The sequence below is a fragment of the Rothia sp. 11273D007AR genome (genome assembly GCF_053547255.1).
On the sequence record NZ_JBPPWJ010000003.1, the window covers coordinates 57,672 to 115,342 of the forward strand.

Below are 57,671 nucleotides of genomic sequence, written 5' to 3' on the forward strand. Positions count from 1 at the left end.
GGCGTGTGGACCGCATAGAGGTAGACCAGGTGGGGCGCTTTATCATCATTGATCTGAAGACCGGTAAGAGTAAACCCAGCAAGGCAGATCTTGAACAGCACCCGCAGCTCGCTGCCTACCAGGTTGCTCTTGAAGCCGGTGCAGGCGCCCTGATGCAGCAGGCCCTACAGCACGATGCCCTAGCCCAGAAGGAGGGTGAGCAGCCAGCGAAGCCGCAACCGAACCAGGTGCCGGTGCTTGACGGGCTCCACGAGCTTTCTGGCGGTGCCCTGCTTCTACAAATTGGTGGGACCACGAAGAGCTACTCTGAGCAGGAACAGGCCCCACTGACCGCTGAAAGTACCTGGGCTGTTGAACTCATCAACCGGGCTGCCGAACTGATTGCAGGGGAGCACCTGCAGGCTCGGCATACCGCAGGTGGCCCCTTTGGCATCGGCTGTGCCCTCCCCGATATTTGCCCCATCTGCTCACGGGGCCGCGCTATCACCGTCCGCCCCGCCCAGTAAGGCAGAATCATGACTGAACAGAAGCCAGCAGAAACCTTTCTCAGCCCCGAAGATATTGCAAAAGCCCTGGGCCGCCCCCTGCCCACAGCGGAGCAGTCTGCCATTATCAGCTCCCCGCTAGTACCCCGCCTGGTCGTAGCGGGAGCAGGGTCAGGTAAGACCGCCACCATGGTGGACCGGGTGGTGTGGCTGGTTGCAAACGGGCTTGTGCGCGCCGACCAGGTACTGGGGGTAACCTTCACCCGCAAGGCCGCCGGCGAACTGCGGGAGCGTATGCGCTCCCGCCTTGAAGAGCTCCGCCGCCAGGGGCTCGTGCGAGAAAACCCTGATCAGGGCGCGGACGGGGTCACGAGCGACCCTACCATCTCCACCTACCACTCCTACGCTAATACGCTGGTGCAGCAGTACGGGCTCCGCATCGGCGTAGAAGACGATACCCAAATGCTGGGTGGCGCTCAAACCTGGCAGCTGGTTGCCCAAATCGTGGAGCACTATGAGGGTAAGCTACCTGAAAAAGACGTCGCTAAATCAACCATGGTGGAATCCATCATCAAACTCTCGTCCGAGTGCGCTGAACACCTGGTAAGCCCCGATGCCGTGATCGACTGGTGCACAGAAACTCTGAAACAGGTAGAGCACCTGGGCAAGCCCACGGTCAAGGGAGCTACCACTGAACAGCGGGCCCTGGTACAGGGGCTACAGCTGCGTATTTTTTACGCTGAGCTGGTCAAACGCTATTCATCCATCAAAGAACAGATGCAGGTGATGGACTACGGCGACCTCATCGCCAAGGCTGCCCACATCGCGAAGACCGTACCTCAGGCTGCGCAGACAGAACGGGAACGCTTTAGGGTGGTGCTCCTGGACGAATTCCAAGATACCTCCCATGCCCAGATGCAGCTCTTCTCCGATCTGTTCGGGGCAAAAGCAGATGCCCCTGCCCACCCCGTGATGGCGGTGGGCGACCCCAAGCAGTCTATCTACGGCTTCCGCGGAGCTTCTGACGGCCAGCTCTTTAGCTTCTACGACTACTTCCCAACAGAAGACCGTACCGCCAGCTACCTCACCGTGGCCTGGCGAAATGACACTTCTATCTTGGCAGCTGCCAATCGGGTAGCTGAGCCCCTGAGCGTAAGCCCCGACTGGGTTCAGCGCACCCACACCATCGAGGTGCCGCCCCTGGTCGCGCGCCCCAACCCCACTGCGGGGCGGGTGCTGGTAGGGGAGTACCTCACAGACCTGCAAGAAGCCCGTGCCCTTGGCCAGATGATTGCCGAGCAACGCTCTAGCTTTGTTGGCCGCCCGCTCTCAGACATGCCGACCATGGCCGTCCTCTGCAAAAAGCGAGCCATGATGGAACCCCTGCAAGAAGCCTTCGACGAGCTGGGCGTCCCCTACCAGGTAGTAGGTCTGGGCGGCTTGCTCGATACCCCCGAAATCGTAGATCTGGTGGCGGTGCTCCGAGTGCTGAGCGACCCCGGCCGTTCAGATGCGCTCATGCGCATACTGGCGGGCGCCCGCTGGCGGCTCGGCTTATCTGACCTGCTAGCCTTTGGCGAATGGGCAGAAGCCATCAAACGCCAGCGAGAACTTGAAATCAGGTTTGGCATTACGGCCCAGGCCGCTGCCCTGCGCGCCGAACAGGAAATCCTCGACGAGGTTGAGGGCCTGAGCGAAGCCGCTGAACGCGGCGCCACCAGCGCGAGAGACCTGAAGGACGCTGGCGGGCAGGTACCGGCGTCCGCTGAAGACTACCGGCGCCTACTCCAGGCTGCCGCCCCCGACGTCACCGATGGAGCCTCCCTGATTGAGGCACTCGAAAACCTGCCGCAGGAGGGCTGGGTCTCAGCCCGCAGCGGCCGGTCCATCAGCGCCGAAGGCTTGAAACGACTTCAGGCCGTATCGAGGGAACTGACCTACCTGCGCCAGTTCACCGCCGATGACCTCACCACCCTCATCAGCGAAATCGAGCGCACCCTCCTGCTCGATATCGAGCTAGCTGCCCGCCCGGGGGCACACGCAACATCGGCTCGCAGGCACCTTGACGCTTTCTACGACGTGGCCGCTACCTACGAGTCCACAGCCCCCCGTGTGAACGCCCTGCTCCTGGCCGCTGCTAACGGCCAGCCCCTGGAAGAGGGAGAAGCCGGCGTCCGCTTTGCCCTCAGCGCCACCGGTGCCTCGGCATCGGGGATTAGCGGCTTCTTAGCCTGGCTCGATGCGGCAGCCCAGCAGGAAGCCGGGCTCGAAATGGCAGCAGAGGCCCCCCGCCACGACGCGGTGCAGATTCTTACCGTGCACGCTTCAAAGGGGCTGGAGTGGGACCAGGTATATATTCCGGGCATGGCTGCCGGGGACTTCCCCGATGCTAAGGACGAGCGCTGGACCAAGCAGTCGGACACCCTGCCCTGGCCCCTGCGCGGGGACGCCGCCTACCTACCCGGCTGGCGGTCGGACTTCGATCACTTGCAGGATCTCGGTGATTTCATGGCCCAGCTCTCGGAGCAGGCGGTAGAACACCGTACCCTGGAAGAGCGCCGTCTGGCCTACGTGGGGTATACCCGTGCCCGATCCCTGCTCGTTCTGACTACCTCGGCCTGGAAAGGAACCACGGCTAAGCCCCGCCTCATGTCTGATTTCGTCGCCGAGTTACTCGTTGCCCGGGTTGAGTTAGCTGAAATTCTGAGCGAGCTTGACCCTGACCAGGTAGGCGTCGTCAACCCCCAGTCAGCCACGATTACCACCGCCCTCTGGCCCTTCGACCCCTTCGATGGGCCCCACCAGATGACCTGGACCTCCCTTCAGGAACTCGAAGCAGCAGGCCCTGCACCTGGCCCAAACGAGAGCAAACAGGGCAACCTAACAGGGCTCAGCCCCCGCCAGGTAGTCGAGCGTGCGGCCCAGAACGTGCTGCGCGGAGGGCTTGAGGCAGATGCGCTGGCTGAAGCTCTCGCTGCCCTCCCCGACCCCACACCGGAGCAGAGCCAAGAGGCACGAGACGCTATCGAAGACTGGCAGGAAGAAACCGACCTGCTCCTGAGCCTGCTAGCCGCACCCGCGGAAAACAGCTCCTTCGAGCTACCCGGTCACCTGTCAGCCTCCCTGCTCGTCAACCTGGTCAAAGACCCCCAGACTGTCATCGACAACATGCGACGCCCCATGCCCCAAAAGCCGGGTATCGCGGCCCGCCAGGGAACCATCTTCCACAGCTGGGTTGAAGACCACTTCGGCACCAGCGGCATGCTCGACATGGACGAAGATTTCGATGACGACAGCACCGAAGAAGAGCTCAATATTCCGGCCCTGCGAGAGAACTTCCTCGCCAGCGAATGGGCAAGCCGTGAACCCTGGGCCCTGGAATACCCGCTGGAAACACCGCTTGCCGGAGTAACGGTACGCGGCCGCATCGACGCTATCTTTACCCGGACGGACGGCGACGGCTCGACCGTCTGGCAGCTGGTGGACTGGAAGACGGGGCAGCCGCCGCGCACTAAGAAGGAGCTCAAAGAACGGTCGGTGCAGCTCTCCCTCTACCGCCTGGGCTTTGCCCGCCTACAGGGGGTACCCGAAGAAAACGTAGAGGCCCATTTCTTCTACGCTTCAACCGGAGAAAGCATCGAAGTTACCCACTTCTCCACCCGGGTAGAGCTAGAGAAGGTGCTGGAACGGGCCGCTCAGTTAGCCGGCTAGGGCTCCAACAGCTCGCAGCTCAGCTTCGAGGTGATCGAGCATAGAAACAGCCTCTGAAATCATGACCCGGTCTTCTAGCTCCACCCCGCGAATCAGCCACTGGGCCAGACCGAACTCCGCGTAGAGGTTAGCTCGAGCTTCGAGGTTACGGTCGGGCTCCTGGGGCATCTCTTCACGGTAGGCCGCAAAGACCCTCTCCCTGAAGAGGGGGTCTTCGCAGGCGTACAGCCAGGCGAAGTCAGCAGCGGGATCACCGACGCAGACCTCTGACCAGCCGGTGATCTCAACGATTTTCTTCTGATCAAGCACCAGGTTGTCTTCGTTGAGGTCCCCATGAATGACGCGGGGGCGGAAGTCCCACATCACTGAATCGTTGAGCTGCTCTTCCCAGCGGGTGAGCAGCCCAGAGGGTACCTTGCCGGTAGCGACAGCTAGGTCAAGCTCGGCCAGGCGGCGCTCGCGGACCTGCTGGCCGGTGTAAACCGGTAGGTCGGCGTCCTCAACGATGGTGGTGGGGAAAACGTGAATGGTAGCGATGTGGCGGGCAATCTCGTCCGCAATATTGGGCTGGCCCTCGCGGGTTCGGTGGGAGAGATCAGCTAAACCGTCGATGTCGTAGTGGGACCCGGGATTGTGGGTATAGATGAAGGCCTGCCGCCCGTCGAGGGGAACGGTACCCACAATGGTGGGTACGAGGAAGGGCAGGCGGGCACGTAGCCCCGGCGTAAAGGACTGGAGGATGACGTGTTCCGCTTCGAGGCGCACGCTCGCTTCTGGGTGCTTGGGGGCACGGACGCGCCAGCGCTTGTCGGCTGAGTCAATGATGATGGCTGAGTCGAAGTCGAGGGCGTCGTCGGCTGAGGGGAGGGCGGCTACGGGGTAGAGCCCGGGGACCCCAGCTGATACGATGGCGGCAAGTTGAAGCGGTGTTGAAGTCACACTTTTAAGGGTACAAGAGAAGTTGGAACGAACCCGATATGAATGCTGAAAATATGACTAATCTGTCGGCATCTAGTTCGCAGGACGATACGGACGCAGCACCCGGCACGAGCGGGCAGGGCTGGTTTTCGCCCCTGGGGCGGTTACCGCTGACTACTGACCGGGTGCGAACCAGCGGCGCCGTGCGGGAGCGTCCAGGGTTCTTCGCGCACCTGGGGCAGGTCCTGACGGGCGGGCAAGACACCACAGATAGAACACCCAGCGACCTTTACCCCTGGCTTCTTAGCCCCGCCCTGCTGGCAGTTGACCGGGGCAAGGTGCTGGTTCACCAGACCGGCCAGGGGCTAGAACCGTTGGACCTAGCGCAGGTTTTTGATCTGCATACTGAAGCTGTACTCGACTACACGTCCCGCGACCGTCACCAGCACCCAACCCTCATCTTCGCAGGAAGCCGGGTAACGGCGTCCGCACCTACACAGAAGGGGGAGACAACCGAACAACCCGTGCTCGTAATCCTGGCTGACTTTGACCGCTTCTCAGACCTGGGAGAATCGCCTCTGAACCTCCAGGGCTTTGAAAACCAGGAGCAAACCCTCGCTGAGGTGGTAGCTGCCCGCTCGGGCGGCGAGTGGGTGAGCATACGCGACTACGCTGCCTACGCCTATGAGGGGCAGGGGGCAGCCTTCGCCTGGGGCGAGGTGCTGGCGGCTGCGGCGTCCTTGAGCGCCTGGCATGGATCCTCTGGTTTTGATGCGCGGACGGGCGCCCCCACCTTCGCTACCCGCGGCGGCTGGGTGCGGGTCACCGAAGAGGGTAGAGAGCTCTTCCCCCGCACTGACCCCGCCGTTATCACAGCCGTTACCGCTGAGACTGGGGGAGAGAGCAAGATTCTGCTGGGGCAGGCGCGGGCCTGGGGGAAAGGGCGCTTTTCTACCTTTGCCGGGTTCGTTGAGGGCGGCGAAGCCCTCGAAACCGCTGTCCTGCGCGAGGTCTACGAGGAGTGTGGCGGGCTGGTTACTTCGCTGAAGTATCTGGGGTCGCAACCCTGGCCCTTCCCCAGGTCGCTGATGTGCGGTTATCTTGCTGAAATCTCAAACCCCGACCAGGTTGAAGCCGATGGAGCTGAGATTGAGGAAATCCGCTGGTTCAGCCGATCAGAGCTCCTTGACGCCCACCGGTCAGGCGCTGTGCAGCTACCCGGGCCAAGCTCTATTTCCCGCCGCCTGATCGAGTTCTGGCTGGGGCAGCCCCTGGGACCTGCTGGGCGGTAGACTAGATAGCTGGCGTGGCCGCACGCGGCCAGCAAGAACATACGAGGGTAGGGGAGAAGCACCATGATTCACGATAAGCTCAGGGCCCAGCCCATTACCCTGTCTGCCCCCAACCCCGAGACTATCCTTGAGGGGCTTGACCCCGAACAGCGCCGGGTGGCTACCGAATTGGCTGGGCCCATGTGCGTGATGGCGGGTGCCGGTACCGGCAAGACCCGGGCCATCACCCACCGCATCGCCTACGGTATCGCCATCGGCCGCTACAACCCGCGGGCTGTCCTGGCTCTCACCTTTACCAACCGGGCAGCCGAAGAGATGAAAGTGCGCCTGCGCCAACTGGGTGCAGCCGGGGTCGTAGCCCGTACCTTCCACTCAGCAGCCCTCGCCCAGCTACGCTATTTCTGGCCCCAGGCCATCGGTGGAGCCCTGCCCGAGATTATCAAGAACAAGTCCCAGTTCATCATCGAATCAGCTCGCCGCCTAGGGCTGGCTACCGACCGGGCCATCGTGCGCGACCTCGCCAGTGAAATCGAGTGGGCTAAGGTCTCTATGCTCACGGCCGATTCCCTCATGCCCCACCTGGCCCACCGGGAGCTGCCGGCAGATATCAGCCCCATCGACATGGTGCGCCTGCTGCGCACCTACGAGGAGCTTAAGGACGAGCGCAACGTCATCGACTTTGAAGATATCCTGCTGCTGACCGTCGCCATCATCGAGGAAAACCCCGATATCGCCGCCCAGATTCACCAGCAGTACCGCCACTTCGTGGTGGACGAATACCAGGACGTCTCCCCCCTGCAGCAACGCCTACTGGATGCCTGGTTGGGGCGCCGCGATGACCTGTGCGTGGTGGGCGATGCTTCCCAGACCATCTACTCTTTCGCCGGTGCAACCAGCCGCCACCTGCTCGAATTCCGCACCCGTTTCGAGGGTGCCACCGTGGTCAAGCTGGTGCGTGACTACCGTTCCACCCCGCAGGTGGTCGACCTGGCCAACCGCCTGCTAGCTGCCCGCCGTCAGATGCCCGACTCCACCCGCTACTCCTGGGCCCCGCCCCTGCAGCTGGTCTCCCAGCGAGAGCCCGGGGCTAAACCCGAGTGGTTTGAGTACGCCGATGACGAGCAAGAAGCAATCGGTATCGCTGAAGACATCAAGGACCTCATCGACAAAGAGGGCGTCCCGGCAGCCGATATCGCCGTGCTCTACCGCACCAACTCCCAGTCAGCTGCTCTGGAACAGGCCCTCACCGACGCCGGAATCAACTATCAGCTTCGCGGCGCAGAACAGTTCTTTGACCGCCCCGAAGTCCGAGCCGCTATCAGCATGCTCCAGGGCGCAGCCAAGGGCGCTGAAGCCACCGACAGCGTCACCCAGCTCGTGAGAGATAACCTCAAAAACCTGGGCTGGTCAGCCAAAGCCCCCCAGCGCTCCGGCCAGGAACGAGCCCGATGGGAGTCCCTTGAAACCCTGGTGTCCCTTGCCGACCGCCTCGCCGACGAGCGCAGGCAAGCGCGGGAGCGGGCGTCCGCTAACGGCGCCACCGACCTGCCCCCCGAATTCACCCTCTACGAGCTGGTCGCCGTGCTCATCCAGCGCTCCCAGCACCGCGATGCTCCCTCCCTCAACGGCGTCACCCTCGCATCCCTGCACGCAGCCAAGGGCCTGGAATGGGAGGCCGTCTTCCTCTGCGGCCTTAACGAGGGCCTTATGCCCATCTCCTTCGCCCAAACTAGCGACGAGGTAGATGAAGAGCGCCGTCTCTTCTACGTCGGAATTACCCGCGCCCGCTCCTACCTGACCCTTAGCTGGTCGCGCTCGCGCACCCCCGGCGGACGGGCGGGACGCAAACGCTCCCGCTTTATCAACGACATCGCTCCCAAGGGGGTTTAGTGGCTATTTCGCGTGAGATTCTGCCGGCAACGGCGTCCCGCCCCGAGATTGAGGTGGTGCGCTCTACCCGCCGTACCCGCACGGTGCAGCTAGCTCCACCGAACCAGGGCGGACGCCTGCGCCTGATGGTCCCCGCCACCTCCACCGACAGGGAGATCGAGGACTACCTGCGCCGCATGCTACCTAAGGTAGAGGCCCGACGCGCGCGTAAGGACGCCGGTGCCCAGCGGGGTGCCCTCGATGAGTTTTTGCGGGAGCGAGCTGACTACCTGCGAGCCACCTATCTGCCGGAAGCCCCAGAACCGCTCTCTATCCGGTGGGTCACCAACCAGAAGCAGCGCTGGGCCTCAGCTACTCCTGCTGAGCGCACGATTCGCATCTCGCATACACTTCAGGGCGCACCGGAGTACGCCCTGGATTCAGTGATTTTTCACGAGCTCTGCCATTTTCTGGAGTCCAACCATTCACCGGCTTTTAGGGCCCTTGAAGCCCGCTACCCCCACCTTGAGAAAGCGCGGGGCTTTTTGGAAGGTGTTACTTTTGGGCAGCGGGCGCAACAAGCAGGAAGGGCCTAGAGAAGACTTTTCCCTAGACCCGTGCCTCTTTATTCTTTGTCTTTGCCTTCGGTACCTTCCGTGGGCTCCTCGTAACCGCCGGCTAGAAGTTTTTCAAGGGCCGCGTCGAACTCGTCCTCGCTGGCGTTGAGCAGGGCCCGGCGGGAGGTGAAGCCTGCGGGGTCATCCAGATCCTCACCGGTGGGTAGAGTCTCGGGGCCCTCCCAGAGCTGGTCACGGGCCTCGAAGCCGTGGTTTTCTTCGTAGCGGCGCCAGAAGGCAAGGGCCTCGCGCATCTTGCGGGGGCGCAGCTCAAGACCAACCAGCTGGGCGAAAGCGTGCTCTGCGGGGCCGCCGGTGGCGCGGCGGCGGGCCATGGTTTCAGCCAGCTGCGGGGCCATGGGCAGGTTTTTGGTGGCCTGCTCGGTGACGAGGCTGACCCAGCCTTCGATGAGGGCCAGCAGGGCTTCGAGGCGGTCAAGGGCCAGCTGCTGGTCTTCGGTGAGCTGGGGCTTGAACATGTCGCCGGCGAAGGCGTCCATCATGGCTTCGGGGTTTGAGGGGTCGAAATCGATGTCGTTAGCAGCTGCCTGCATACGCTCAATATCAACGCGGATACCTCGGGAGAAGCGTTTGATAAGGTCGATGATGTCTTCACGCAGCCAGGGGTTGGTCTTGTGTAGGCGAATCAGGGCAGCTTCTCGCACGGCAAGGTAGAGCATGACCTCTTGGGCCGGGATTTCTAGGCCTTCACCGAAGGCTGCAACACCGGCAGGTAGCAGGGCTGAGCGCCCCTGGGCCAGGGGGATACCAATGTCGGTGGACGAGACAACCTCTTCGGCGAGCTTGCCGATAGCCTGCCCCATCTGCATACCGAACATCATGCCGCCGAGACCAGCGAAGAGATTACCGCCGCCGAGCATGCCGGCCATTTCTTCGGGCATCTGCTGCTGGATAGAGGAGGTCATTGCGGAGGAGACTTCTTCGGCAACGGGGCCAGCGATGTCTTTCCAGGTGGCAAAGGAGTTCTCAACCCACTCGGCTTTGGCCCAGGCTTCAACACCGAAGGCAGGACGCTCGAAGATGGTCACGGGGTCCAGCCAGAGATCTGCCAGGGCAGCAGCATCACGGACCGCGCCTGTCTGGGATGAAGTCACCGAGGGGTCTTCGCCCATGGCCAGTACCTGGCGGGCGTGCTGCTTGGCCATGTCCCAGTTGACGGGGTCGTCGCTAGACTGGGCGCTCATCATGGAATTGACCTGGGCGAAGATGCCCGAGAGCATGGCCGGGTCGAGGGGGATACCCATGTTTTTGAGGGCATCGGCGTCGAAGCCCGTGGCCCCGTTCATGGCTGACGGATCAAACCCCTGCTCCTGTAGCTTCTTGAGGAACTCTTCAAGGGGGTCACGGCCAGCTGAGTCGTAGGGGTTGTTGGTCACGTTCTGCCTCGTTTCAATAGGGGGCTGCGGCGCCCGCCGCTACTGTTTCTCACTAGCCTACCGACCTCGTCGCGTACCCCGGGATGCTTTTAGCCCTGAGCCAAGTGGGAATTTACTGGGGAGTGGGCTGGGCTGGGCGATTTTGCTAGTAGGCTAGTCCTATGGTTTTTTCGAAGAGGGACAAAGCAGGTGCCCGCCCCCGTGAACGTCGGGCTGATTTGCGCACGGTGAGCGCGGTGGGGGCCCTAGGCCTGTCGATGTTTTCGCTGGTAATCCCGGTTGATTTCGTGACCGAATCACCCGGCCCTACCTTCAACACCATCGGTGAGTTCGATAGTAAGCCGCTCATTGAGATTGAGGGCGCCCAGACCTACCCGGTAACCGGCAACCTCGATATGACCACGGTATCGGTTGCAGGCGGACCCAACACTTCTCTCTTTGCGGTTGGAGCGCTGGCAACCTGGCTGGAAGACTCTACCGCGGTACTGCCCAGCGATTTGATCTATGCTCCTTCAGTGACCAGTGAACAGGTCAGTGCGCAGAATAGTGCCGATATGACCAACTCCCAGGAGGTAGCTCAGGCGGCTGCCCTCACCCAGTTGGGCATCGACTATACCGAGATTTTAACGGTGTCAGGTGCCGTTGAAGGTGGCCCCAGCCAAGGCGTCCTCCAGGAGGATGATGTGATTACCGCTCTCAACGGTGAGCCGCTGGCAAGCTACACCGACCTGACTGAGCGGGTGAACGCGTCCGCCGGGCAGCCCGTCACCCTCACCGTGACCCGCGACGGCAGCGAACAGGACGTTTCCGTCACCCCCTCCTACAATGAGCAGGGGCAGCGCTATGTACTTAGTCTGTACATCGCCCGCTCTTTTGAGTTCCCCATGACCGTCAACTACGGCCTAGAAGAGGTGGGTGGTCCGTCGGCCGGCATGATGTTTGCCCTGGGCATTATCGATGAGCTGACCGAGGGTGAGATGACCGGCGGTATTCACTTTGCCGGAACCGGCACCATCGACGCGGACGGCACCGTAGGCAGCATCGGCGGCATTGAACAAAAGATGCGGGGAGCTACGGACGCCGGTGCTACGGTTTTCTTGGCCCCGGCGGATAACTGCGATGAAGTGGTCGGTAACGTGCCTCGGCGCTTGAACGTCATCAAGGTATCAACTTTGGATGAAGCGGTAGATGCGGTGACCCGCATCGGCCAGGGTGAAGACCCCGCAACCTTCCCCACCTGTTCATAAGGGGCGGGGCTGGTCACCCCAGAGCTGAAATGCTAAGCCTACTCTCGAAACTCACAGCTTTCTTTGGCAAAATAGTGTCTTATATGTAGCGTCGCCCACTGTGCGGCGTCACCCACCACACAGGCCGCACCTTTGCGGCAGACATGAAACACAACTAAAGGATACCCGTGAGTACCGGAAGCACCCCTCCCCGTTCATCATCACGCGCTCCTCAACGTAGCAACCGGCCGCTGACCGTGACCGTGGCAATCATTGCCGCCCTGGTCGTAGCCTTTGTTTTTGCAACCCAGGTGTACACCGACGTCCTCTGGTATGACCAGCTGGGCTACCTCAAGGTTTTCATCACCCAAAACCTGACCCGCGGTGCCGTCTTCCTGGTTGCAAGTATCGTTGTAGGTATCGCCGTCTGGGCCAGCCTCTTCTACGCCTATAGGCACGGCCAACTACAGACTCCCAGTCCCCGCCGTCGTCCTGCCGGCCCCCGAGTGGATGCCAACGGCAACCCTGTGCCCGACCCCTACGGCGATATGCAGGACCTTTTCAACCAGAACATGGAGCGCTACCGCCAGGGTATTGAGCGCATGCGCAAGGTCCTTCTGATTGCTGTGCCGGTTCTTCTGGGCGCCTTCGTCGGCAGTGGGGCGATGACCCAGTGGGAGACCGTCCTACTCTTCTTCCAGGGCGAAAGCTTTGGTACCACAGACCCCGAGTTCGGTCGCGACCTGGGCTACTTCATGTTTACCCTGCCCTTCCTCAACGTGGTGACCGGCCTGCTGAGCACCGCCATTATCTTCTCAGCGATGGCAGCTTTGGTCATGCACTACTTCTACGGCGGCATCGTAGTGGGGGAGCGCGGTATCACCACCACCGTGCACTTCCGCCGCCACATCGCAGTGCTCGGTGCTCTCTTCATTCTGCTGCGCGGCATCACCCTGTGGCTGGCCCGCTACAACGCAACCCAGGATCAGTCCGGCTCCTGGGCCGGTGCCATGTACAGCGACGTCAACGCCATCATCCCGGTCAACGCGATTCTGGCAATCGCATCCCTGCTAGTCGCAGCCCTCTTCGTCCTGGCCGCCGTACGCGGGAACTTCCGTCTGCCCATCATCGGCACCGCCGTACTAGTGATTGCTTCACTGGTCGCCGGTGGCATCTACCCCTGGGTTGTACAGCGCTTCCAGGTCGTACCGAACGAACAGGCCGCAGAAGCCCCCTACATCCAGCGCAACATCGACGCTACCCGCGCCGCCTACGGCCTGGACCAGATCGACGTTCAGAACTACGACGCCACCACCTCCACCGCAGCAGGTGCCCTGCGCGGTGAGAGTGAGACCATCTCTAACATCCGTCTGCTCGACCCCAACGTGGTCTCCGGTGCTTTTGCCCAGTTGCAGCAGTTCCGCCCCTACTACCAGTTTGGGCAGAACCTCTCAGTGGACCGCTACACCATTGACGGAACTGAGACCGATACCGTTATCGCTGCCCGTGAACTGAACCCCGACCAGAACGCCGGGTCATCCTGGGTTAACCAGCACGTGGTCTACACCCACGGCTACGGCGTCATCGCCGCCTACGGCAACCAGGTTGAAGCCGACGGTAAGCCCAAGTTCATCCAATCGGGCATTCAGGCAACCGGTGCCATTAGTGGTGACTACGAGCCCCGTATCTACTTCGGCCAGAGCTCACCCGACTACTCCATCGTGGGTGGCACCGCCGAGGACGAACCGCTAGAACTTGACCGCCCCCAGACGGCTGACGACGAGAGCGGCGCGGACGCCAAGTACACCTTCAGCGGTAACGGCGGCCCCGTCATCGGTAACGCCTTCAACCGTCTGGCCTACGCCATTAAGTTCCAGTCCTCAGACATCCTGCTGTCGGATGCTGTCCGCCCCGAATCCCAGATTCTCTACGACCGCGACCCCTCAGAGCGCGTGAAGAAGGTTGCCCCCTATCTGACCGTAGACGGCAACCCCTACCCGGCTATCATCGACGGCCAGGTGCTCTGGATTGTGGACGCCTACACCACCAGTAACCAGTACCCCTACTCGCAGGCAGCCCAGCTTGATAATGCGACCTCTGATTCAGGGACCGCATCCGGCGTAACCCAGGCCCTGCCTAGCCAGCAGGTTAACTACATCCGTAACTCGGTCAAGGCCACGGTAAACGCCTACGACGGCTCGGTTACCCTCTACGCCTGGGACGACCAGGACCCGGTATTGAAGACCTGGCAGAAGGTCTACCCCGATACCGTGCGCCCCTACAGTGAGATGAGCGCTTCGCTCATTGAGCACGTGCGCTACCCTCAGGACCTCTTCAAGGTACAGCGAGAGATTCTGAATGCTTACCACGTGACCAACGCAAGCAGCCTCTACAACGGGGACGACCGCTGGTCGATCCCCAACGATCCCACCAATGACAGCGGCCGCCCCCTACCTCCCTACTACATGTCCCTGCAGATGCCGGGTGAAGACTCAGCTCAGTTCTCACTGACCACCAGCTTCATCCCCCAGCAGTCAGACAGCAACACCCGTAACGTCATGTACGGCTTCCTCTCAGCCAATGGCGATGCCGGTACCGGTAAGGACGGCGAAAAGGCTGAAGGCTACGGCAAGCTGACCCTGCTTGAGCTTCCCCGCTCGTCGGTTGTTCCCGGCCCCGGCCAGGCTCAGAATGTGTTCAACTCAGATACCGCTGTTTCAACCGAGCTGAACCTGCTGCGCCAGGGTGCTTCTGATGTAATCAACGGTAACCTGCTCACCCTGCCCGTGGGCGGCGGTATTCTCTACGTGCAGCCGGTCTACGTGCAGTCCTCCGGCGATGCCGCCTACCCCTCACTGCGCCGCGTCCTTGTGGGCTTTGGTGAGCAGGTCGGCTTCGCCCCCACCCTGGAGGAAGCCCTGGACGAGCTCTTTAGCGGTTCCTCTGGTGCTGAAACCGCTGCCGATGCCGGTGTCGACGAAACCGAGGCCGCTCAGGCAGCTGACGGTACTGCGACCAGCACTGACAGCGCGAGCCTGACCGGTGCCCTGCAAGATGCCCGCAAGGCGATGCAGGACGCGGACACCGCTATGAAGGCCGGCGACTGGGCCGCCTACGGTGAAGCCCAGACCCGCCTGAACGAGGCTTTGCAGCGCGCCATTGATGCTGAAGGTATTGAGGGCACTGCCACCACCGAGGCAAGCCCCAGCCCCTCGCCCTCCAACTAGGAGTCAGGCTGTAGCAGCCCTGGGCAGATAAGGACGCCGCCTCCCGCACTCAGCGGGCAGGTGGCGTCCTTTTGTGTAGAGTACATCACAAATGCCAATTTTGGCTTGCGCTGTGTTGATGAAGTGCGTATAGTTATATGAGTCGCCGCGGGGTGGAGCAGTTCGGTAGCTCGCCGGGCTCATAACCCGGAGGCCGCAGGTTCAAATCCTGCCCCCGCAACCAAGACAAAGACCCAGTTCTTTTAGAACTGGGTCTTTTTGTTTATCCAATTATCGACACTCGCTGAGACTCAGTTAGTAGTTGATATAGGGGAGTGGGTTTTGCGGAAGGGGGTTGGGCTAGTTTTTATCGTCGCTAATATTTTCCTGTAGGTAGCCGAACCAGCCCAAAAAATTGAGCGCTAGTACGCAGGGTATTACATAGAGAAAGAGCCCGGTCCAGGAGAAAGTTATGTCTTCAGTGCTATTTCTGACTAAGAGATTTATGTTGAACTGGAGTCGCAGGAAGTAGATGAAAAGCCCCAGCGCTAGTCCTAAGAGATTCAAAGGAGCAAGGTGTTTCCATAGAGGCTTTTTATCGCGAGGTGTATCATTCATCTAAGTCTTCAGCTCCTAGCTATCTAGCTGTACACTTTGAGGGTGCTGGATTCTCAGCACCCTCACTCGCATTTTACCTCTAGGGAAACTCATGGCTAAATACACGCCGCGCCACGCCGCGCCCAAAAACGTTAGCAAACGCCGGGCAACTGCCCTCTCACTCACCGCCCTGCTGGCCCTCAGCATGGCCCCGGCCAACGCGGCCGAAACCGCGCCCCTGACCGAAAACAGCCAGGCCGTGCAAGAAGCAGAAGCACTCATTCAAGAAGCTCTCACCAGCGAGGGCAGCAGCCCCGCAGCTATCTACAACGACGCCCCCGAAGCGCTAGCTAGCGAAAATTTCTATGACGCCCCGGCCCAGCTGCCCACCGCGAACGGTGCCCTCATCAAGAAGGAAAACTTCACCTTCAAGGTCGACGCCAACAACGTCATTGCCCACCCCGTAGCCCAGGCCCAGCGGATTATGTATAAGTCCACCGACCACCGGGGCAACCCTGTGGCTGTCACCGGTACCGCACTCACTACCACTAAACGGTGGGCTGGCCCCGGCGAGCGTCCTATCATCGCCATGGCCCCCGGAACCCAGGGGATCGGGGACTCCTGCTCACCTTCCAACCAGTTCGCAGCTGGTAGTGAGTACGAAAGCCTTGTTATCACCTCCCTGCTGAACGCTGGCTACAACGTCGTGATTACCGACTACATCGGCCTGGGCACCGCTGGAACCCACAGCTATCTCAACCGCGTAGACCAGGGCAACGCAGTTCTGGACGCCGCCCGTGCAGCCACCGCCGCCGAGCTTGGCCTGGGCAGCGCAACCTCACCTATCGGCCTCTGGGGCTACTCCCAGGGCGGTGGTGCGGTGGCATCTGCCGGTGAACTCCAAGCAAGCTACGCTCCCGAACTTAACCTCAAGGGCATCTACGCAGGCGCTGTACCTGCCAATCTACAGGCGGTTACCAGCTTCATTGACGGCGGTCTTTACACAGGTTTCTCACTGATGGGCGTTGTGGGTCTGGCCGATAGCTACGGCATCGACCTGAGCCACAAACTCTCAGCCGAAGGGCAGGCTGCCCTTGAGACAGTGCGTGACCAGTGCACCCTAGACGCCGTCGGAACCTTTGGTTTCAAGAACACCCGCACCCTCACCGCCAGCGGCCAGACCCTGGCCCGCGAAATGACCACCGACCCCCAGGTCTCACAGATCATGGCGCAGAATAACCTGGGCCAGCAGGGGCGGCACCCCGAAGTGCCGATCCTTATCGCATCCTCCTGGGGCGATGACGTGATCCCCTACCAGACCAACCGTCAGCTGGCAGCCGACTACTGCCAGCAGGGTTCCCGGGTCACCTTCTATACCCTGGCAGGTGTCACCCACGTTGCCGGTATTTTTGAAGGCATCCCCCGCGGTCTGATTTTCCTAGATCGTCAGTTCAAGGGGCTCTCCAGCATCAACTCCTGCTGGCAGTTCTAGCTTTTTATAAAACGTGCATATATCAATAGGCCCGGGCAGGGCACTACTCCTGCTCGGGCCTATTGCACGTCTTTTTCAGGTGCCTCTCTCACAACTGAGAGGCTGACTCACGGTATAGGCTGCTCCTTACTCTGTGTTGACTAGATGAGATGGAAAAGAATTAGATACCTGCTGACAGATAGCTGACGACGCCCCAGGGGGAGGTTACGGTAACTCGATACTGAGTCTTAATGACTGCTCCGCTGGTGGTGGCGGTATCGCCGAAAGTAGCTGCCGGCATGCGGGTCATGAAAGACACCACGCTGGCACCGGCCTGACCGTTGGCAATGTTGCTCATGACCTCAATATCCCAGCTCCAGCCGTCGCGGCCGTCTTTGGTGGTGTAATGGTTGCCGTAGCCCCAGGTGTGCATGGTGTTCTTCGTGACCATAGGAGCTTCTGCAAAACGCAGGTAGTTGTAGAGCTTTGCATAGGTGGTGTCTGCGCCCTTGAAGTCGTCGTTGAGGCGAATCATGGGGACGTTTGCACCAACTCCGCGGGTGCCGTTGGAGCTGTAACTTGCACCGCCGTTAGTAAAAATGAAGCGGTCGCTACCGGTAGGAGTGGGGCGATAGACCACATCACCTGCAACGTTTTCGATAGTTACAGAAATGATGGTTCCCTGGCCTACACCATCGATGCCGTTCACTGAGTTGATGTCAGCATCAGGCTTACCGCCTGCCGGGTAGGTCGGAGGCCAGGTGTTGGCGGTTGCGCTTGAGTTAGCGAGGGGGTTGCCTGCCTGAGCTCTGGGTAATGAATTGTCGAAAGTAAATGCTTGCAGCCCGGTAGCGCAGCTACTGGTGGGGTAGACGGCCCACTCAAGTTCTTTAGCTACAGAACCGGTGAAGTTGCCCTGGGAAGGCCAGACATTGGACCAGGGGGCAGAAACAATTTTTTCCGTAGGTGCAGTCATCTTCAACTACGGGGGCGGACGCCGCAAAAGCAGGTACAGATGTGCTGGCAAGAATGACGGGGGTTGCCCAGGCTGCTCCGCGTGCCAGGGTGCGACGCTGGATCTGAGGTGTAGTCACGGTAGTTTTCCTCTAGTGGTGGTGCAAGGTTATGGATGATTCTGCAACAGCTGTTGAAACAACCGTATCACCAAAACTTTTATTTGGCACGTCTGTATTTATCTTTTAATTGGGGATATTTGATTGGGGCTAGGGAAAGCTCCTAGTAAACACGTGAATGTCTACAAATATTGGGTGTTTAAGATTTTTTGCGGCGCTCCTGCTGGGTAAAAAAGATAGATATATAAAAACATCTGTGCTTTTACCTCTTGTGGTGGCACAAAGAAAAGACCGGCCGCACCATAAGGTGCGGCCGGTCTTTAGTTTATTGAGGTGAGAGCCTTAGGCTGCCTGGGCCCAGTGACCTGCAAGGTCTGCTGCCAGCAGGGTTCGCAGGGTGCTGGTGTAGTCGGCAGGGATTCGGCTAAAGCGATAGCCGTCAATAGTAAGGGTGTTGCCCAGGAAGGGGAGGTGGGTCAGCTTGGCCTGATCAAGTGTATGCAGGTCAAGTGAAACGCTGTTGCCTGCCTGGAAGGAGTTCTTGAGAATCAGGACGCGCTCGTTAGTGATGACCAACAGAGAGTCGCCAAAGCTGCCAAACTTGCCGGTGGCTACATCAACAACGGTCTCACCGCGCACCATGGAATCTGCCATGTGCAGAGCCTTGTGGAACTTCTTGAGCCCACCGTGGGAAGAATGGCGCTTGACGGCAGAGCTCAGCGAAGCGCTGGTGTAGGTGTCGGTTGCCCAGTTTGCAAAAATCATGGTGCTCTTCCTCAAATGGTTGGTGGGGTGGTGTACGAGCTGTACCCAACTATACACATATTTTGTCCCCCAAAGGGCATGTTGTAGAGAAAAAATTTGTCCCCCGCTTGTCGCATCTCCTCAATTGCCCCCTGTTTGAGCTGGTAGGCCCTATATCTGGGAAAAAGCTGGGTATTAAAGTTTGGCAAAAATTTACCTGTGAAACGTATAGGTAGCGACTGGGGACAAACTGTGCCAGGATTTTGGGGGACAAAGCCGGGTAGGTGCCGTCCCCTGGGGAGCATGCCACAATAGATAGCAGTAATACTTCGACCTATAGGGCTGCACTCACATGAAACCCCTGATTATCGGTATCGCCGGTGGAACCGGCTCAGGCAAAACTACCCTGACTAACTCCCTGCTTGAAAAGTTTGACGGTCAGGTGGGCGTGATTTATCACGACAACTACTACAAGCGCAACGACCACCTCACCTATGAGCAGCGCTGCCTGCTGAACTACGATGCACCCGAGGCCTTCGATAATGATCTTCTGGTGACCCACCTTAAAGCCCTCATCGAGGGGCAGACTATCGAGACCCCTGTCTACGATTTCGCGGATCACAACCGGTCAGATGAGACTCTCATCGTTGAACCCCAGCCCATCATTATCCTCGAAGGCATCCTGATTTTTGCTGAGCCCGAAATTCGCGACCTGTGCGATATCAAGCTCTTTGTTGATACTGATGCCGATGTGCGCATCCTGCGCCGCCTGCGCCGCGATGTCATTGAGCGCGGCCGCACCATCGAGTCGGTTGAGGCCCAGTACCTCACTACCGTCAAACCCATGCATGAGCTACACGTAGAGCCCTCTAAGCGCCACGTAGACATGATTATTCCCGAGGGAGTCAACGTGGTTGCTCTCGATATGCTGTTCCACCGTATTACCGGCCAGATTGGCACTCAGGCGAGCCAGTCCTAGCTACCGCTACAGGTAGTCGTTGCTGTCAGCTGACTTCCTTACCTGTACTACCTTTATTCGCCTGCCTACCGTCAATAGGGGCCCACTTCTAAAGAAGTGGGCCCCTATTTCTGTATGGGCCTCTGTTGCGTCAGCGCCACAGTACCCTTTTACTGTTTGCCGGCCTTGAGGGCTGCTAGGCGGGCATCGAGTTCTGACTGACGGCCAAGTTCTTCAAGATCGTTGAACTGGGCATCGAGGGAGGATGCCGCGAGTTCCTGCTGGCCGCGCACGCGGGCTTCCTCACGGCGGACCTTATCTTCAAAGCGAGAGATTTCGCTGGTGGGGTCCATGACGTCAAAGGCCTTGAGGGCGTCATTGACCTGGGACTGGGCAGCAGCTGACTTTTGGCGGGCAACGAGTTCATCGCGCTTACGCTTGATTTCGTTCAGCTTCTCCTTCATCTGGGTCAGGCCGGTCTTGAGCTGTTCAACCACAGCGGTCTGAGACTCAATCTGAGGCTTGATCGCTGAAGCTTCGTTCTCTGCCTGCATCTGGCGGCCCAGGGCGATCTTGGCCAGGTTATCGAACTTGTCGGCGTTGGCGGTGTCGCCTGCTGCGCGGAATTCGTCAGCCTTATTGGAAGCTGCCAGGGCCTTGGAGCCCCATTCGTTTGCCTCGCGCAGATCTTCGGCGTGGTCTTCTTCCAGCATGCGCAGGTTACCGATGGTCTGGGCAACAGCCTGTTCTGCTTCGGTAATGTTGTTGGTGTAGTCACGCACCATCTGATCAAGCATCTTCTGGGGGTCTTCTGCGGCATCGATCAGGGCGTTGATATTGGCCTTGGTGAGCTGGGCGATACGGCTGAAAATGGTCTGCTTAGCCATGAGGGTACCTTTCGGTGGGTGAGGAAAGCATGAGCGGGCTTGCTGTGCCTTCTTTTATTGTGTCAAGGTTCGGGTCAGGTAGTGGCGTGCCACACCTGGTGGTTACTACGTTGTCAGCGAAAACTAAGCCTGTGCACAGGCAGGGGGCTGTGTGCGAGCAAGAGGAGAGAGGCGGACGGACGCCGGTGGGCTAGAAGTTGCCCCCGGCACCTCCGCCGTCGCCCCAGCTGCCTCCACCGCCGAAGCCGCCGCCAAAGGTGCCGCCGCCCATACCGCCGCCAAAGCCGCCTGAGCCAAATCCACCTGACCCGAAGCCGCCGCCGGAGCTGTGGTTGCTGCCCCCGAGGAGGGTGCCGAGCAGGATGCCGCCCAGCATGGCTGAGTTGTAGTTGCCGCCGCCGGAGTAACCGTTGCGCTGGTTGAAGCGGTCCACATCGGAGCGGGCGATGCGCTGGGCTTCCCCTGCGAGGCGGATAGCGTCATTGGCGTGGGACAGGGCCGCGATGGGGTCGCTGTGCTGGAGCTGCTGGGCTTCGGTAAGGTGGCGTTCTGCCTCGCGGAGGCGGGTGCGGGCTTCGGCCTTGACGCCGCCTCGTCGTGCCCAGACGTATTCGCTGGCTGACGATACCTGGGCCTGGGCGGACACCAGGGTATGGCCCAGGGTTTCACGGGCACTGCGCTCTTGTTCGTGGGTTTGGCGCACCGCATCGAGGGCAGTGTCTAGGTCTGACCGTACTTCGTGGAGCCGCTGGTTGAGCAGGTAGGGGTCAATCAGTCCGGCGGAGCGTTCGGCTCGAATCTGGCCGAGCACGGCCTGAACCCCGGCGGCAGCACCGGAGAGCTGGCTGCTACTGCCTGCCCCTGTGCGGGCTAGCTCCTGGGCCTGGGCAACGTCGCGGTCAGCCAAAATCAAGGCGTTATCGAGGGAGGCTGCCATCTTGCCCAGGTCGGTTTCGGCGTGGTGAATCGATTCCAGTAGGCCCTTGGCCTGGCCCAGGGCTTCTTCACCGGCGCGCAGGGCGAGAATGGCCTGGCTTCGCTGGCTGGTCAGTAGCTCTTCGGCCTCAGTAGCTTCTTGGCGGGCAAAGTCGAGGCGGGCCTGGGCTTCGCTGATGTTGTCTGCCACCGCCCCGAAGGCGCTGGGGGAGTAGAGGGTACCGAGGCGATCGAGGGACGCCTGGGCGGCAGGAAAGAGCGGGGCTGCTGAGGCTATGCCCTGGTTGAGGGTAGCGAGAGCCTGGGGCGCGGTTTCTTCGAGTTTGCGCAGGTTGGTGAAGTTGGTAACCTGCTCGTTGAGGGCCTTCTGGGCGTCCTCGGTGCGGGCAAGAATTTCGTTCAACCAGGCCCGCTGATCAGCTTCGGTGTCGGGGATTTCATCGTCCAGCTGTTTTTGCAGCTGGAAGGAGCGCTGCATGTGGTTCTTGGCCTCTTCTATGGCAGCTAGGAAGGGTTTGACCTCGTCATCACCGTACTGAAGGCGGGCAAACTCGACCTCCTGCTGGGAGTGGGCGATGGCGTCATCGGTGGCGACCAGCTGGGCACCTGCCCGGGTACGCAGCTCCTCGATAGAGGGCGAGGGCTGGGAGGGAGAGGGGCGCCCGGAGCGGCTACCGCCGGTGTTTTTGCGGGCGGACGCTCGTGAGCGGCTCAAAGCCCAGGCTCCACCGCCTGCCAGAGCGGCTACGCCCAGAAGAGTAGCGCCGCCAGCCAGGACACCGGAGGCACCAGAGACGACAGAGCCTGACCCCAGCTCAGATTCGATACCGGTAACGGCGGCCCGAGCCGCTGCCGCATAGTCGGAGTTGGCAAGTTCAGGATAGATGTAGGTCTGATAGATTTTTTCCTGCTGGTTGTTAGAAAGCACCGAGGTGGAACCGGCCATAAAGTAGGCCTGGCGGGCTTCAGTGGCAATGACCAGCACCACGTCGTTGGTGCCCATGTTGTTAAGCGTGGCAAAGTCACTGGTCCACTCTGAAGAGGAGCTAGGGCTTTCAAACTGATCAATAGTTATAACAAAGAGATTGACCTGTTTGTCACTGGCAAGCTGGCTGATGGCGTCCTCTAGCGAGCTTGTATTCCCCAGGGCCGAGGTTGTATCGCTCACCCGAACCCCGGCGTCCAAATCATAAGGGGCTGCCGCAAGAGCGGCGGGTGCAACCCCGAGTGCCAGAGCAGCGGCAAGAAGGGTAGAAGCAACAGGTTTGCGTGACATGGGGTCTCTCTTCTAGCGGTCAGCTGTATTTGAGCTCTATTGTAGCCCCGCTCACCCTTGTTCAAGTCAGCTCCGGTGATGACGTTCACCCTCAGCTCACGGTGAGACTGCTACTTTCTGCGCCCACAGCAAACACACAGGGACGGTTCATCTTCAACACAGACCGTTAGCGCATAGTGGGAGCTAAGAAAACACTGTATGCACCTGAATCCGGTGCATACCCTCAGACCTTATAAAGAAAGCTGCTTGAGATGTCACAGAACTCATGGGAACCCACTCCCGATTCGTCGTCCGCTGATCGCACCGTTCCTATGAATCAGCAGCAGGTAGCGGCCTCCGCCGGGGGAGCCTCCAGCCAGGACGACCCCACTACCGTTTTTGCTGCCCAGCAGGCTCCTGCCGCCGGGGCCTACGCCTACGCAGGCGCTACCTCCGGTGCTACCTATGCCGGTGATTACGCCTCTGCCGGCCAGCCCGAACAGAACAAGGGCAAGTACGCAACCCGTACCGTCCTGGCAGCAGTCGCTATTGCTGCCCTGGTCGGTGGCGGTATCGGCGGTGGGGTAGTAGCCGCAACTTCCACCGGTTCAGCCTCAAGCATCACAACCACCAGCTCGGGCACCACCATCGTCAACAACACTGACTCCGTCAACGCTGTTACAGCTGCTGCTGCCAAGGCGACCCCCTCCACCGTCACCATCGCAGCAACCTCATCGAACGCATCCGGCTCGGGCTCCGGCGTTATTCTCGATGCTGAGGGGCACATCCTCACCAACACCCACGTGGTTACCCTCGACGGGGCCACCGCTAACGCCGCCATTGAAGTTCAGCTGGCTGATGGTAGCGTCCGTTCCGCTACCGTGGTCGGCACCGACCCCACCAGCGACCTGGCCGTCATTAAGCTCGATAGCACCAGCGGCCTAACCCTCACCCCCGCCACCCTGGGCGACTCTGATGCCCTCAACGTCGGCGACACCACCGTAGCTATCGGTTCCCCCTTGGGGCTGTCTAACACTGTAACCACCGGTATCGTCTCCAACCTGGTACGAACCATTGAGGTAGCTTCATCGGCAGCCGATGAATCTACCACCGACTCCGGTAGCGGCACCACTGACCCCTTCGGCAGCTCTCCCTTCCAGTTTGAGATTCCTGGCCAACAGAGCCAGAGCGCCGGTGCAAGTACCACCATCTCGATTAACGTGATTCAGACAGACGCTGCCGTCAACCCGGGCAACTCGGGTGGTGCTCTCATCAACTCTAATGGTGAAGTTATTGGCATTAACGTGGCAATTGCATCCACCGAATCATCAAGCTCTTCGGCTAGTGGCAATATCGGGGTCGGCTTTGCGATTCCCATCAACTATGCCAAGCGAGTAGCCCAGGAAATCATTGCTAACGGTTCAGCCAGCCACGGCCTGCTAGGGGCGACCGTCTCCACCTCACCCGCCAACAACGACTCATCCGAAGCCTTCGGCGACGGCGCCCTGATTCAGGAGGTCACCAGCGGCGGAGCCGCCGAAGCCGCCGGCCTGAAGTCAGGCGATGTTGTCACCGCTGTTGACGGGCGCAGCATCAGTGAGGCAACCGAGCTGACCGCCGCCGTCCGCCAGGCAGCAGCCGGTGACGAAGTGACCCTCACCGTTGAGCGCAACGGCTCTACCCAGCAGGTCACCGTGACCCTGGGAGATGCCGCCAACAGCTAGAGGGTTCCACCAGCAAAGCCGTGCTGGCGCCAGGCTTCAAACACCGCAATTGAGGCGCTGTTAGCCAAGTTGAGGGAACGACGGCCCGCAACCATGGGAATCTTCACCCGCTGGGTGACATGAGGGTCGTTCTGTACCTGCTCGGGTAGGCCTACCGACTCGGGGCCAAACATGAGCACATCGCCCTCTTGATACTCAATATCGGCAAAGTTAGTGCTGGCGGTTGTGGTGAAGGCAAAGACGCGGGCAGGAGCTAGGGCCTCCCATGCGTCCTCGAGGGTCTCGTGCACGGTCATGACCGCCAGGTCATGGTAATCGAGGCCAGCCCGGCGCAGGTTTGCGTCCTCAAAGTTAAAGCCCAGGGGCTTGACCAGGTGCAGCTCTGCGCCGGTGATAGCAGCAAGACGAATCGCGTTACCGGTATTGCCAGGAATTTCAGGGGTATAAAAAAGAATCTTGAACACCCCAACAGTTTACGCGCCCGCCGCGAAATAAAAGCGCGATGGGAGCTGTTGAGAGGGTGAAGCAGTCCATAGCCTGCCCCAAGAGCGGGGGAGTATGATGGAAGGCTGAATTGTTTTGACCAATCGCCACGGAAAGGCCAGCGCCCATGCCCCGGGTCTACCTGGACCACGCCGCCACCACCCCCATGCTCCCTCAGGCTATCGACGCCGTGGCGGAGCAGATGAAAATTGGCGGCAACCCCTCGTCCCTGCATTCAGCGGGCCGCTCTGCTCGCGCTACCGTCGAGTACGCCCGCGAACGTATCGCGCGGGTTGCCGGCTGCGACGCCGCCGAGATCATCTTTACCTCCGGTGGTACCGAGGCAGATAACCTAGCGATCAAGGGGCTCTACTGGAAACGCCGCGAAGCCAACCCGGCTGCGACCCGCATTGTTGTTTCGGGCATCGAGCACCACGCCGTGGGCGATGCCGTTGAGTGGCTGCAGGCCCATGAGGGGGCAGAGGTGAGCTGGGTAGCTCCGGACGCCAGCGGTGTAGTCAGCGCCGAAGCGGTTCGACAGGCGGTGGGCGAGAGCCCTGAGACGGTTGCCCTGGTGACCGTCATGTGGGCCAACAACGAGGTGGGCACCGTGCAGCCCGTCGCAGAAATCGCTGCGGTAGCTGCAGAATTTGGGATTCCCTTTCATACGGATGCCGTCCAGGCCTTTGGCACCCTGCCGGTGAGCTTCAAGGAATCCGGCGCCACCACCATGGCTATCTCAGCCCACAAAATTGGCGGGCCCATGGGAATCGGCGCCCTCATCGCCACCCGCAGCGCCCAGCTCATGCCCGTACTCCACGGCGGCGGGCAGGAACGCTCCGTGCGCTCAGGAACCATTGACGCCGCCTCTATCGCGGGCTTTGGTGCAGCAGCTGCCGAAGCAGGGCAGAACCTGCTCGCCGAAGCAGGCCGCCAGGCCGAGCTGCGGGACCGCCTGATCGAGGGCGTCCTCGCCGCTGTTCCCGAAGCCCAGCTGCGCGGGGCCGCCCCCGAAAGCGCCCAGGACCGAGCAACCGGCACCTTCAACCGCCTACCGGGCAACGCCCACTTCACCTTCCCCGGCTGCGAGGGCGACTCCCTGCTCTTCCTACTCGATATGGCAGGGGTGGAGTCGTCCACTGGCTCAGCCTGCAACGCCGGGGTGCCCCGCCCCTCCCACGTCCTGCTGGCTATGGGTCTGAGCGAGGACGAGGCCCGCGGAGCCCAGCGCTTCACCCTGGGGCATACCAGCACCGAGGATGACGTCACCGCCCTCCTCACCGCCCTCCCCGGCGCCTGGGCCCAAGCTAAAAAGGCAGGTATGGCAGGACATGCCCCGGACGCCGCTCGTTGGAACTAAAAGACCTGAGATAAGGCGAGGTAGGACGCGGCTGACCGACCGCTGGGACATGGGGGGGGGCAGGACGGTGGACCGGGCAGGCACCTGGCCGCGACCCTCTCGGGCTCGCGCGGGGCGCTCGCCCGATTCACGCCAGCCCCGAGCCAGCGGCCAGGGTTGCCTGCCCGCCCCACCGCCCAAAAACTTCAACTAATACTGAATGTAGGACTAAAACCATGAAAATTCTTGCTGCTATGAGCGGTGGCGTGGACTCGGCCGTTGCCGCCGCCCGCGCCGTTGAGGCTGGCCACGAGGTGGTCGGCGTGCACCTGGCGCTCTCCCGCATGCCCGGCACCCTGCGCACCGGCTCCCGCGGCTGCTGCACCATCGAGGACTCCATGGACGCCCGCCGGGTCTGCGACCAGCTGGGAATTCCCTTCTACGTCTGGGACTTCTCCGAGCGGTTCAAGGAGGACGTGGTCGATGACTTTATCTCCGAGTACGAGCGCGGCCGCACCCCCAACCCCTGCATGCGCTGCAACGAGAAGATCAAGTTCGCGGCCCTGCTGGAGAAGGCCGTGGCCCTGGGCTTTGATGCGGTAGTGACCGGCCACTATGCCAAGGTCATTACGGACGAGAACGGCAACCGGGAGCTGCACCGCGCAGCCACCTGGGCCAAGGACCAGTCCTATGTTCTGGGTGTGCTGACCCACGAGCAGCTCAAGCACGCCTGGTTCCCCCTGGCCGATACCCCCTCCAAGGATGAGGTACGCGCCGAGGCCGCCGAACGTGGCTTCTCGGTGGCGAAGAAGCCCGACTCTTACGACATCTGCTTTATTCCCGAGGGTGATACCCGCGAGTGGCTCGAAGAGCACATCGACATGACCGAGGGCGACATCAAGGACACGGACGGACGCGTGCTCGGCAAGCACCGCGGCTCCCAGGCCTTTACTGTGGGCCAGCGCAAGGGGCTGGCCATTGGGCACCCTGCCCCCGACGGTAAGCCCCGCTTCGTGCTAGAAATCCGCCCCAAGACTAACGAGGTCATCGTGGGCGGTAAGGACCTGCTCGAAATTGACGAGATCCGCGGTATCCGCGAAACCTGGGCCGGTCTACCCGTAGAAGAAGCTGCAGCCTTCCTGGTCGAAGAGCCCGCAGAAGGTGCCCGCTCGGCGTCCTTCGACGTCACCGCCCAGGTGCGAGCCCACGCAGACCCCGTTCCCTCGACCGCCCACTTGGAATGGGTAGTTGACGACGAATCCGCTGAGCCCGGGGCCCTGCGCCTGGAAACCGTGGTGCGCCTGCACGAGAAACTGCGCGGTGTTGCTCCGGGGCAGACCATGGTGATTTACCAGGGCACTCGCGTGCTGGGCCAGTCCACCATTGCCCGGGCCTACAGCCTTGACCGGGCCGACATCACCGCTAACTAGGTAAGGTCATGCAGGCTCGCGCTCGCTGCTGAACCATTTGAAGCTTCTACACCCGGATAAGTCCACAGGGTGAAATCTGTGGGCTTGCCCCTGCAAACAGCACCTGAGGTTTTTAGACTAAACACATGAACACAACTCCGAAGGCCCACGACGTGCAGGCCCACACTGACTTCGATACCCGCGCCACCTCGATGACAGGGGTTGACTCGGCAGTATTGGAGGAGCTGTTTACCATGCGTCAGACCATCGACAACATGGATGCAGCCCTGGTGCATATTCTTGCTGAGCGGTTCCGCGCAACCCAGCGCGTCGGCCACCTCAAGGCTGAGCATTCTCTGCCGGCGGGGGACCCGGGGCGGGAAGAAGCCCAGATTAAGCGCCTGCGCTCGCTGGCTGAAGCTGCCCACCTTGACCCGGAGTTTGCCGAGAAGTTCCTGAACTTCATTATTTCTGAGGTCATAAGGCATCACGAGAAAATTGCGGCTGAGGCCGAACAGAAGTCCTAGCCGCTCAATTTTCAGCCCGCAACCTACGGCCACCGGTAGGTGGTAGAAAGAGTTCCCTATGCCTGTATCGAGGCCTGCTCGCCCTGCCCTGTACTTGCCGACCGATGCCGAAATGCTGGCTGCTCGTAAGGACCTAGAGAGCCCGCTGACCTTTGATGAGCACCTGACGGTTCGGGCTACCGGCCTGGGCGCCTGGGCAGGGGACGATGTGTTCGATGCGGTGACCCGTGTCCGCGGTGAGCTGGGGGAGCCCCATATTAGTTACCTGCCGGAGCTGGCTGACCGGGGCTACCGGGCAACCCTGCTGGCACGGTCGATTGCGGCCCTGGATGGGTTGAGCGCGGACGGCACCGCCGCAGGTTGGCGGCTCACGGGCGGCTACGCTGCTGAGGGGGAGGCTGCCAGGTCGCTCTTGGAATCTGATATCAATATCCTGGCGGATGCCGTGGGGAAGGAAAGCGGGGCTGCCCCCGGAACCATCAAGCTGCGTCTGCTGGGGCCGTTGAGCCTAGCTGCCAGTACCTACTTGAGCAGTGGCGAGCGCGTCCTCTCAGATTATGGTGCTCGGCGTGATGTTGCCGAGGCTCAGCGGGCTGGTTTTCACGGTGTGGTGAAGCTGCTGCGGCAGGCTGTGCCCGGTGCGCAGGTGCTGGTGCAGGTAGAAGAGCCCCTGCTGGTTGAGGTGGCGGCAGGCCAGCTGCCGACCTCTAGTGGCTACCGTACCCTGCGGGCTGTGCCGCGTCATGAGCTAGTGGCCCTGTTGGGGGCCCTACACGAGGAGCTAGAGGGTTTGGGCGCTCAGGTAGTCACCCGTACTGATTATGTGAAGTTACACCCCGAGGTGAGGGCTACGCTTGCTAGCCCCCTGCTATCGATGGCGGGCCAGCCCACCTCAGCGTGGGAGGCACTGGCACCCCATCTAGAAGCTGAGAAGGGGCTTTACCTAGAGGTTGTTGATCCGTTGGTCCGGGTGCCTGCTGGCGATCTGGCTCGGGGGCTGTGGCGCACCTGGTCGGACCTTGGGTTGGGGAAGAAGCTTCTCAACCAGCTGGTGCTGACCGAAACCGGTAGCCTAGCTGCCACTGATCCGCAGCGGGCTACCACGGTGCTGGGGCACCTGACTGAGACAGCCCGTGCCCTGTCTGAAATCGCCCAAGACGCCTAAACCGGCTTGCCACCTAACCCCGGTACACTAGGGGAAGGCCCATTGTGAACCTCACCAGGAGACCCACCGTGAAAGAAACCATTCTTGTAGTTGACGACGACGATGCCCTGTCAGAGATGGTGGGTATCGTGCTGGCGCAAGAGGGCTACGAGACGGTCTTCTGCGACGCCGGTGACCGTGCCTTTGAGGCTTTTGCTACCCACCACCCCGACCTGATTCTGCTGGACTTCATGCTGCCGGGTATGGACGGCATTGAGGTCTGCACTCAGATTCGCAGGGAATCTGACGTGCCTATCATCATGTTGACCGCCAAGGGCGATACCGAGGACGTGGTCAAGGGGCTAGAGGCTGGCGCTGACGACTACATGACCAAGCCCTTCAAGCCTGCTGAGCTGCTGGCCCGCGTCCGTGCCCGCCTGCGCCCGCGTGAAGACCGCCATAACGAGCCTTTGCGCATCGGCAATCTCACCATTGACCTGGCGGGGCACGCGGTCAGCCGCGAGGGTGAAACAATTCAGCTCACCCCTCTTGAGTTTGAACTTCTGGCAAACCTGGCCCGCCAGCCGGGCCAGGTCATGACCCGCGAGGCCCTGCTAGGTAATGTGTGGGGCTACGAAAAGACCGTCGATTCCCGCCTGGTCAACGTGCATATTCAGCGTCTGCGCGCCAAGATTGAGCGCGACCCCGAGAACCCCGAGATCGTGCTGACCGTGCGCGGTGTGGGCTACAAGGCCGCGGCAGGCCAGCGCTAAACAGTGGCTGGTACTTCATCTCGCGCGTCCGCTCGGACTACCGCCCCCGCAGGCCCCTCCCGGGCCTACGGGCCCCTGGCCAGCGCCCGCAGGCTCTGGCAGCAGTCCCTACAGTTTCGCGCTGTGGTGGCAGCGGCCGGCCTGCTGCTGGTTGCCTTCGTCTTTGTGGGCTCTTTTATCTCCCACCAGATTGCGAACTCCCTCTTCCGCGGCAACCTGGAACAGGCCCTCGAAGAGTCATCGGCCGGTTTTAGTAACGTGCAGACCCTTATCAATGGCTCTGACGCGACCGGCCGCACCGAGGTTCAACGCGATGTCTCTCGTTTCTTGACCGTGCTTGAGAGCAGTAGCGCCGATAGTAACCGCAACTGGGTGCTTATCAAGGACGTGAACGCCACCACCGATGGCTTTATTGTGGAGCAGGCCCAGAGCAGCGAGGTCACGGTCGGCGACGTGCCCGAAGCTCTAGCCCAGAGTGTGAGTGAAGGCACGGGCATATACTGGCAGTCCTCGAGTATTACCTCAGCGGACGGACGCCGCACCCCGGTTCTGGTGGTCGGCACTAGTATCTCTATACCCCAGAACCCCGACTACTCCCTGTACCTGATTTATGACCTGTCGACCTCGCAGGCGACCGTGCAGTACATCAACCTGGTGGTTTGGGTGGGCTTCGGCGTGCTTCTGGTCGTGGTGCTGACTATCGTGTGGATGATTGCCCGCTTCGTGATCCGCCCGATCAGTTCTACCGCTATCACCGCTGAGAAACTTGCAGCCGGTGACCTGGATCAGCGTGTGCTGGTACGCGGCCAGAATGAGACGGCGCGTCTGGGTATGTCTTTTAACCGTATGGCTGACTCCTTGCAGGACCAGATTTCTCGTCTTGAGAAGCTGTCGACCATGCAGCAGCGCTTTGTTTCTGACGTGTCGCACGAGCTGCGTACCCCGCTCACCACGGTGCGTATGGCAGCCGATATGCTGCACGATAACCGCGACAACATGGAGCCCCTCTACAAGCGCTCTACCGAGCTGCTCTATAACCAGGTGGACCGCTTCGATTCCCTGCTAGCCGACCTGCTCGAAATATCCCGCTTCGATGCCGGGTCTCAGACCCTCGATACGGTGTCGGTTGATTTTATGGCTGTGCTCGATGAGGTACTCAAGGCGGTTGAACCCCACCTGATGCGCACCAACACCAGTTTGACCGTGCACACCGACCACACCGAAATTATGGTCGATATGGACCACCGCCGTATCGAAAGAGTGCTACGCAACCTGCTGTTCAACGCCGTAGAGCATTCCGAGGGACAACCGATCGATGTGTACGTCGACGCCACCGAAACCACCCTGGGCGTGGCAGTACGCGACCACGGTATCGGCTTGAGCCCCGAAGAAACCGAGCAGGTCTTCAACCGCTTCTGGCGGGCTGACACCTCCCGCAAACGCACCCTGGGCGGCACCGGCCTGGGGCTCTCCATCGCCGCCGAGGACGTCCGCCTGCACCAGGGCACCCTCGAAGCCTGGGGAATCAAGGGGCAGGGAGCCAGCTTCCGCATGACCATCCCCATCGACCAGGACGTGCCCATGGGCCCCTCCCCGGTCCTGCTGAGCGGTGAACCCCTACCCCCGCCGTCCGCTCCGGATACCGGTGCCACCCCGACCGTGAACCCCGACGCCTCAACCCCCTCGGAGCCCACCGTTGAACCCTAACCTTTCCCGCCGGTCAGCTCTCGGCCTCGCCCTCAGCTCTCTTGCGACCCTCACCGCCTGCGCCGCCATACCCACCGACGGCGAAGTCAACCACTACGCCGACCCACAAGCTACGGGGAACACCTCTACCACCGGCAGCACACCGGAAGGACCCGCCCCCGGAGCCCGCCCTACCGACATCATCGAGGGCTTCTTACACGCGGGAGCTGGAGTGACCGACGACTACAGCGTAGCCAGACTGTACCTGACTGAAGACCTCGCCCAGTCGTGGAAGCCGGACGGACGCACCCTGGTGTACGACTCATCCTTCACCACGGCGTCCGTCAGCGACTCAACCTACCGTGTGACCGTGCCAGCTAGCACCCTGGTCGACAACCGGGGACTGGCTACCTCGTACACTACCGTGGCTGATACCGAGATGGAGTTCGCTCTACGGCAGGTGGATGGGGAATGGCGTATCTCATCCGCTCCCGACGGAACGGTGCTCAGCAGGGCCGAATTCGCGGACGTCTTCAACCCCTTCACCCTCTACTTCTACGACCCCACCTACACCTACGCGGTGCCCGATGTGCGCTGGTTCGCCGAACGCACCACGGTAGCTACCTCCCTGGTGAGGGTACTCCTTGAGGGGCCTGCCCCCTACCTCACCGGAGCCGTTGCCACCGCAGTACCTGCCGATACCAGCCTGACCCGGAACTCCGTACCCATCGATAACGGGGTGGCTGATATCCAGCTCTCCGGGGGATCCGCCCTCACCACAGCTAGCGCCCTGGAAACTGAGCGCCTGCGCACCCAGCTCACCCAAACCCTCACTACTCTTGCCTCGGTTACCACGGTTCAGCTCACCATCAACGATCAGATCGTGGCAGCCCCCACCCTCGAAAACTACCGGGAACCCGCAGTCAACCCTGAGGTTGCCAGCAACATCGTGGGTATTGAAGATAACCGCCTCATCGCACGGGCAGCCCTTGATGATACAGCCAGCCAGCAGACCATCGTTGAGACCTCTGCCCAGGCTCTCATTACCCTGCCCGCTATGAACTACACCCGTAACTACTACGCCTACACCAATACGGGGCAGAACGAGGTGTGGCTGGCTAATTCCAACGGCGCTCGCTCGGTCTATCGGGGCACCCACGTGTTGGCCCCCTGTTTTGACCACCAGAACTGGTTGTGGGTGGGGGAGCAGGACGGCTCCGTGCGGGTTATCGCCGCAGGCCAGGAAGATAGTAGCGCCCAGGGCGTCACCAGCTGGACGGACGGGGAACTCCTGCACAGTATTTCTATCGCCCGTGACGGTAGCCGAGCTGTGCTGGTGACGTCATCTGTTGACGGAAGTAACTACGGGGCCTGGGTATCTGCTATCCGCAGATCGGCAGACGGCACCCCCACTGAGCTCCTTGACCCCGTACGACTGGGGGCAGACATGAGCCCGCGAGGTGCAGAATGGGTCAGCGACGTTGAGGTCTTTCTCTGGAATAGCGATACCACCCAGACCGAGCTAGTTTCGTTGACCGGTGAAAATGCCCAGTACGATTCCCTGCAGGGCATTACCCGCATTGTTACGGGTAACGGTATCGACCAGGCAGTAGCTATGACCCGCGACGGTGGGCTCTATATCGTTGCGGGCCTGAGCTGGACCCGTATTGAAAGTAGTCTCAGCCAGATCAACTACTCTGGTTAGAAGATTGGTCCGGATAAGTTATCCCTATAGGTAGAGGCCCCACCGATGAGAGGGCCATGCTGGGGTGATGACGTCCACCCACCCGAACCGAGTATCACTACCCGATATTCTCACCAGCTGGAAACAGACCACCGAGCTCATCTTTCCCAGGGTCTGTGCCAGCTGTCAGACCTTCGGGCCAAGCATGCTGGGCGCTGGCGCCCTCTGCCCTCTCTGCGATCAGCTGGTGCGTCTGGCTACCCTCAACCTGCAGACCACAACCCTGCCGGGTACCCGGCTACCGGTGGTGTCTGCTGGCCGCTACGAGCACGAGCTGGGGCGTTGCGTCCTTGCCTATAAGGACGCCGGCCGCACCGACCTGAGCCCCTACCTCGCTTCGGCTCTGGCCCGGGCCCTCACCTGCCTGTTAGAGCTGAGCGAGGGTGAGCTGGAACCCGCGGAACCCATCTATCTGGTTCCCCTGCCATCGAGCAGAGCTTCTGCCCGACGGCGAGGCTACGCCCCCGCACCACTCCTGGCCCGTGCAGTGCTGCCCCTGTTGCGCTCCCCGGTGCCGGTCAAGGTGGCGGACGCGCTCGCCCAGGTTCCTGCCTGGGCGAGAGTATCGCCGGGGCAGCACAGAAGCAAAGCCCAAAAAACCCTGGGCGTCGAAGAACGCTACCGGCAGATGCAGGGGAAGCTGAGGGTTGGCAAACCAGCCCTGCATCAGCTGGGACGCTACTACAGCCTAGAAGGCGCTACCTGCCTACTGGTTGATGATGTCTTCACCACGGGGGCTTCTCTGCGTGAGGGGTACCGAGTGCTGTCACGCCAGGGAGCCAGAGTGCTAGGCGGGGCAACTATCGCGTATGTTCCCAAGCGGCAGCGGTATAACACAGAGTGAGGTGGCGCACCAAAAATCTTACTCTTTCCTGCGAAATGAACCGTAAAAGCCTTAAAAAAATGACTTAGGCCACAAAACGGCGTAGAGTTGCGTTAAGGAATCCACAAGACAGATTCCCCAATACCCGGCAGTCACAGGGTCGGGTATTCACCCCCTGAGAATGGAGGGAATTGTGGAACTCAACATCACCGGCCGCAACGTCAAAGTAAGTGAACGTCTGCAGGAACACGTTGAAAGTAAGATCACCAAGTTCGAAGCTCTAGGTGACAACGTAACTGACATCGAAGTCAAGTTCACCAAGGAAGGCCAAAACGGCCCCGCGGCTATCCGAGTGGAAATCACCGTTATCGGCCGTGGCCCTGTGCTCCGAGCAGAAGCAACCGGTCAAGATAAGTTCGCAGTTTTCGACGAAACCTATGGCAAGCTCCTAGAACGCCTCCGTCGCGCTCGTGACCGCCGCAAGACCCGTCGTGCAGGGGGCAAGCACCCCGTTTCGGTCTCAGAAGCAACCGGCTCACTGCCCGTTATCAGCGACCAGGTCTCCCTCACCGAAATTCAGACCGAAGACTTGCCCGTTGAAGAGGCGGCTTTCGCTGGAGAATACGACCTGCACGAAGAGGCAGATTCACCCATCGAAATCCGCCAGAAGACATTCCCCGCTGATTACCTGACCCCTGAAGAGGCCGTTGACCGTATGGAGCTGGTTGGCCACGACTTCTTCCTCTACGTCGATAAGGCAACCGGATCCCCCGCAGCGGTCTACCGCCGCAAGGGCTGGTCCTACGGTGTGATTACCCTGGGTGAGGAATCCGCCTCATAAAATAACCGCAAACTATTAGACCCCCTGCTCTTTCTACCGGCATTCGGTGGAGAAGAACTGGGGGTCTTCTTTGTGCTCACCCGGTGGTGGGGAGCGTCCTCTATTGAGTTTTTCCACCAAACGCTCTGCAGTTTCAAGCCCAGAGGTGAACGTTCCCAGCGCACCGGGGGACTAAACTAGAATAGAGTGAGCACGGTGGGCTCACCCTGCCCGCCCCCTATCAAACCAATCAAGGAGCAAACTTCAGTGGCATCTCTCTTGGAAAAGCTACTCCGCAGCGGAGACCAAAAAGTCCTCAAGCAGCTGCGTGCTTACACCGAAGCAGTGAACTCACTCGAAGACAGCTTTGTCGCTATGAGCGACGCCGAGCTACGCGCTGAGACCGACGCCTTCCGCAAGCGCGTTGAGGACGGCGAGTCACTGGACCTTCTGCTCCCCGAAGCTTTTGCTGTGGTCCGCGAAGCCTCAAAACGAACCCTGGGCAAGCGCCACTACGATGTGCAGCTCATGGGCGGCGCCGCCCTGCACCTGGGCAATATCGCCGAAATGAAAACCGGTGAGGGTAAGACCCTGGTCGCCACCGCCCCTGCCTACCTCAACGCCCTCTCCGGTAAGGGCGTGCACGTGGTCACCGTCAATGACTACCTGGCTGAGTACCAGGCTAACCTGATGGGCCGAGTCTTCCGTTTCCTGGGCATGGAGTCGGGCGTTATCCTGGCTAACCAGACCCCCGATGTGCGCCGTAAACAGTACGAAGCCGACATCACCTACGGTACCAACAATGAGTTCGGTTTCGACTACCTGCGTGACAACATGGCCTGGACCAAAGAGGAACAGGTACAGTGCGGGCACAACTTTGCCATCGTCGATGAGGTTGACTCTATTCTGATTGACGAGGCCCGTACCCCGCTGATTATTTCTGGCCCCGCCATGGGCGAAGCCAACCGCTGGTACGGCGAATTTGCCCGTATCGCCCGCACCCTGGTAGCCGGTGAAGACTACGAGGTCGATGAAAAGAAGCGCACCGTGGGTGTGCTCGAATCGGGTATCGATAAGGTTGAAGACCATCTGGGTATCGATAACCTCTACGAGTCACAGAACACCCCCCTGATTGGCTTCCTCAACAACGCTATTAAGGCCAAGGAACTCTTCAAGGGCAACAAGGACTACGTCGTAATGAACGGCGAAGTCATGATTGTCGATGAGCACACCGGCCGTATTCTGGCAGGTCGCCGCTACAATGACGGCATCCACCAGGCTATTGAGGCCAAGGAAGAGGTCGAGGTCAAGCCTGAAAACCAGACCATGGCGACCGTGACCCTGCAGAACTACTTCCGCATGTACAACAAGCTCTCGGGCATGACCGGTACCGCTGAGACCGAGGCCGCTGAGTTCATGAACACCTACGAGCTGGGTGTTGTGCCGATTCCGACCAACAAGGAAAAGCAGCGCATCGACCAGCCCGATAAGGTCTACAAGAACGAGATTGCCAAGTTCAACGCGGTGGTCAAAGATATCGAAGAGCGCCACGCTACCGGCCAGCCCGTTCTGGTAGGTACCACCAGCGTTGAGAAGTCTGAGTACCTCTCTAAGCTCCTATCGAAGGCGGGCGTCCGCCACGAAGTTCTGAACGCTAAGAATAACGCCCGTGAAGCTGCCATCGTCGCCCAGGCTGGCCGCAAGGGTGCCGTCACCGTAGCAACCAACATGGCAGGCCGCGGTACCGATATCATGCTCGGTGGCAACCCCGAGTTTGAGGCCGTTGAGACCATGAAGACCCTGGGTCTTGACCCCAATGAGAAGCCCGAAGAATACGAGGCTAAGTGGCCAGAGGTGCTCGCTGCGGCAGAGCAGGCCTCTGCTGCCGAGCACGAAGAAGTCAAAGAACTCGGCGGTCTCTACGTGCTGGGCACCGAGCGTCACGAATCCCGCCGCATCGATAACCAGCTGCGCGGACGTTCGGGCCGCCAGGGCGACCCCGGCGAGTCCCGCTTCTACCTGTCACTGTCTGACGACCTGATGCGTCTCTTCAACGGCCAGGCAGCTGCCCGCCTGATGGCAGGTGCCCCCGACGATACCGCCCTGGAAGCAAAGATTGTTTCCCGCGTCATCGCCAACGCCCAGGGCCAGGTTGAGGCCCGCAACGCTGAGCAGCGCAAAAACGTGCTCAAGTATGACGATGTGCTCAACCGCCAGCGCGAGGCCATGTACAAGGACCGCGCTCAGATTCTGGCAGGCGATGATCTCAAGGAACAGATTGAGAAGTTCCGCACCGAGGTTATTACGTCCGCTATCGATGCCCAGGTGGGCGAGGGCCACGCCGAAGACTGGGACTTTGAGAAGCTCTGGGAGAACCTGCGCACCATCTTCCCGGTTACCATTACCCCCGAAGACCTGGCTGAAGAAGCGGGCGACAAGACCAAGGTCACCCGCGACCAGATCGTCAAGGAAGTGCTGGCTGACGCTGAGATGCAGTACACCGAGCGCGAAGAGTCCGTGGGTGAGGACGCCATGCGCGAGATTGAGCGCCGCGTGGTGCTCTCGGTCATCGGTAAGCGCTGGCCTGAGCACCTCTACGAGATGGACTACCTCAAGGAAGGTATCGGCCTGCGCGCCATGGCCCAGCGTGACCCCCTGGTGGAATACCAGCGTGAGGGCTATGCCCTCTACCAGAGCATGATGGGCGGTATCCGTGAGGAGACCGTGTCGATGCTCTACAGCGTGGACCTGTCGAAGCAGCGCACCCAGCAGTCGAAGATTCAGCTGAAGATTCCTGCCCAGCCCAAGTTCCTGCAGTACTCAGCTCCCTCTGAGTCTGGTAAGACCGAGGTGCATACCGAGGCAGTGAACGACCGCAGCAATGAGCAGATTTCGATTCTGAACCAGCGCAAGAAGTAGCTCAGCAGAAGAAACTGCTCAGATTAAAGGCCCCGAATCCTTGATGTAGGATTCGGGGCCTTTGGTCTGAGTTGAAGCGTTTAGCCCGGTATCGTGAGAACCCGGCTTTAGAGGGTCTTGTCGGTCCCCAGGTAAGAAAGGACGGCCTCGTGCAGGTGGCCGTTGGTGGCTAGGGCGTTGCCACCATGGGGGCCGTCCGCCCCTGCCAGGGAGGTGAAGCGTCCGCCTGCTTCGGTCACGATGGGGACCAGGGCGGCCATATCGTAAAGGCCGAGTTCGGGTTCGGCGGCGGCATCGACGACGCCCTCTGCCACCATCATGTAGGACCAGAAGTCGCCGTAGGCTCGGGTGCGCCAGACGGTGTCGGTCAGGTCGATGAAGTTATCGCGCAGGCCCAAATCGCGCCAGCCGGTGAGGGAGGAGTAGGAGAGGGAGGCGTCCTCGAGCTGGGCGACAGATGAGACCGAAATGCGGGTAGCCTTGGCGAGGGAGCGGCCGGTGTAGGCGCCGGTGCCTTCGGCTGCCCACCAGCGGCGCTGGAGGGCGGGGGCAGAGACGACGCCGACGACGGGCTTGCCGTGGTCGAGCAGGGCGATGAGAGTAGCCCAGACGGGCACGCCGCGCACGAAGTTCTTGGTGCCGTCAATAGGGTCGATGACCCACTGGCGGGGGGAAGACCCGGTTTCCCCGAATTCTTCACCCAGCACTGAGTCACGGGTGCGGACGCGGGAGAGCTGGGAACGGATGAGCTGTTCGGCTTCGCGGTCGGCGTCGGTGACGGGGGTGAGGTCGGGTTTGGTATCGATGGCGAAATCGTGGGAGGTGAACTTGGCCAGGGTGAGGCGGTCTACCGCATCAGCCATGATGTGGGCCAGGCGCAGGTCGTCGGTGTAGTTAGTCATGGTCGTTTGCCTTGGGTTTTAGAGGTCTACGACGCCGAGTTCTTTCTCGGTGTCGCCGGTTTCTTCATCGACGCGCAGGAGCTTGCGCAGGGATTCGAGACGTTCGGGGCCTGCGGGGCCGGCCTGGCCCGCTTCGACGTAGGCGGTAAGACCGCAGTCGGGGGCGGACGCCGAGTGGGTACAGCCCTTGGGGCAGCTGGCTGAGCCAGGGGCAAGGTCGGTGAAGGAAGCAACCAGGGTTTCAGGTTCAACGTGGGCAAGTCCAAAAGAGCGGATACCGGGGGTATCGATAATCCAGGTGCCGGGGGCTGCCTTCTGGGGCTGGAGGGCCAGGGCTGAGGACGAGGTGTGGCGGCCGCGCCCGGTCACGGCATTCACGTGGCCGGTGGCGCGTTCTGCCCCGGTCAGGGCGTTGACCAGGGTTGATTTGCCCACACCGGAGTGGCCCAGAAGCACAGAGACCGAGCCGTCGAGATACTCAGAGAGCTGCTCAACTAGGGTGGTGTCGAGCCCCTCGGAGCCTTCCTCGCTGGGGGCGCGGCCGTCCTTGGACTTAGACAGCAAGATGGTGAGCTCGACGTCCCGGTAGTAGTCCAGCAGCCATGTAGGGTGTTTGAGGTCGGTCTTGGTGATGCAGAGAATGGGGGTGAGCCCAGCGTCGAAGGCGGCTGCTAGGGAGCGGTCGATAAAGCCGGTGCGGGGTTCGGGGTTTTCTGCGGCGACCACGATAACCAGGTTGTCGGCGTTGGCAACGACGACGCGCTCGACGGGATCGGTATCGTCAGCGCTACGGCGTAGCAGGTTGGTGCGCTCTTCGATCCGGACGAGGCGGGCTAGAGTATCGGGCTTGCCGCTGGTATCTCCCACGAGGGCAACCTTGTCGCCCACCACGATGGGGGAGCGGCGTAGCTCGCGGGCGCGTACGGCGGTGACGACCCGTTCGCTACTCTTGCCCTCATCGAGGATGGCGGTGTAGCGGCCCCTGTCTACGGTGATGATGCGGCCGATTTCGGCGTCCTTGTGGGCAGGGCGGTCCTTGGTGCGGGGGCGGGAGCCCTTCTTGTTGGGGCGGACGCGCACATCGCTTTCATCCCAGGAACGGCGCATTAGGCGGCACCTGCCTGCCACTGGTCCAGCATGTTCTGCCACAGCCCGGTGAAGTTGGGCAGGGTCTTGGAGGTGGTCTCGACGTTCTCAACCACGATGCCCGGTACCACCAGACCCATCACGGCAGCGGCGGTTGCCATGCGGTGGTCGGCATAGGTGCGCATGAGGGCCCCGTGAGCTACGGGGGCGGTGACGCGGATACCGTCCGCAGTTTCTTCGGCTGAACCGCCCAGGCGGTTAATCTCGGCGGTCAGGGCGGCAAGCCGGTCGGTTTCATGGCCGCGCAGGTGGGCAATACCGGAAAGGACGCTGGTTGCCGGCGAGAGAGCGGTGAGGGCAGCGACGGTGGGGGCTAGCTCACCGGCCTCGGCCAGATCGAGCTCAACACCCGGCAGACCGGACGCCGCGCCTCCGGCAGGGCCGGTGACGGTCAGGTTCCCGTCGGCCAGCTCTACCCGAGCCCCGAAGAGCGGAAGAATCTTCCGCCAGTGATCCCCACCCTGGGTAGTGGACTCGGGCCAGCGCGGAACCGTCACCGAGGCCCCGGTGGCTACCGCAGCAACCAGGAAGGGTCCAGCATTAGAAAGATCGGGCTCAACGGTAACCTCAAAGCCGGGGAAGCCACCGGGGGCAACGGTCCAAGTATCGGTGCCGTTGAAGTCGATGCTGATACCGAGCTCACGCATAGTCTCAACGGTCATCTCAATATGGGGCATCGAAGGCACCGGTCCACCCTCGTGCCGCAGCACCAGACCCCGCTCAAAACGGCAGGCAGCCAGCAGCAGGGCAGAGACAAACTGGGAAGAACCCGAAGCATCAATGGTCAGTTCGGGCACCTGCACCGAACCGGCAGAAACGACCGTGAAGGGCAGGGAGCCGCGACCGGCGTCCGCAACCTCAACGCCCAGGCCCCGCAGGGCCTCAATCACCGGCAGCATGGGGCGCACCCGCGCATGCTCATCGCCATCGAAATGGAAAGTACCGGGCAGCAGGGCAGCAACCGGGGGCACAAAACGCATCACAGTACCCGCCAATCCCACATCAATGGAGGCCTCACGGGCAACGGTCGCAGAAAAATCTAGGGGAGTCACCCGCAGATCAGGGCCAAAGGCACTACCGGTTTCAATCTCTTCAAAACGGGCACCCAGAGCAGTCAGCGCAGCCACCATCAGCTGCGAATCGCGCGAATGCAGGGGAGCATGAATCACCGAGGGGCTATCGGCTAAAGCCGCCAGCAGCAGGTAGCGATTGGTGAGCGACTTAGACCCGGGAATCTCCACCCGGGCATGGGCACCGCCGGGCACCGTAACGGTGGGCGCTAGCCAGTCTCCATCGGCAACTAGGGGCTGCTTGGTCGCATCAACCACAAATAAAACCTACTTCGGAATCAGTTATTACGGCGTACTCCCTCCCTATTTTAGGTGGGCGGGGCGGCAAACAAGAAAACCCCGCACCGGTTTGGTGCGGGGTTTATCGAAAGTTCGCGGGAGCTTACACCCGGTAGGGGCCAGCTTAGGCGAAGAGGTCCTCAACCTTTTTCTGGGCGTCAGAAGCAGCGTCCTGAACATCGGATGCCAGCTGATGGGACTTCTTAGCTACCTGATCACCCAGCTTGGAAGCGCGCCAGGCCAGTGAGGGGTTACCGTCGGTATCAACAGCTGAGATAGCAATAGCGCCCAGCAGGGAGCCATTGAGCACAGCAGCATTGCGGCGGGCAGTCTTCTCTTCCTTAGTCTCAGCCTCGGTAGCGCGATACTCAACGTAAGAGTTAATAGCACCGGTAGCCAGCAGGACGCTCGCAGAAAGACGGGGCAGCTTACCCAGGGCAAAGAGGGCACCGGCAGCTACCTGAGAGCCAGCCAAAGCCTGACCCACCAGCTTCTCCTGGCCACGCAGCACAGAAAGCTGAGGGGCAGAAGTCGCAGTCAGGTTAACCACCTTGGCCAGGTGCTTGGACGATTCGGGGTCACGCAGACGGTCAACACCCGAGATAATAAAGCTTGAAGCCAGCAGAGGGCGAGCAAAACGGCGAACCAATGACATGAGTTCCTCCTTCACGGGGTGCGAGGCCCCTTTGCGGTGTATCACAGATACCTAACACTACTAAGCATACATATAGACCGGCGGATTCAGCCACTTTATTGCACCACTAGCGCAAAATTACTCTGGTGCTGGGGAATAAACTCGCCTCTCTGTCGTTACACATGACGAGATTTGTTCAAGGTTTCGCAGGCTCACGCTCGCTGTCGACCCTCTCGCTGGTTCGCTAGCGCTCACAAGCGATTCACGCCAGCCCCGAGCCAACAGCTTCGCTGTGAGCCTGTTCAACCAGTACAGGCTTCGTTGTACTCGGCGCGTAGCTGCGTCCATTGGCAGGTACAGTAAGACAAAAGACCACAGCACACCTGGAGGGAAATGACAGCCACGCCCCCGGCCCCCAGCACTGAACCTGCGCCGACCACCGACGTCCTCGCCCCCGAAGGCAACGAACCCGATGTACGCTCCCGCGAAACCGACGCCGAGCGCAAAGCTCGTTTCGAACGAGAAGCCCTACTGTACGTAGACCAGCTCTACGCCGCCGCCCTGCGTATGGCCCGTAACCCGCAGGACGCCGAAGACCTCGTCCAAGAGGCCTACATGAAAGCCTTCTCCGCCTTCCACCAGTACAAGCCCGGAACCAACCTCAAAGCCTGGCTCTACCGGATCCTCACCAACACCTACATCAACGTCTACCGCAAACGCCAACGCGAGCCCTACCAGGCCAACACTGACACTGTCGAAGACTGGCAGCTAGCCCAGGCTGGAGCTCATGACTCCAAGGGCCTACCCTCTGCGGAGAACGAAGCCCTCGCCCACCTGCCCGACAGCGATATCAAAGAGGCTCTGCAGTCCATCCCCGAAGACTTCCGCATGGCCGTCTACTACTCCGATGTTGAAGGATTCTCCTACAAGGAAATCTCCGAGATCATGGACACCCCCATCGGCACCGTCATGTCCCGCCTGCACCGCGGCCGCAAACTGCTCAGAGACAAACTCACCGACTACGCCGCCGAACGCGGCATCAAAACCACGACCACCGGCAAGGCCGGCGCCCGCCAAACCGCTAGGGCCTAAGAAAGGAGCCACCAATGACCGCCGTACACAACCCGAGCCCTTCTACCCCCTGCGAAGAGCGCCTGGCCAAGATCTACACCTACATTGACGACCCGCTCAGCTGCCAGGACCTTGAAGAACTCCAAGCCCACCTGGCCGAATGTGAAACCTGCGCCAAGGAATACGACCTAGAGTGCATCATCCGCCAAGCAGTGCGCCGCACCTGCAAGGAAACCGCTCCCGTCGACCTCAAAAGCCGTATCCGCGCCTGCATCGACGACATCCATACCGAAGGGCACCCGGCAGCTAACTAGCCAATAACAAAGGGCCCCTGCTCGCTTCTGCGAGTAGGGGCCCTTGTCGATTGCCTTATGAGTTGGGGCGCTTACCGTGGTTAGCGCTACCCTTACGGCGATCCTTACGCTTGCGACCGCGCTTGCTCATGAGAGCCTCCTTGATCAAGGTGGAGTGCCCGTCAGGATAACGGAGCACAAATGGTCGATAGCACCTTAGAATAGGCACTTCTCACTATTTTCGCATACCTTGGCTAGCTTTGCACACCCCGGGTTGGTCACAGGGGCAGGTGCCAGCCAGGTACTTCCTTAAACGGGCTCTGAAATCTGAAGCCAGTTGTACCAGCCGCGGTGCAGAACCAGCCAGGCAATCAGGCCGTAGCCGGACTGACCGGGGTGGCCGTCGTTCGCTGCCAGGTCATTGCGCCACTGCTCATGGTGCAGCAGGGGGTTGAAGGTATCAACGTAGACGTGGTTACGGCGGGTCACCACATCGGCGTAGGCTGCCGACAGATCGGCAATCTTGCGGTTACGCTCAGCATCGAGAGTGGGCGGGGGGCCAACAACCAGAACCTTCACGTTGTTCTGGGAGGCCATATCGACCATGTTCGCCAGGTTCAGGCGGGAGCGGGCGCTGGTGAGGCCCAGGTCGATGTCGAAGGTTGAGGGGGCAATGACCAGGCGATTTTCGTGGCCCTGGGCAAAGCGACGGCTGGCTTCTTCAAACCAGCGAGCGTTGAGCTGTTCGCTGCCCTCACCGGGGGCTGCCAGATTATAGGCAGAGATAGAGGCAGAGGCCTGAGGGGTACGCGCCATAACGCGCCCGAACCACCCGAGGGTGCGGGGGTCCCCGACGCCTGCGAGCAGATCATCGCCAACGGCTACAAGTCGAATTTTTCGCTGATCCACGTGTTTCTTTCTACAAGGTTGAGGGGCGGTAAACCCCGCAACGTTGGTCTCGTTCGTTCTGTACCAGTCTAAACCCTGGAGCCCGCCAGTGCACGGTGGGCGCACCGCAAACGGGCAGCGCCCGGGTCTTGAAGATCAAGACCCGGGCACAAGAGCTGGGCAAAGCCCTAGCCTAGCGGTCGAATACCTCGGAGATGAGGTTATCGAGCTCACGCTGGTGACGTTTACCGGTACCGGCTGCGGGGGAAGCAGCTGCCGGGCGGGAAATCAGCTTCATACGGTAGTCAATCTGGGGGAGCAGGTTGACAGCCATGAAGGGCCACTGGCCCTGGTTGGCAGGTTCGTCCTGGGCCCAGACCAGTTCCGCATTGGGGTAGGCAGCAATCTGCTCCTTGATCTCTGCGGACGGCAGGGGGTAGAGCTGCTCGACTCGCACAATTGCGGTGCTCTTATCGCCGCGCTTAGCGCGCTCTGCTTCCAGATCGTAGTAGAGACGGCCCGAGACGAAGACCAGGCGGGTTACATCAGCGGGGTTCAGGTTACCCTGGTCCTCGATGACGGGCTTGAAGCTACCGCTGGTGAAGTCTTCAACCGACGAGGCAGCAGCCTTGAGGCGCAGCAGCTGCTTGGGGGTGATAACAATCAGCGGCTTGTGCGGACGGGAGTGGGCCTGACGGCGCAGCAGGTGGAAGTGGTTTGCCGGGGTCGAGGGAACAGCAACGGTCATGTTGTTCTCGGCGCACAGCTGCAGGTAGCGCTCCATACGGGCCGATGAGTGGTCAGGGCCCTGGCCCTCAAAACCGTGGGGGAGCAGCAGAACCAGTGAGGAACGCTGGGCCCACTTCTGCTCTGCTGACGAGATGAACTCATCAACGATGGTCTGGGCGCCGTTGGCGAAGTCACCGAACTGGGCCTCCCAGAGCACCAGGGAGTCCGGGCGTTCTACGGAGTAGCCGTACTCGAAGCCCATGACGCCGTACTCGGAGAGCAGGGAGTTGTAGATGGAGTACTTGCCCTGGGTTTCTGAGAGGTTGGCCAAGGGGTTCCACTCTTCGTCGGTCAGAGAGTCGTGGAGCACGGAGTGGCGCTGGACGAAGGTGCCGCGCTGGACGTCCTGACCGGTCAGGCGCACATCGCGGCCTTCCAGTAGCAGGGAGGCGAAGGCAGCAAGCTCGCCGAAGCCCCAGTTGATGTTGCCCTCGGTTGACATCTTGACGCGCTGTTCAAGCAGCTTCTTGAGCTTCTTGTGCACAGTGAAACCCTCGGGAATCTTGCCGAAGGCCTGACCGATCTGAGCCAGGGTCTCAGCAGAGATAGCGGTCTCGCCGGCAACGTGAACGGAGTCCTCATTCTGCTGGGCAGCAGGGCGCTCGATGTTAGAAACAGCGGCAGCGTCTGCGGTGACCAGGGGAGCGGAGGACGACTGGGCCTCGTGAGTCTCAGTGAAGATCTGCTCCAGGCGGGACTGGTAGTCCTTCAGAGCGCGCTCGGCCTCGTCCTGGGAGATGTCACCGCGACCAACTAGGGCCTCAGTGTAAATCTTGCGGGTTGAGGGAAGCTCCTCAATCTGCTGGTACATCTTGGGCTGGGTCATCGAGGGGTCATCGGCCTCGTTGTGGCCGCGGCGGCGGTAGCAGACCAGGTCGATGACGACGTCCTTGTTGAAGGCCTGACGGTAGGCGAAGGCGATGGAGCCTGCGCGGACGACGGCCTCGGGGTCATCGGCATTCACGTGCAGCACGGGAGCCTGGATCATGCGGGCGATGTCGGTGGAGTAGGTTGCGGTACGACCATCGCGCGGGGTGGTGGTGAAGCCCACCTGGTTGTTGACCACGATGTGTACGGTACCGCCGGTGGTGTAGCCCTCAAGCTTGGACATCTGCAGGGTTTCTAGCACGATGCCCTGGCCAGCGAAGGCGGCGTCACCGTGAACCAGGATCGGCAGTACAGGGTAGTTGCCGATGCCCTGTTCAGCCAGGGTGTCCTGCTTAGCGCGGACGATACCTTCGAGCACGGTATTGACGGCTTCAAGGTGGGAGGGGTTAGCGGCCAGGTAGACCTGGGTCTGGTTGCCGTTGTGGGAGGTGAAGATACCCTCGGTGCCCAGGTGGTACTTGACGTCACCGGAGCCGCCGGTCAGGCGGGGGTCCATCTGGCCCTCAAACTCGCGGAAAATCTGGGCGTAGGACTTACCCGCAATGTTGGTCAGTACGTTGAGGCGGCCGCGGTGGGCCATACCGATACCAACGCCCGAGAGGCCGGCGTCCGCTGCCTCAGAGATGACGGAGTCCAGCAGCGGAATCAGGGATTCGCCGCCTTCCAGGGAGAAGCGCTTCTGGCCCAGGTACTTGGTCTGCAGGAAGGTTTCGAAGGCCTCGGCTGCGTTCAGGGTGCCCAGCACGCGGAACTGCTCGTCGCGCGAGGGCTTGGTGTAGCCGTGCTCCAGGCGGTCCTGGAACCACTGGCGCTCTTCGGGGTTCTCGATGTGCATGTACTCCACGCCCAGGGTGCGGGTGTAGGCCTCGCGCAGCAGCTCAAGAATGGTGCGCAGGGGCAGGGATTCCTTTTCGCCGAAGCCACCGGTGGGCCAGTAGCGGTCAAGATCCCAGAGGGTCAGGCCGTAGTTCTCCAGACGCAGGTCGGGGTGAGAGAGCATCTGGTAGCCGATGGGGTTGGTCTGGGCAATCAGGTGGCCGCGCACGCGGAAAGCGTGAATGAGCTGCTGGATACGGGCAACCTTAGAAATTTCTGCTTCGGGGTTGACCTGGTTATCACGAGCCCAGCGGACGGGCTCAAAGGGAATGCGCAGATCCTCAAAAATCTGGTCGTAGAAGCCGTCGCCACCGAGCAGGTAGTGCTCCACAATCTTGAGGAACTCGCCGGAACCTGCACCCTGGATGACGCGGTGGTCGTAGGTGGAAGTGAGAGTCAGAATCTTGGAGACGCCGTTGCGGGCAATGACCTTTTCTGAGGTACCGCGGTACTCGGCGGGGTAGTCAAGGGCACCTGCACCGATGATGGCTGCCTGGCCCTTAGAGAGGCGGGGAACGGAGTGGACGGTGCCGATACCGCCGGGGTTGGTCAGTGAGACGGTGGTGCCTGCGAAGTCCTCAACGCCGAGCTTGCCCTCACGGCCGCGCTTGACGATGTCGTTGTAGGCTTCCCAGAACTCTGAGAAGGAGAGCTTCTCTGCACCCTTGATGTTGGGTACAACCAGGTTGCGGGAGCCGTCGGGGCGGGGTAGATCGATGGCCAGGCCGAAGTTAACGTGGGCGTGCTGGATAGCGGCGGGCTTGCCCTTGGCGTCCTCACCGTAGCTGACGTTCATGGAGGGGAAGGCTGCAAGAGCGCGGATGATGGCGTAGCCGATGATATGGGTGAAGGAGACCTTACCGCCGCGGGTGCGGGCCAGGTAGCTGTTGATTTCGGTGCGGTTATCGATCAGCAGCTTGGCGGGGATAGCGCGGACGGTGGTTGCGGTGGGTACGCTCAGGGACTCGTCCATGTTGGAGGCTACCGCCTTGGCGGGGCCGCGCAGGGTAACAATCTGGTCTTCTTGGGGAGCGTCGCTCACGGGTTCTTCCTTCGGGGTGGCGGGCTTGGTCGCTGCGGGGTTGCTTGCCTTGGGAGCTGCCTGCGGGGCTGACTTGGGGTCAGCTTCAGGGGCAGGGGTCTTGGGAGCGGAGGGAACGGGGGCCTTGGTGGGCTTTTCCTTCGCCGGTGCGGACGCTGCAGCGGGCGCCGGTGCCTGCTGCGAGCTGGGTGCGCTGCCGGTTGTGCCTGCCCACTGATCAAACAGGGGCCACCACGTCTCGTCGACTGAGTTGCGGTCTTGCTCGTACTTCTCAAAGAGCTCTTCGACGAGCCACTCGTTACCCGCGAACTCTTCGGGAACAGTATGTTCTGGCTGGTTTGGCACTTCTCTTACGCCTCTTCCATCTCTTGTGATTGCTGGGTGCCAAAACCGCTTTTGGCACGAGGTGGGCGGGCATCGCACACTACATTGGGCGCGTGATGTACCGCATATCTTTGTCTAGTTTAGAAGTGTTTTGGGGGTTCGTCCAACGCACTACTTTCTATGACATCTCACTGTGAGACTGTCTGGCAGAAATAGGCTGGCATTTCGCAGGGGGTGAAAGGGAGCCCACTGAGTAAAGCAAAAGTTATTCGCTAGAATTGACCACTATGGAAGACCCTTCTAGTTACTGCGCACCTTCGCAGCCCTCACGAGCGCTTTGGCGCGCATCATCCTTTAACCCGACCACGGGCGTCCGCACCTGCTGCGGCCAGCACCCCGCCCAGCAGGCGGTGAGAGCCTAAACCATGGAATGGCTCCTGCTTCTCATCGGCTTTGCCCTGATTCTGGGTACCGGCTTCTTCGTGGCCGTAGAATTTTCGCTGGTAGCCCTTGATCAGTCCAAGGTCCAGCAAGAAATTGATAGGGGAGACGCCGCGGGTGAACGAGTGCTCGCCTGCCTCAAATCCCTCTCAACCCAGCTATCAAGCTGCCAGCTGGGTATCACCATCACCACCCTGCTTACCGGTTACACCCTCGACAGCGGTATCAACGCCCTAGCCGGCGACACCATCGCGTCCTGGGGGTTGGCCCCCTCTGTGGCCTCGGCACTCACCCTGATTTTCTCTATGGGTATCGCCACCTTGCTCTCCATGATTATCGGCGAGCTGGTGCCCAAGAACCTGGCGATTGCCGAGCCCTACCGCGTGGCCCGAACCCTGGCCCCGGCCCAGCTGCTTTTCACTAAGGTGATGGGCCCCATCGTCCGCACCGCTAACGGGTCAGCAAACTGGGTACTCCACCGCTTCGGCATGGAAGCTAAGGAAGAACTCTCGGCAGCCCGTTCACCCGAAGAGCTTTCTTCAATGGTGCGCCGCTCAGCTGACCTGGGCACCTTGGACTCCGACACTGCCCGCTTCGTCGATAAGACCCTTTCCTTCGCCGAGCTCACTGCAGCAGACGTTATGACCCCGCGCCGCAAGGTCATCATGCTCGAAGATACCGCTCCTGTTAGCGATGTCATCGAGCTGGCCCGTACCACCGGCCACTCCCGCTTCCCCCTCTACCGGGAAGACCAGGACAACATCGTGGGTGTCGTGCACGTGAAGAAAGCTGTGGGCCTTCCCCTCGATAAGCGCGACACGCTGGAAGCCGGAACGCTCATGGAGGACGTGCTGCAGGTGCCCGAAACCGTGCACCTTGACTCCCTGCTCATGCAGCTACGAGAGGGCGCCCTACAGCTTGCCGTAGTGCTCGACGAATATGGCGGCACCGCCGGCATCACCACTCTTGAAGACCTAGTTGAAGAAATCGTCGGTGAAGTCTCCGATGAACACGACACCAACTCCTTTGACGAACGCCCCCTGCGCGTGGGTAACGGCGACTATATCTTCTCGGGCCTGCTCCGTCCTGATGAGGTCAAGGACTATATCGGCACCCTCGATGTGGATGATGACCCCGCCTACGAAACCATGGGCGGCTTCATGATGGACCACCTGGGCCGAGTTCCCGAAACCGGCGACGTGGTGCCCGTTGAGGGCGGACGCCTGCGCGTAGAAAAGATGGAACAGCGCCGGGTTGACCGCATCCGCTTTATTCCCGAAGCCCTCACCACAGATGACCTCGCCGCTCGAAAGGAGGGGGCCCGATGAACGACTGGGTAGCTATCGCCCTGCTCTTTGTGCTCCTTGCCGGTAACGCCTTTTTCGTGGCCGGTGAGTTCGCCATTATGTCGACCCGCCGCTCCCAGATTGAGCCGCTGGCTGAGACCGGTAATAAGCGCGCGGTCACCGTACTTTATGCGTTGGAGAACGTCTCGCTCATGCTGGCTACCTGCCAGCTGGGTATTACCGTCTGCTCCCTGCTGATTTTGAATGTTTCAGAGCCGGCCCTGCACCACCTGGTGTCTGCACCCCTGGAAAGCTGGGGCATTCCTTACGAGGTGGCTAGCGCTGTAGGCTTTGCCTTCGCGCTGATTCTGGTGACCTACCTGCACGTTATCTTCGGCGAGATGGTGCCCAAGAATATGGCGGTATCGCTGGCTGCCCAGGGCGTTGCCCTGTGGATTGCCCCGCCCCTGGTCACGGTCTCGCGGGTGCTCAAGCCCCTGGTGGGCTTCCTCAACTGGATTGCCGACCACACCCTGCGCCTGATGAAGGTAGAACCTAAGGCCGAGGTGGCCTCAACCTTCACCCTTGATGAGCTTCAAAGCATTGTGGCTCAATCAACCGCAGAGGGAACCGTGGACGACGGCTCCGGTGTGCTGTCTGGCGCCCTGGAATTCAGCTCGAAGACCGTTGCTGAGATTATGGTGCCCAGTGACCAGCTGGTTACCATGAACTTCCCCTGTACGCCCGCTGAGCTGGAAAAGGCTGTTGCCCACACCGGCTACTCCCGCTTCGTGATGAAGGACGAGCAAGACGGCACCTACATGGGCTACCTGCACATCAAGGACGCCCTGGTCTACGAAGCTGACCGCATGGACCAGCCCATTGCCTGGTCTAAGCTACGTCAGATGTCGATCGTCAAGCCTGACACCGACATCGATGAGGCTCTTGCCACCATGCAGCGCAATCGGGCCCACGTCTCCCACGTGGTTGACGCCCAGGGTCAGAGTGTTGGCGTGCTCTTCTTGGAAGACGTCCTCGAAGAACTGGTCGGTGAAATTAAGGACACCACCCAGGAGCACGTGCGCCGCCGCGAGGAGGCCGCTTCAAAGCACAGCGCCGACTAGTTTCCTCTAGCTAGCTACCGGTTTCTGCCGGTGCGCGGACGCCCGCCTCGCCTTTCCTGCCCCGTGGCAGGGAAGATAGGGCGGGCGTCCTTTTATTCCTAGCGTGGAGCGGATGTGATGCGGTGTACCTGCTTTTTATTTGCGAACCGTTCGCAGAAAGGAGTAGGCTGGCAGAAGCCCTATCCCTTACTCTGTACCAAAGGACAGCGCCATGCGAAAGATTTTCCCCACCGTCTCACTGCTTGCCGTATCGGCGCTGGCCCTCTCTGCCTGCGGGTCAAGCGGGACGAGCGCGTCCTCGTCCTCAAACGACGGAACCCTGCAGGTCGTCACCACCACCGACGTCTATGCCGATGTGGTGGCAGCAGTCGGCGGCGATAAGGTAGAGGTCACCCCGCTCATCGCCTCAACCGCTGTGGACCCCCACTCCTACGAAGCCACCAGCCAGGACCGCCTGACCGTAAAAGACGCTGACCTGGTTGTCGTCAACGGCGGCGGCTACGACACCTTCCTCACCGAAATGGCCGGCACCGATAACCCCGACCAGATCGTGGTGAACGCGGTAGAACTCTCGGGCCTCTTTAGCGCCGACGACCTGGCCCACATGGCAGAAGAGCACAGCTCCACCGGTGAAGACCACTCTGACCACGTGCACTCCTACAACGAGCACGTCTGGTACGACCTGGACACCATGAAGAAGGTAGCTGATCAGGTGGCAGCCGACCTGGCTGAGCTCGACCCCGCCAACGCTGACGCCTACACTAGCGCAGCTGCCACCTTCTCCACCGATGCTGACCAGCTACTTGACCGTCTCAAGGCTATCGACACCGAAGAGCGTACCTACCTGGCGACCGAGCCGGTCTCGGGCTACATGCTGGAGGACGCCGGCTTCACCGACTCCACCCCGGCAGATTTGATCGCAGCGGTCGATAGCGAAAGCGATATCGCCCCCCTGACCCTGCAGGAAGCCAAAGACGCCCTCACCGGCGGCAGCATCGACCTGCTGGCCTTCAACGAGCAGACCCAGACCGCCCAGACCACCGAAATCTATACCTTCGCTCAGGAAGCCGGAGTTGCCAGTGTCTCCTTCACCGAGACCCTGCCCGAGAACACCGGCTACGTGGACTGGATGACCCAGAACATCGACAACCTAGAAAAGGCAGTAGCATAAAGCCTATGGCTCACTCTTCTACCCAGCTCGCCCCCGCCCTTACGGTGACCGGGGGCGGGCTTTCCTTTGGCCACCGTACCCTGTGGCAGGATCTCAACCTCACCGTCGAACAGGGCGAATATTTTGCCGTCCTGGGGCCCAATGGCTCGGGCAAATCGACCTTTATCAAGGTCATTTTGGGTCTGACCCAGCTGAGCGCCGGCAAAATTTCGGTTCTGGGTGCCCCTGCCCGCCTGGGGAACCCCGGCGTCGGCTACATTCCCCAGCAGAAGGCAATTGGTACCGAGATGCCCCTGCGGGCCCGCGATTTTGTGGGGCTGGGAGTGGACGGCCACCGCTGGGGCTTCCGCGTGAAGAACCGGGCCTACCGGGAGAAGGTTGACTCCCTGCTCGATGCGGTTGGTGCCAGCGACTACGCCAATGTGCCGGTGGGGCTTCTATCGGGCGGCGAGCAGCAGCGCCTGCGTATCGCCCAGGCCCTTGCCAATGACCCCAAGATTATCCTGGCAGATGAGGCCCTGCTTTCTTTGGACCTCAACCACCAGTACGCTGTCTCAGACCTGATTCACCGCTACAACCGGGATCACGGAGCTACGGTCGTTTTCGTGACCCACGAAATCAACCCCATCATCGACCATGTAGACCGCCTGCTCTACCTCGCGGGAGGACGCTTCACCGTGGGGTCGGTGGAGCAGGTTATGCGGAGCGAGGTGCTCACCGACCTCTACCAGACTCCGGTATCGGTGATACAGACCAACGGCCGCTACGTGGTGGTGGGCGGCGAGCACGGGGAGCACCACTGCGCCCTAGAAACCGACCACCCCCAGCTACTTGCACCCGCGAAAGGGGTAGATAACCGATGACTTTTGCGGACTTTATGGGCAAGGTCTTTGTCTTTGACCGCTACGGTGAGCTGGTGGCCCTGCTGAGCCAGTCCATTATCGCCGGGGCTATCTTGGGTGTGATCGGTGGCTTTGTAGGCCTCTTTGTGATGCTCCGCCGTCACGCTTTTGCGGTGCACGCCATCGCCGAGATGTCTTTTGCTGGAGCTGCCCTCTTCCTACTCCTGGGCTATAACGTGGTCACCGGTTCCCTGGTGGGCTCCATTATCTCTGCCCTCTTGATTGCCCTGATGGGCGCCCGGGCCCACGAAAACGATTCTATTATCGGTGCACTGATGCCCTTTGGGCTGGGGCTGGGAATCCTCTTTCTCTCCCTCTACTCGGGCAGAGCAGCTAACAAATTCTCGCTGCTGACCGGCCAAATCGTTTCAGTTGACTCTGCCCAACTGACCTCTATGATCATCGGCGGGGTGGTGATTATTGCGGCCCTGGCTATCATGTGGCGGCCGCTCATGTTCGCCTCGCTTGACCCGGTGGTTGCCTCAGCCAAGGGGGTGCCGCTGAAGGCCCTTTCCATTGCTTTCATGATTGTGCTGGGTATTGCCACAGCCCTGTCGGTGCAGGTGGTGGGCTCCCTGCTGGTTCTGGCCCTGCTGATTACCCCGGCAGCGGCAGCCCTGCAAATCACAGCCTCGCCCCTGCGCGCTCTAATTCTTTCAGTGCTCTTTGCAGAAACAGCCATGGTGGGCGGTATTCTTCTGGCTCTGGCAGGCTCCCTGCCTATCAGCCCCTACGTGACCACCCTGTCTTTCCTCATCTTCGTGGTCTGCCGCCTGGTACGAGCCGTCCGTCAGCGCTACTCAGCATCGGGGCGCGTCCGCTCATCTGAAGCCGCAGCAGCACCTAGCCCTGCTGGTGGGCAGAGCAGTTAGAGCAGACCCCGGTAATCTCAATGACGTGCTTGACCTCGGTGTAGCCGTTCTTTGCCGCAATCGCCAGGGCTAGCTCTTCAAGCTCGGGAATCTCAAATTCCCGGGCAGCCCCACAGATACGGCAGAGCAGGTGATGGTGGTGGTGCTCGGAGTCGCAGCGGCGGTAGATAGCTTCGCCGTCCTCGGTCTTGAGGGCCTCTACCTCACCGGTGCCCACCATGGACTGCAAGAGACGGTAGGTGGTTGCCAGCGACACCTTATCGCCGCGCGAGAGCATGAGCTGGTGCAGGTCTTGAGCAGAAATAAAGTCTTCGAGGGTTTCGAGGGTTGCGGTGACTGCCCGGCGCTGTTTAGTGTTGCGGATTTCGGTGGGCTTGCTGGCTGACGACGCTGAGTTGGTGTTCACGGGTCATTCCCTCGTCTAAAATCGGTCTCTCTCTGTGCCTACTGTACACCAGGTTCCCCGGGGCAGAAACGGCCCTCGCGCGGGGCGAAAAACAACGTTTTCACGTAACAGCGTATGTGTTCAGCAGAAAGAAACCGTCAGCTCCAACTAGTCTGACTGTGGTGGGAGCTACTAGGGTGGTAGGTATGAAACTTACGAAATACACCCACTCCTGCGTCAGGCTCGAAAAGGACGGCGCCGTGCTGGTGCTCGACCCCGGCAACTTCTCCGAGGTCGAGCAGGCACTGGATGGGGCCCACCATATTCTGGTCACCCACGTGCACCCCGATCACTTCGACGAGGGCAAGGTGGTTGCTTTTCTGCGAGAAAACCCGCAGGCCACCATTCACGCCCCCGCCGCAGTGGTCGATGCTGTGCTGGCGGCCCTGCCCGAGGCTCTTGCAAAGTCGGTGGAAGCTGATGGGGAGCTGACTCTCTCGTCCTTCTCTATCAAAACCTTCGGTGGCAACCACGCTGTCATCCACCCCCTGCTGCCGGTGATTGATAACGTGGGCTACCTGATTGACGATAACCTCTTCCACCCAGGGGATTCTTTTGTGGTGCCCCACGGCATTGAGGTGGGCACTCTGCTGGTGCCGATTCACGCTCCCTGGAACAAGATCCAGGAGGTCATTGACTTCATTATCGCTGTGCGTGCCCCGCGGGCCTTCCAGATTCATGATTCACTGCTTGCTGAAAACGGTCGAAACATGATTGTTGGCCATGCAACCAACTTTGGTCAGAAGTACGGCACCACCTTTGAGTACCTGGCCCCCGGCCAGTCTGTAGAGATTTAGGAGTAAGCCCCATGAGCACTGTTTTTACCAAGATTATTAACCGCGAGCTGCCCGGCCGTTTTATCTGGGAGGACGAGCAGGTAGTTGCCTTCTTGACTATTGAGCCCTTCCAGTATGGCCATACTCTGGTGGTTCCCAAGGCTGAGATTGACCACTGGGTTGACCTGCCCGAGGAGCTCTCTGCCCATCTCTTTGACGTGGCTCAGAAGGTATCGAAGGGCCTGATGAAGGCTTTTGAGCCCACCCGTGTGGGCATGATTATTGCCGGTTTTGATGTGCCCCATACCCATATTCATGTGTGGCCCGCTGTTGACCAGAGCGAGTTCACTTTCGAACAGGCTAACCGTAACCCCGATGCAGCTGCCATGGACGAGGCTGCTGAAAAGCTGCGGGCAGCCCTGACCGAGCTGGGCTACGGCGACTCGGTAGCTTCCTAGCCCTCCGCCAGGTAGGTACCATCTAAATCAGAAAAACCCACCAACTAGGTGGGTTTTTCTGATTTAGATGGTCTTTTCTGGTGTAGTGGCTGAGTGTCTGGGGCGTAGGGGCCGACGGCCTAAAAATAAGTAAAGTGTGTTTGACATAGCTTCGCGCCTGTATGTAAAGTTTATTTCACATCAACTGTAAAGTAACCTTTACATAAGGAGATAGCATGAGCATCGACAAGACCCAAAGCACCTGGGGCCGTTCTCGCTTCGGTGGTAGCCAAGCAACCCTGATACTTGTCAGTATTCTGGGTGCAACTGCACTGGCCCAGCTACTGGCCTGGGGCATTATTGTCATTAGTTCTGAGCAGGTCACCTGGTGGTGGGTGCCGGTTGCCTCGTTAGCTTTTGTTCCGGTGTTAGCCGCCACCTTTTGGGCGCTTCTGGTCGACCGAAACACCGTCAAAGGAGCCACTCGCAACCCAGAATCCAGCATCGAAAACCACTGGTACGGAAAGGCCGCAGAAACTACCTTTCACCTCATGATTGCAGTGATGGGGCTGGGTGCCGGGGCTTTCGCTATCTTCGACTGGCAGGTATCGCCGGCCCTTCTGCTGACCTCCGTCACCGTACTTGCCATGCTGGTCTTCCTTGTGAGCTACCAGGTCTACAAGCGTAAGGATGCATAGCCTGTGCAGAACCAGCTCAAAGAACTACGTGCTGAGCGGGGCTACTCTCAGCAGCAGCTCGCCGACGTGCTCGGAGTGTCACGCCAGACCGTCATCTCAATTGAGAAAGGACGTTTTGACCCGTCCCTGCCCCTGGCCTTCCAGCTTGCTGAAGTTTTCGGTTGCCGGATCGAGGATATTTTCTTCCCCGATGCTCCCGAGAACAACTAGAAGAGAGAAATGACCAGGAAAATCGGAAAAACCCACCAACTAGGTGGGTTTTTCTGATTTAGATGGTACCTAGGGCAAGGACGGGCGGGCCTAGGCGTTCTTGATGGCCTCCATAGCCTCACGCAGGGCCTTAGCCACCCGCTTCTCGCTGACGGTGTAGGCGGTGCCGAGTTCCTGGGCGAAGAAGCTCACGCGCAGTTCCTCAATCATCCAGCCGACCTGCTCCAGCTCGGGAGTCGGCACCGTACCCCCTGGCAGGGACTGCACAGCCTTATCGTAGGCGTCCTCAAGTTCCTGCACGGTCAGCATGAGCTGGTTATCCCGGTTGACGTTCGGCCCCAGCTTCTCAATGCGCTTGGTAATGGCCTTAAGGTAGCGGGGCAGATGATGAAGCTGCACCGCACCGGTGGACGCCACAAAGCCCGGGTAAACCAGGTTCTCCAGCTGGCTCTTCATATCGCTCATGGCATGAATAACCGCCAGGGAGGTGGACTTCTTAATGAGCTTCTGTACCTTAGCCGTCTCAGAGAGAATATCGGCTACCAGCTTGGTGATCACAAAGACCGTATCAATCAGCTCAGCCCGCACGCTGTTATATAGGGCGGTGTAGGCCTCCCGGGTAAAGGGCGGGGTAGCTGGGGTGAGCTGGTCGATTGCCGCGACCGTACAGTCACTAATCAAGGAGTCAATTGACCCGTGGGGGTTCTGGGTGAAGACCAGTTTTTCCCGGTTATTCAGGTGCTCAGAGACGTAGCGCTCAGGTGAGGGGGTGTTGAGCTTGAGCAGACGGATGACGCCCCCGCGCTGGGCGGCGGTGGCCTCAGCCTCGGTGGGGAAGATCCGCACCGCCACGCTTGAACCCTCGTCAACCAGGGCCGGGTAGCCGGCGACAGTCTGGGTGGCAATCACTCGTTCGACCTTGCGGGGCAGATCCTGCTCCGGCCAGTCGGTCAGTCCTGAAACCTCCCGCACAGCCTTGCTGCCGGGGCCCACCGGGGTGGAGGCCTGGGCCCCCTTGGCCCCGGGCACGAGGCTACCAGCGGTGCTGGGAGCTGCAGGGGGCACTGACTTGCT

At 60.6% G+C, this 57,671-nt stretch carries 47 protein-coding genes and 1 tRNA gene (2 of these 48 cut by a window edge); 32 read left to right on the forward strand and 16 right to left on the reverse strand.

Features of this window, described 5'->3' with window-relative positions:
• Positions 1-506: the 3' end of a PD-(D/E)XK nuclease family protein gene (locus ACED88_RS02355; protein WP_449108601.1), read on the forward strand. It extends 2,971 nt beyond the left edge of the window; 506 of the gene's 3,477 nt are visible here — the last part of the coding sequence; its start codon lies off the left edge, out of view; it ends in the stop codon at positions 504-506.
• A 9-nt stretch (positions 507-515) separates the two neighbouring features.
• Complete coding sequence (locus tag ACED88_RS02360) at positions 516-4,196, forward strand: UvrD-helicase domain-containing protein (protein ID WP_449108602.1); 3,681 nt, start codon at positions 516-518, stop codon at positions 4,194-4,196.
• Here the strand turns inward: ACED88_RS02360 and ACED88_RS02365 are convergent.
• The gene (locus ACED88_RS02365; RefSeq protein ID WP_449108603.1) at positions 4,185-5,135 is read right to left on the reverse strand and encodes a phosphotransferase; all 951 of its coding nucleotides are present in this window, start codon (positions 5,133-5,135) and stop codon (positions 4,185-4,187) included. The two genes, ACED88_RS02360 and ACED88_RS02365, sit on opposite strands and share 12 nt — an antisense overlap.
• Before the next feature lie 53 nt (positions 5,136-5,188).
• Here ACED88_RS02365 and nudC point away from each other — a divergent pair, with 53 nt between their 5' ends.
• From nudC to ACED88_RS02380, 3 genes are all read left to right on the forward strand, one after another.
• The gene (gene nudC / locus ACED88_RS02370; protein WP_449108604.1) at positions 5,189-6,406 is read left to right on the forward strand and encodes an NAD(+) diphosphatase; all 1,218 of its coding nucleotides are present in this window, start codon (positions 5,189-5,191) and stop codon (positions 6,404-6,406) included.
• A gap of 63 nt (positions 6,407-6,469) precedes the next feature.
• Positions 6,470-8,296: an ATP-dependent helicase gene (locus ACED88_RS02375; protein ID WP_185174401.1), complete on the forward strand. Its 1,827-nt coding sequence runs from the start codon at positions 6,470-6,472 to the stop codon at positions 8,294-8,296.
• Complete coding sequence (locus ACED88_RS02380; protein WP_449108605.1) at positions 8,296-8,871, forward strand: M48 metallopeptidase family protein; 576 nt, start codon at positions 8,296-8,298, stop codon at positions 8,869-8,871. Before ACED88_RS02375 ends, ACED88_RS02380 begins: the two co-directional genes overlap by 1 nt.
• Positions 8,872-8,900: 29 nt before the next feature.
• Here ACED88_RS02380 and ACED88_RS02385 read toward each other — a convergent pair whose 3' ends face one another.
• On the reverse strand, positions 8,901-10,289 hold the full coding sequence (locus ACED88_RS02385; protein ID WP_449108606.1) for a zinc-dependent metalloprotease: 1,389 nt from the start codon (positions 10,287-10,289) through the stop codon (positions 8,901-8,903).
• 161 nt (positions 10,290-10,450) lie between these two features.
• Here ACED88_RS02385 and ACED88_RS02390 point away from each other — a divergent pair, with 161 nt between their 5' ends.
• From ACED88_RS02390 to ACED88_RS02405, 4 genes are all read left to right on the forward strand, one after another.
• Positions 10,451-11,536 carry a YlbL family protein gene (locus tag ACED88_RS02390; protein WP_449108607.1) on the forward strand — a complete coding sequence of 362 codons (1,086 nt, stop codon included), beginning with the start codon at positions 10,451-10,453 and terminating at the stop codon, positions 11,534-11,536.
• 167 nt (positions 11,537-11,703) lie between these two features.
• Positions 11,704-14,742, forward strand: coding sequence for a UPF0182 family membrane protein (locus tag ACED88_RS02395; protein WP_449108608.1), 3,039 nt, complete (start codon positions 11,704-11,706; stop codon positions 14,740-14,742).
• A gap of 146 nt (positions 14,743-14,888) precedes the next feature.
• Positions 14,889-14,965 (forward strand) — tRNA-Met (locus tag ACED88_RS02400).
• Positions 14,966-15,430: 465 nt separating this feature from the next.
• Positions 15,431-16,810 carry a lipase family protein gene (locus ACED88_RS02405; protein ID WP_449108609.1) on the forward strand — a complete coding sequence of 460 codons (1,380 nt, stop codon included), beginning with the start codon at positions 15,431-15,433 and terminating at the stop codon, positions 16,808-16,810.
• Between the two features lie 160 nt (positions 16,811-16,970).
• Here the strand turns inward: ACED88_RS02405 and ACED88_RS02410 are convergent, their stop codons facing one another.
• Both ACED88_RS02410 and ACED88_RS02415 read right to left on the reverse strand, forming a co-directional pair.
• Entirely contained in the window at positions 16,971-17,765 is a 795-nt protein-coding gene (locus tag ACED88_RS02410; protein ID WP_449108610.1) for a hypothetical protein, read from the reverse strand.
• Positions 17,766-18,204: 439 nt separating this feature from the next.
• Positions 18,205-18,627, reverse strand: coding sequence for a hypothetical protein (locus ACED88_RS02415; RefSeq protein ID WP_449108611.1), 423 nt, complete (start codon positions 18,625-18,627; stop codon positions 18,205-18,207).
• Between the two features lie 331 nt (positions 18,628-18,958).
• Between ACED88_RS02415 and udk the strand changes: the two genes are divergently transcribed.
• Complete coding sequence (gene udk, locus ACED88_RS02420) at positions 18,959-19,585, forward strand: uridine kinase (protein ID WP_449108612.1); 627 nt, start codon at positions 18,959-18,961, stop codon at positions 19,583-19,585.
• 149 nt (positions 19,586-19,734) lie between these two features.
• On the opposite strand, the gene ACED88_RS02425 is transcribed toward udk, so the two are convergent.
• Together ACED88_RS02425 and ACED88_RS02430 are read right to left on the reverse strand one after the other, a co-directional pair.
• Positions 19,735-20,451: a PspA/IM30 family protein gene (locus ACED88_RS02425; protein ID WP_449108613.1), complete on the reverse strand. Its 717-nt coding sequence runs from the start codon at positions 20,449-20,451 to the stop codon at positions 19,735-19,737.
• 190 nt (positions 20,452-20,641) lie between these two features.
• A complete protein-coding gene (locus ACED88_RS02430) occupies positions 20,642-22,663 on the reverse strand; it encodes a TPM domain-containing protein (protein ID WP_449108614.1) in 2,022 nt (673 codons plus the stop codon).
• 251 nt (positions 22,664-22,914) lie between these two features.
• Here ACED88_RS02430 and ACED88_RS02435 point away from each other — a divergent pair, with 251 nt between their 5' ends.
• Positions 22,915-24,366 carry a S1C family serine protease gene (locus ACED88_RS02435; protein WP_449108615.1) on the forward strand — a complete coding sequence of 484 codons (1,452 nt, stop codon included), beginning with the start codon at positions 22,915-22,917 and terminating at the stop codon, positions 24,364-24,366.
• On the opposite strand, the gene ACED88_RS02440 is transcribed toward ACED88_RS02435, so the two are convergent.
• Positions 24,363-24,830: a tRNA (cytidine(34)-2'-O)-methyltransferase gene (locus ACED88_RS02440; protein WP_449108616.1), complete on the reverse strand. Its 468-nt coding sequence runs from the start codon at positions 24,828-24,830 to the stop codon at positions 24,363-24,365. The genes ACED88_RS02435 and ACED88_RS02440 overlap by 4 nt on opposite strands.
• A gap of 146 nt (positions 24,831-24,976) precedes the next feature.
• Here ACED88_RS02440 and ACED88_RS02445 point away from each other — a divergent pair, with 146 nt between their 5' ends.
• The 10 genes from ACED88_RS02445 to secA all read left to right on the forward strand — a co-directional run bounded on the left by ACED88_RS02445 (position 24,977) and on the right by secA (position 38,033).
• Positions 24,977-26,209 (forward strand): cysteine desulfurase family protein, encoded by a 1,233-nt coding sequence (locus ACED88_RS02445; protein WP_449108617.1) that lies wholly within the window; start codon positions 24,977-24,979, stop codon positions 26,207-26,209.
• 215 nt (positions 26,210-26,424) lie between these two features.
• Complete coding sequence (gene mnmA, locus ACED88_RS02450) at positions 26,425-27,618, forward strand: tRNA 2-thiouridine(34) synthase MnmA (RefSeq protein ID WP_449108618.1); 1,194 nt, start codon at positions 26,425-26,427, stop codon at positions 27,616-27,618.
• A gap of 125 nt (positions 27,619-27,743) precedes the next feature.
• Complete coding sequence (locus tag ACED88_RS02455) at positions 27,744-28,124, forward strand: chorismate mutase (RefSeq protein ID WP_449108619.1); 381 nt, start codon at positions 27,744-27,746, stop codon at positions 28,122-28,124.
• A gap of 58 nt (positions 28,125-28,182) precedes the next feature.
• Positions 28,183-29,289, forward strand: coding sequence for a hypothetical protein (locus ACED88_RS02460; protein WP_449108620.1), 1,107 nt, complete (start codon positions 28,183-28,185; stop codon positions 29,287-29,289).
• 68 nt (positions 29,290-29,357) lie between these two features.
• Complete coding sequence (gene mtrA, locus ACED88_RS02465) at positions 29,358-30,041, forward strand: MtrAB system response regulator MtrA (RefSeq protein WP_449108621.1); 684 nt, start codon at positions 29,358-29,360, stop codon at positions 30,039-30,041.
• 3 nt (positions 30,042-30,044) lie between these two features.
• Positions 30,045-31,748, forward strand: coding sequence for an MtrAB system histidine kinase MtrB (gene mtrB / locus ACED88_RS02470; protein WP_449108622.1), 1,704 nt, complete (start codon positions 30,045-30,047; stop codon positions 31,746-31,748).
• Entirely contained in the window at positions 31,738-33,432 is a 1,695-nt protein-coding gene (locus tag ACED88_RS02475; protein WP_449108623.1) for a GerMN domain-containing protein, read from the forward strand. The genes mtrB and ACED88_RS02475 overlap by 11 nt, the downstream gene beginning before the upstream one ends.
• A gap of 67 nt (positions 33,433-33,499) precedes the next feature.
• Positions 33,500-34,315 carry a ComF family protein gene (locus ACED88_RS02480; RefSeq protein WP_449108624.1) on the forward strand — a complete coding sequence of 272 codons (816 nt, stop codon included), beginning with the start codon at positions 33,500-33,502 and terminating at the stop codon, positions 34,313-34,315.
• 172 nt (positions 34,316-34,487) lie between these two features.
• Positions 34,488-35,135 (forward strand): ribosome hibernation-promoting factor, HPF/YfiA family, encoded by a 648-nt coding sequence (gene hpf / locus ACED88_RS02485; RefSeq protein ID WP_449108625.1) that lies wholly within the window; start codon positions 34,488-34,490, stop codon positions 35,133-35,135.
• 246 nt (positions 35,136-35,381) lie between these two features.
• Positions 35,382-38,033 (forward strand): preprotein translocase subunit SecA, encoded by a 2,652-nt coding sequence (secA, locus tag ACED88_RS02490; RefSeq protein WP_449108626.1) that lies wholly within the window; start codon positions 35,382-35,384, stop codon positions 38,031-38,033.
• A 107-nt stretch (positions 38,034-38,140) separates the two neighbouring features.
• On the opposite strand, the gene hisN is transcribed toward secA, so the two are convergent.
• The 4 genes from hisN to ACED88_RS02510 all read right to left on the reverse strand — a co-directional run bounded on the left by hisN (position 38,141) and on the right by ACED88_RS02510 (position 42,085).
• Positions 38,141-38,935, reverse strand: a complete 795-nt coding sequence (hisN, locus tag ACED88_RS02495; RefSeq protein ID WP_449108627.1) for a histidinol-phosphatase — start codon at positions 38,933-38,935, stop codon at positions 38,141-38,143.
• Between the two features lie 18 nt (positions 38,936-38,953).
• Positions 38,954-40,042, reverse strand: coding sequence for a ribosome small subunit-dependent GTPase A (gene rsgA, locus ACED88_RS02500; RefSeq protein ID WP_449108628.1), 1,089 nt, complete (start codon positions 40,040-40,042; stop codon positions 38,954-38,956).
• Positions 40,042-41,409: a 3-phosphoshikimate 1-carboxyvinyltransferase gene (gene aroA / locus ACED88_RS02505; RefSeq protein ID WP_449108629.1), complete on the reverse strand. Its 1,368-nt coding sequence runs from the start codon at positions 41,407-41,409 to the stop codon at positions 40,042-40,044. The genes rsgA and aroA overlap by 1 nt, the downstream gene beginning before the upstream one ends.
• A gap of 145 nt (positions 41,410-41,554) precedes the next feature.
• On the reverse strand, positions 41,555-42,085 hold the full coding sequence (locus ACED88_RS02510) for a DoxX family protein (protein ID WP_449108630.1): 531 nt from the start codon (positions 42,083-42,085) through the stop codon (positions 41,555-41,557).
• Between the two features lie 372 nt (positions 42,086-42,457).
• Between ACED88_RS02510 and ACED88_RS02515 the strand changes: the two genes are divergently transcribed.
• Positions 42,458-43,156 (forward strand): sigma-70 family RNA polymerase sigma factor, encoded by a 699-nt coding sequence (locus ACED88_RS02515; protein ID WP_237185835.1) that lies wholly within the window; start codon positions 42,458-42,460, stop codon positions 43,154-43,156.
• Between the two features lie 14 nt (positions 43,157-43,170).
• Positions 43,171-43,449, forward strand: a complete 279-nt coding sequence (rsrA, locus tag ACED88_RS02520) for a mycothiol system anti-sigma-R factor (protein WP_449108631.1) — start codon at positions 43,171-43,173, stop codon at positions 43,447-43,449.
• A 55-nt stretch (positions 43,450-43,504) separates the two neighbouring features.
• Here rsrA and ACED88_RS02525 read toward each other — a convergent pair whose 3' ends face one another.
• The 3 genes from ACED88_RS02525 to ACED88_RS02535 all read right to left on the reverse strand — a co-directional run bounded on the left by ACED88_RS02525 (position 43,505) and on the right by ACED88_RS02535 (position 48,256).
• Positions 43,505-43,579, reverse strand: a complete 75-nt coding sequence (locus ACED88_RS02525; protein ID WP_371300742.1) for a 50S ribosomal protein bL37 — start codon at positions 43,577-43,579, stop codon at positions 43,505-43,507.
• A 158-nt stretch (positions 43,580-43,737) separates the two neighbouring features.
• Entirely contained in the window at positions 43,738-44,337 is a 600-nt protein-coding gene (locus ACED88_RS02530) for a GDSL-type esterase/lipase family protein (protein WP_449108632.1), read from the reverse strand.
• A gap of 172 nt (positions 44,338-44,509) precedes the next feature.
• The gene (locus ACED88_RS02535; RefSeq protein ID WP_449108633.1) at positions 44,510-48,256 is read right to left on the reverse strand and encodes a multifunctional oxoglutarate decarboxylase/oxoglutarate dehydrogenase thiamine pyrophosphate-binding subunit/dihydrolipoyllysine-residue succinyltransferase subunit; all 3,747 of its coding nucleotides are present in this window, start codon (positions 48,254-48,256) and stop codon (positions 44,510-44,512) included.
• A gap of 404 nt (positions 48,257-48,660) precedes the next feature.
• On the opposite strand from ACED88_RS02535, the gene ACED88_RS02540 reads away from it, so the two are divergent.
• From ACED88_RS02540 to ACED88_RS02560, 5 genes are all read left to right on the forward strand, one after another.
• Positions 48,661-50,004: a hemolysin family protein gene (locus tag ACED88_RS02540; RefSeq protein WP_237194372.1), complete on the forward strand. Its 1,344-nt coding sequence runs from the start codon at positions 48,661-48,663 to the stop codon at positions 50,002-50,004.
• On the forward strand, positions 50,001-51,086 hold the full coding sequence (locus tag ACED88_RS02545; protein ID WP_237194370.1) for a hemolysin family protein: 1,086 nt from the start codon (positions 50,001-50,003) through the stop codon (positions 51,084-51,086). The genes ACED88_RS02540 and ACED88_RS02545 overlap by 4 nt, the downstream gene beginning before the upstream one ends.
• A gap of 211 nt (positions 51,087-51,297) precedes the next feature.
• Complete coding sequence (locus ACED88_RS02550) at positions 51,298-52,257, forward strand: metal ABC transporter solute-binding protein, Zn/Mn family (protein ID WP_449108634.1); 960 nt, start codon at positions 51,298-51,300, stop codon at positions 52,255-52,257.
• 5 nt (positions 52,258-52,262) lie between these two features.
• Positions 52,263-53,120, forward strand: a complete 858-nt coding sequence (locus ACED88_RS02555; RefSeq protein ID WP_237204543.1) for a metal ABC transporter ATP-binding protein — start codon at positions 52,263-52,265, stop codon at positions 53,118-53,120.
• A complete protein-coding gene (locus ACED88_RS02560; protein WP_237194363.1) occupies positions 53,117-54,031 on the forward strand; it encodes a metal ABC transporter permease in 915 nt (304 codons plus the stop codon). Before ACED88_RS02555 ends, ACED88_RS02560 begins: the two co-directional genes overlap by 4 nt.
• On the opposite strand, the gene ACED88_RS02565 is transcribed toward ACED88_RS02560, so the two are convergent.
• Positions 54,003-54,437, reverse strand: coding sequence for a Fur family transcriptional regulator (locus tag ACED88_RS02565; protein ID WP_237185843.1), 435 nt, complete (start codon positions 54,435-54,437; stop codon positions 54,003-54,005). The genes ACED88_RS02560 and ACED88_RS02565 overlap by 29 nt on opposite strands.
• A gap of 185 nt (positions 54,438-54,622) precedes the next feature.
• Here ACED88_RS02565 and ACED88_RS02570 point away from each other — a divergent pair, with 185 nt between their 5' ends.
• The 4 genes from ACED88_RS02570 (at position 54,623) to ACED88_RS02585 (ending at position 56,597) form a co-directional block, all read left to right on the forward strand.
• Positions 54,623-55,273, forward strand: a complete 651-nt coding sequence (locus ACED88_RS02570) for an MBL fold metallo-hydrolase (protein ID WP_449108635.1) — start codon at positions 54,623-54,625, stop codon at positions 55,271-55,273.
• Positions 55,274-55,284: 11 nt separating this feature from the next.
• Entirely contained in the window at positions 55,285-55,710 is a 426-nt protein-coding gene (locus tag ACED88_RS02575; RefSeq protein ID WP_431463873.1) for an HIT family protein, read from the forward strand.
• 215 nt (positions 55,711-55,925) lie between these two features.
• A complete protein-coding gene (locus ACED88_RS02580) occupies positions 55,926-56,387 on the forward strand; it encodes a hypothetical protein (RefSeq protein WP_449108636.1) in 462 nt (153 codons plus the stop codon).
• Between the two features lie 3 nt (positions 56,388-56,390).
• Complete coding sequence (locus tag ACED88_RS02585) at positions 56,391-56,597, forward strand: helix-turn-helix transcriptional regulator (RefSeq protein ID WP_237206337.1); 207 nt, start codon at positions 56,391-56,393, stop codon at positions 56,595-56,597.
• 90 nt (positions 56,598-56,687) lie between these two features.
• Here ACED88_RS02585 and hrpA read toward each other — a convergent pair whose 3' ends face one another.
• On the reverse strand, positions 56,688-57,671 hold the end of the coding sequence (hrpA, locus tag ACED88_RS02590) for an ATP-dependent RNA helicase HrpA (RefSeq protein WP_449108637.1). Its footprint extends 3,447 nt past the window's final position; only the last 984 of its 4,431 coding nucleotides appear in the window; its start codon lies off the right edge, out of view; it ends in the stop codon at positions 56,688-56,690.

Bases quoted from the DNA above. Each gene is read 5' to 3' on its own strand.
- ACED88_RS02360 (WP_449108602.1), top strand. From the start codon at position 516: ATGACTGAACAGAAGCCAGCAGAAACCTTTCTCAGCCCCGAAGATATT.
- nudC (WP_449108604.1), top strand. From the start codon at position 5,189: ATGACTAATCTGTCGGCATCTAGTTCGCAGGACGATACGGACGCAGCA.
- ACED88_RS02375 (WP_185174401.1), top strand. From the start codon at position 6,470: ATGATTCACGATAAGCTCAGGGCCCAGCCCATTACCCTGTCTGCCCCC.
- ACED88_RS02390 (WP_449108607.1), top strand. From the start codon at position 10,451: ATGGTTTTTTCGAAGAGGGACAAAGCAGGTGCCCGCCCCCGTGAACGT.
- ACED88_RS02405 (WP_449108609.1), top strand. From the start codon at position 15,431: ATGGCTAAATACACGCCGCGCCACGCCGCGCCCAAAAACGTTAGCAAA.
- ACED88_RS02410 (WP_449108610.1), bottom strand. From the start codon at position 17,765: ATGACTGCACCTACGGAAAAAATTGTTTCTGCCCCCTGGTCCAATGTC.
- ACED88_RS02415 (WP_449108611.1), bottom strand. From the start codon at position 18,627: ATGATTTTTGCAAACTGGGCAACCGACACCTACACCAGCGCTTCGCTG.
- udk (WP_449108612.1), top strand. From the start codon at position 18,959: ATGAAACCCCTGATTATCGGTATCGCCGGTGGAACCGGCTCAGGCAAA.
- ACED88_RS02425 (WP_449108613.1), bottom strand. From the start codon at position 20,451: ATGGCTAAGCAGACCATTTTCAGCCGTATCGCCCAGCTCACCAAGGCC.
- ACED88_RS02430 (WP_449108614.1), bottom strand. From the start codon at position 22,663: ATGTCACGCAAACCTGTTGCTTCTACCCTTCTTGCCGCTGCTCTGGCA.
- ACED88_RS02435 (WP_449108615.1), top strand. From the start codon at position 22,915: ATGTCACAGAACTCATGGGAACCCACTCCCGATTCGTCGTCCGCTGAT.
- ACED88_RS02445 (WP_449108617.1), top strand. From the start codon at position 24,977: ATGCCCCGGGTCTACCTGGACCACGCCGCCACCACCCCCATGCTCCCT.
- mnmA (WP_449108618.1), top strand. From the start codon at position 26,425: ATGAAAATTCTTGCTGCTATGAGCGGTGGCGTGGACTCGGCCGTTGCC.
- ACED88_RS02455 (WP_449108619.1), top strand. From the start codon at position 27,744: ATGAACACAACTCCGAAGGCCCACGACGTGCAGGCCCACACTGACTTC.
- ACED88_RS02460 (WP_449108620.1), top strand. From the start codon at position 28,183: ATGCCTGTATCGAGGCCTGCTCGCCCTGCCCTGTACTTGCCGACCGAT.
- ACED88_RS02480 (WP_449108624.1), top strand. From the start codon at position 33,500: ATGACGTCCACCCACCCGAACCGAGTATCACTACCCGATATTCTCACC.
- hisN (WP_449108627.1), bottom strand. From the start codon at position 38,935: ATGACTAACTACACCGACGACCTGCGCCTGGCCCACATCATGGCTGAT.
- rsgA (WP_449108628.1), bottom strand. From the start codon at position 40,042: ATGCGCCGTTCCTGGGATGAAAGCGATGTGCGCGTCCGCCCCAACAAG.
- ACED88_RS02510 (WP_449108630.1), bottom strand. From the start codon at position 42,085: ATGTCATTGGTTCGCCGTTTTGCTCGCCCTCTGCTGGCTTCAAGCTTT.
- ACED88_RS02515 (WP_237185835.1), top strand. From the start codon at position 42,458: ATGACAGCCACGCCCCCGGCCCCCAGCACTGAACCTGCGCCGACCACC.
- rsrA (WP_449108631.1), top strand. From the start codon at position 43,171: ATGACCGCCGTACACAACCCGAGCCCTTCTACCCCCTGCGAAGAGCGC.
- ACED88_RS02540 (WP_237194372.1), top strand. From the start codon at position 48,661: ATGGAATGGCTCCTGCTTCTCATCGGCTTTGCCCTGATTCTGGGTACC.
- ACED88_RS02545 (WP_237194370.1), top strand. From the start codon at position 50,001: ATGAACGACTGGGTAGCTATCGCCCTGCTCTTTGTGCTCCTTGCCGGT.
- ACED88_RS02550 (WP_449108634.1), top strand. From the start codon at position 51,298: ATGCGAAAGATTTTCCCCACCGTCTCACTGCTTGCCGTATCGGCGCTG.
- ACED88_RS02555 (WP_237204543.1), top strand. From the start codon at position 52,263: ATGGCTCACTCTTCTACCCAGCTCGCCCCCGCCCTTACGGTGACCGGG.
- ACED88_RS02560 (WP_237194363.1), top strand. From the start codon at position 53,117: ATGACTTTTGCGGACTTTATGGGCAAGGTCTTTGTCTTTGACCGCTAC.
- ACED88_RS02570 (WP_449108635.1), top strand. From the start codon at position 54,623: ATGAAACTTACGAAATACACCCACTCCTGCGTCAGGCTCGAAAAGGAC.
- ACED88_RS02575 (WP_431463873.1), top strand. From the start codon at position 55,285: ATGAGCACTGTTTTTACCAAGATTATTAACCGCGAGCTGCCCGGCCGT.
- ACED88_RS02580 (WP_449108636.1), top strand. From the start codon at position 55,926: ATGAGCATCGACAAGACCCAAAGCACCTGGGGCCGTTCTCGCTTCGGT.